Source organism: Microbacterium sp. PF5 (assembly GCF_004794315.1).
In the GTDB taxonomy this organism is placed as follows: Bacteria; Actinomycetota; Actinomycetes; order Actinomycetales; family Microbacteriaceae; genus Microbacterium; species Microbacterium sufflavum.
On sequence record NZ_SSDQ01000164.1, the window covers coordinates 1 to 47,113 of the forward strand.

The 47,113-nt window shown below is 71.4% G+C and carries 46 protein-coding genes and 1 riboswitch; of the genes, 8 read left to right on the forward strand and 38 right to left on the reverse strand.

Annotated features, from left to right (window positions below):
- Positions 1 to 392 precede the first annotated feature (392 nt).
- Positions 393 to 1,748, forward strand: coding sequence for a CoA transferase (locus tag DW297_RS16040; protein WP_205828315.1), 1,356 nt, complete (start codon positions 393 to 395; stop codon positions 1,746 to 1,748).
- A gap of 40 nt (positions 1,749 to 1,788) precedes the next feature.
- Here the strand turns inward: DW297_RS16040 and DW297_RS16045 are convergent, their stop codons facing one another.
- Genes DW297_RS16045 through DW297_RS16055 form a run of 3 tightly spaced genes read right to left on the reverse strand, consistent with a single transcriptional unit; the run spans position 1,789 to position 4,895 of the window.
- The gene (locus tag DW297_RS16045; protein ID WP_136034238.1) at positions 1,789 to 2,589 is read right to left on the reverse strand and encodes a DUF4184 family protein; all 801 of its coding nucleotides are present in this window, start codon (positions 2,587 to 2,589) and stop codon (positions 1,789 to 1,791) included.
- A gap of 12 nt (positions 2,590 to 2,601) precedes the next feature.
- Complete coding sequence (tyrS, locus tag DW297_RS16050) at positions 2,602 to 3,903, reverse strand: tyrosine--tRNA ligase (RefSeq protein WP_205812629.1); 1,302 nt, start codon at positions 3,901 to 3,903, stop codon at positions 2,602 to 2,604.
- 38 nt (positions 3,904 to 3,941) lie between these two features.
- Positions 3,942 to 4,895 (reverse strand): aldo/keto reductase, encoded by a 954-nt coding sequence (locus DW297_RS16055; RefSeq protein WP_136034240.1) that lies wholly within the window; start codon positions 4,893 to 4,895, stop codon positions 3,942 to 3,944.
- Positions 4,896 to 4,948: 53 nt separating this feature from the next.
- Here DW297_RS16055 and DW297_RS16060 point away from each other — a divergent pair, with 53 nt between their 5' ends.
- Positions 4,949 to 5,311: a MerR family transcriptional regulator gene (locus DW297_RS16060; RefSeq protein WP_136034243.1), complete on the forward strand. Its 363-nt coding sequence runs from the start codon at positions 4,949 to 4,951 to the stop codon at positions 5,309 to 5,311.
- 1 nt (position 5,312) lies between these two features.
- Here the strand turns inward: DW297_RS16060 and DW297_RS16065 are convergent, their stop codons facing one another.
- Positions 5,313 to 6,116, reverse strand: coding sequence for a hypothetical protein (locus DW297_RS16065; RefSeq protein ID WP_136034245.1), 804 nt, complete (start codon positions 6,114 to 6,116; stop codon positions 5,313 to 5,315).
- Entirely contained in the window at positions 6,113 to 6,757 is a 645-nt protein-coding gene (locus tag DW297_RS16070; protein ID WP_136034247.1) for a SatD family protein, read from the reverse strand. The genes DW297_RS16065 and DW297_RS16070 overlap by 4 nt, the downstream gene beginning before the upstream one ends.
- 68 nt (positions 6,758 to 6,825) lie before the next feature.
- On the opposite strand from DW297_RS16070, the gene DW297_RS16075 reads away from it, so the two are divergent.
- The gene (locus DW297_RS16075; RefSeq protein WP_240744657.1) at positions 6,826 to 7,404 is read left to right on the forward strand and encodes a DUF1349 domain-containing protein; all 579 of its coding nucleotides are present in this window, start codon (positions 6,826 to 6,828) and stop codon (positions 7,402 to 7,404) included.
- 60 nt (positions 7,405 to 7,464) lie between these two features.
- On the opposite strand, the gene argH is transcribed toward DW297_RS16075, so the two are convergent.
- From argH to infC, 22 genes are all read right to left on the reverse strand, one after another.
- Complete coding sequence (gene argH, locus DW297_RS16080; protein WP_136034251.1) at positions 7,465 to 8,895, reverse strand: argininosuccinate lyase; 1,431 nt, start codon at positions 8,893 to 8,895, stop codon at positions 7,465 to 7,467.
- Positions 8,895 to 9,824 carry an ornithine carbamoyltransferase gene (gene argF, locus DW297_RS16085; protein WP_136034253.1) on the reverse strand — a complete coding sequence of 310 codons (930 nt, stop codon included), beginning with the start codon at positions 9,822 to 9,824 and terminating at the stop codon, positions 8,895 to 8,897. The genes argH and argF overlap by 1 nt, the downstream gene beginning before the upstream one ends.
- Complete coding sequence (locus DW297_RS16090; RefSeq protein ID WP_136034255.1) at positions 9,821 to 11,026, reverse strand: acetylornithine transaminase; 1,206 nt, start codon at positions 11,024 to 11,026, stop codon at positions 9,821 to 9,823. Before DW297_RS16090 ends, argF begins: the two co-directional genes overlap by 4 nt.
- Positions 11,023 to 11,940 carry an acetylglutamate kinase gene (argB, locus tag DW297_RS16095; RefSeq protein WP_136034258.1) on the reverse strand — a complete coding sequence of 306 codons (918 nt, stop codon included), beginning with the start codon at positions 11,938 to 11,940 and terminating at the stop codon, positions 11,023 to 11,025. The genes DW297_RS16090 and argB overlap by 4 nt, the downstream gene beginning before the upstream one ends.
- The gene (gene argJ / locus DW297_RS16100; protein WP_136034260.1) at positions 11,937 to 13,094 is read right to left on the reverse strand and encodes a bifunctional glutamate N-acetyltransferase/amino-acid acetyltransferase ArgJ; all 1,158 of its coding nucleotides are present in this window, start codon (positions 13,092 to 13,094) and stop codon (positions 11,937 to 11,939) included. Before argJ ends, argB begins: the two co-directional genes overlap by 4 nt.
- Positions 13,091 to 14,155 carry an N-acetyl-gamma-glutamyl-phosphate reductase gene (gene argC / locus DW297_RS16105; RefSeq protein WP_136034262.1) on the reverse strand — a complete coding sequence of 355 codons (1,065 nt, stop codon included), beginning with the start codon at positions 14,153 to 14,155 and terminating at the stop codon, positions 13,091 to 13,093. Before argC ends, argJ begins: the two co-directional genes overlap by 4 nt.
- A 239-nt stretch (positions 14,156 to 14,394) precedes the next feature.
- A complete protein-coding gene (locus DW297_RS16110; RefSeq protein ID WP_136034264.1) occupies positions 14,395 to 16,545 on the reverse strand; it encodes a bifunctional hydroxymethylpyrimidine kinase/phosphomethylpyrimidine kinase in 2,151 nt (716 codons plus the stop codon).
- On the reverse strand, positions 16,542 to 17,390 hold the full coding sequence (thiM, locus tag DW297_RS16115) for a hydroxyethylthiazole kinase (protein WP_136034266.1): 849 nt from the start codon (positions 17,388 to 17,390) through the stop codon (positions 16,542 to 16,544). Before thiM ends, DW297_RS16110 begins: the two co-directional genes overlap by 4 nt.
- Positions 17,381 to 17,474: riboswitch (TPP riboswitch) on the reverse strand. (Overlaps the previous gene by 10 nt.)
- Positions 17,475 to 17,481: 7 nt before the next feature.
- Positions 17,482 to 18,471 carry an NAD-dependent epimerase/dehydratase family protein gene (locus DW297_RS16120; RefSeq protein WP_136034268.1) on the reverse strand — a complete coding sequence of 330 codons (990 nt, stop codon included), beginning with the start codon at positions 18,469 to 18,471 and terminating at the stop codon, positions 17,482 to 17,484.
- An 81-nt stretch (positions 18,472 to 18,552) separates the two neighbouring features.
- Entirely contained in the window at positions 18,553 to 21,057 is a 2,505-nt protein-coding gene (gene pheT, locus DW297_RS16125) for a phenylalanine--tRNA ligase subunit beta (RefSeq protein WP_136034271.1), read from the reverse strand.
- On the reverse strand, positions 21,057 to 22,097 hold the full coding sequence (gene pheS / locus DW297_RS16130; RefSeq protein WP_136034273.1) for a phenylalanine--tRNA ligase subunit alpha: 1,041 nt from the start codon (positions 22,095 to 22,097) through the stop codon (positions 21,057 to 21,059). Before pheS ends, pheT begins: the two co-directional genes overlap by 1 nt.
- 49 nt (positions 22,098 to 22,146) lie before the next feature.
- Positions 22,147 to 23,073 carry an amino acid ABC transporter permease gene (locus DW297_RS16135; protein ID WP_136034275.1) on the reverse strand — a complete coding sequence of 309 codons (927 nt, stop codon included), beginning with the start codon at positions 23,071 to 23,073 and terminating at the stop codon, positions 22,147 to 22,149.
- On the reverse strand, positions 23,070 to 23,717 hold the full coding sequence (locus tag DW297_RS16140; protein ID WP_136034277.1) for an amino acid ABC transporter permease: 648 nt from the start codon (positions 23,715 to 23,717) through the stop codon (positions 23,070 to 23,072). The genes DW297_RS16135 and DW297_RS16140 overlap by 4 nt, the downstream gene beginning before the upstream one ends.
- An 81-nt stretch (positions 23,718 to 23,798) precedes the next feature.
- Positions 23,799 to 24,713, reverse strand: coding sequence for a glutamate ABC transporter substrate-binding protein (locus DW297_RS16145; protein WP_136034279.1), 915 nt, complete (start codon positions 24,711 to 24,713; stop codon positions 23,799 to 23,801).
- 42 nt (positions 24,714 to 24,755) lie between these two features.
- Positions 24,756 to 25,502, reverse strand: a complete 747-nt coding sequence (locus DW297_RS16150; protein WP_136034321.1) for an amino acid ABC transporter ATP-binding protein — start codon at positions 25,500 to 25,502, stop codon at positions 24,756 to 24,758.
- 273 nt (positions 25,503 to 25,775) lie between these two features.
- Positions 25,776 to 26,735 (reverse strand): TAXI family TRAP transporter solute-binding subunit, encoded by a 960-nt coding sequence (locus DW297_RS16155; protein ID WP_240744658.1) that lies wholly within the window; start codon positions 26,733 to 26,735, stop codon positions 25,776 to 25,778.
- On the reverse strand, positions 26,732 to 28,108 hold the full coding sequence (locus tag DW297_RS16160; protein ID WP_168442888.1) for a sensor histidine kinase: 1,377 nt from the start codon (positions 28,106 to 28,108) through the stop codon (positions 26,732 to 26,734). The genes DW297_RS16155 and DW297_RS16160 overlap by 4 nt, the downstream gene beginning before the upstream one ends.
- 3 nt (positions 28,109 to 28,111) lie before the next feature.
- On the reverse strand, positions 28,112 to 28,783 hold the full coding sequence (locus DW297_RS16165; RefSeq protein WP_136034281.1) for a response regulator transcription factor: 672 nt from the start codon (positions 28,781 to 28,783) through the stop codon (positions 28,112 to 28,114).
- Between the two features lie 30 nt (positions 28,784 to 28,813).
- Complete coding sequence (locus tag DW297_RS16170) at positions 28,814 to 29,626, reverse strand: TrmH family RNA methyltransferase (protein ID WP_136034283.1); 813 nt, start codon at positions 29,624 to 29,626, stop codon at positions 28,814 to 28,816.
- 84 nt (positions 29,627 to 29,710) lie between these two features.
- On the reverse strand, positions 29,711 to 30,097 hold the full coding sequence (rplT, locus tag DW297_RS16175) for a 50S ribosomal protein L20 (RefSeq protein ID WP_017202428.1): 387 nt from the start codon (positions 30,095 to 30,097) through the stop codon (positions 29,711 to 29,713).
- A gap of 31 nt (positions 30,098 to 30,128) precedes the next feature.
- Entirely contained in the window at positions 30,129 to 30,323 is a 195-nt protein-coding gene (gene rpmI, locus DW297_RS16180; protein ID WP_136034285.1) for a 50S ribosomal protein L35, read from the reverse strand.
- Positions 30,324 to 30,397: 74 nt separating this feature from the next.
- Entirely contained in the window at positions 30,398 to 31,072 is a 675-nt protein-coding gene (gene infC / locus DW297_RS16185) for a translation initiation factor IF-3 (RefSeq protein ID WP_136034288.1), read from the reverse strand.
- A 207-nt stretch (positions 31,073 to 31,279) separates the two neighbouring features.
- Here infC and DW297_RS16190 point away from each other — a divergent pair, with 207 nt between their 5' ends.
- Positions 31,280 to 31,678, forward strand: coding sequence for a DUF1844 domain-containing protein (locus tag DW297_RS16190; RefSeq protein WP_136034290.1), 399 nt, complete (start codon positions 31,280 to 31,282; stop codon positions 31,676 to 31,678).
- Between the two features lie 18 nt (positions 31,679 to 31,696).
- Here the strand turns inward: DW297_RS16190 and DW297_RS16195 are convergent, their stop codons facing one another.
- Both DW297_RS16195 and priA read right to left on the reverse strand, forming a co-directional pair.
- Positions 31,697 to 32,494 (reverse strand): SseB family protein, encoded by a 798-nt coding sequence (locus DW297_RS16195; RefSeq protein ID WP_136034292.1) that lies wholly within the window; start codon positions 32,492 to 32,494, stop codon positions 31,697 to 31,699.
- Positions 32,478 to 33,224, reverse strand: coding sequence for a bifunctional 1-(5-phosphoribosyl)-5-((5-phosphoribosylamino)methylideneamino)imidazole-4-carboxamide isomerase/phosphoribosylanthranilate isomerase PriA (gene priA, locus DW297_RS16200; RefSeq protein WP_136034294.1), 747 nt, complete (start codon positions 33,222 to 33,224; stop codon positions 32,478 to 32,480). Before priA ends, DW297_RS16195 begins: the two co-directional genes overlap by 17 nt.
- 624 nt (positions 33,225 to 33,848) lie before the next feature.
- On the opposite strand from priA, the gene DW297_RS16210 reads away from it, so the two are divergent.
- Positions 33,849 to 35,021 (forward strand): MinD/ParA family ATP-binding protein, encoded by a 1,173-nt coding sequence (locus DW297_RS16210; protein WP_205828316.1) that lies wholly within the window; start codon positions 33,849 to 33,851, stop codon positions 35,019 to 35,021.
- Positions 35,022 to 35,069: 48 nt separating this feature from the next.
- Here DW297_RS16210 and hisH read toward each other — a convergent pair whose 3' ends face one another.
- Genes hisH through DW297_RS16230 form a run of 4 tightly spaced genes read right to left on the reverse strand, consistent with a single transcriptional unit; the run spans position 35,070 to position 37,813 of the window.
- Positions 35,070 to 35,705 carry an imidazole glycerol phosphate synthase subunit HisH gene (hisH, locus tag DW297_RS16215; RefSeq protein WP_136034296.1) on the reverse strand — a complete coding sequence of 212 codons (636 nt, stop codon included), beginning with the start codon at positions 35,703 to 35,705 and terminating at the stop codon, positions 35,070 to 35,072.
- A complete protein-coding gene (gene hisB, locus DW297_RS16220) occupies positions 35,702 to 36,319 on the reverse strand; it encodes an imidazoleglycerol-phosphate dehydratase HisB (protein WP_136034298.1) in 618 nt (205 codons plus the stop codon). The genes hisH and hisB overlap by 4 nt, the downstream gene beginning before the upstream one ends.
- Entirely contained in the window at positions 36,316 to 37,410 is a 1,095-nt protein-coding gene (locus DW297_RS16225) for a histidinol-phosphate transaminase (RefSeq protein ID WP_205828317.1), read from the reverse strand. The genes hisB and DW297_RS16225 overlap by 4 nt, the downstream gene beginning before the upstream one ends.
- Before the next feature lie 34 nt (positions 37,411 to 37,444).
- Positions 37,445 to 37,813, reverse strand: coding sequence for a LysM peptidoglycan-binding domain-containing protein (locus DW297_RS16230; RefSeq protein ID WP_136034301.1), 369 nt, complete (start codon positions 37,811 to 37,813; stop codon positions 37,445 to 37,447).
- 288 nt (positions 37,814 to 38,101) lie between these two features.
- Here DW297_RS16230 and lexA point away from each other — a divergent pair, with 288 nt between their 5' ends.
- On the forward strand, positions 38,102 to 38,794 hold the full coding sequence (gene lexA / locus DW297_RS16235; RefSeq protein WP_136034303.1) for a transcriptional repressor LexA: 693 nt from the start codon (positions 38,102 to 38,104) through the stop codon (positions 38,792 to 38,794).
- 55 nt (positions 38,795 to 38,849) lie between these two features.
- On the opposite strand, the gene metE is transcribed toward lexA, so the two are convergent.
- Both metE and DW297_RS16245 read right to left on the reverse strand, forming a co-directional pair.
- The gene (gene metE, locus DW297_RS16240; RefSeq protein ID WP_136034305.1) at positions 38,850 to 41,162 is read right to left on the reverse strand and encodes a 5-methyltetrahydropteroyltriglutamate--homocysteine S-methyltransferase; all 2,313 of its coding nucleotides are present in this window, start codon (positions 41,160 to 41,162) and stop codon (positions 38,850 to 38,852) included.
- Between the two features lie 22 nt (positions 41,163 to 41,184).
- Positions 41,185 to 42,132, reverse strand: a complete 948-nt coding sequence (locus tag DW297_RS16245) for a methylenetetrahydrofolate reductase (RefSeq protein ID WP_136034308.1) — start codon at positions 42,130 to 42,132, stop codon at positions 41,185 to 41,187.
- Positions 42,133 to 42,319: 187 nt separating this feature from the next.
- Between DW297_RS16245 and DW297_RS16250 the strand changes: the two genes are divergently transcribed.
- A complete protein-coding gene (locus DW297_RS16250; RefSeq protein WP_136034310.1) occupies positions 42,320 to 44,188 on the forward strand; it encodes a S9 family peptidase in 1,869 nt (622 codons plus the stop codon).
- 9 nt (positions 44,189 to 44,197) lie between these two features.
- Here DW297_RS16250 and smpB read toward each other — a convergent pair whose 3' ends face one another.
- The 3 genes from smpB to ftsE form a co-directional block, all read right to left on the reverse strand.
- A complete protein-coding gene (gene smpB, locus DW297_RS16255) occupies positions 44,198 to 44,674 on the reverse strand; it encodes an SsrA-binding protein SmpB (RefSeq protein WP_136034311.1) in 477 nt (158 codons plus the stop codon).
- Positions 44,675 to 44,736: 62 nt separating this feature from the next.
- Entirely contained in the window at positions 44,737 to 45,651 is a 915-nt protein-coding gene (gene ftsX, locus DW297_RS16260; protein ID WP_136034313.1) for a permease-like cell division protein FtsX, read from the reverse strand.
- Entirely contained in the window at positions 45,648 to 46,736 is a 1,089-nt protein-coding gene (gene ftsE / locus DW297_RS16265; protein ID WP_136034315.1) for a cell division ATP-binding protein FtsE, read from the reverse strand. The genes ftsX and ftsE overlap by 4 nt, the downstream gene beginning before the upstream one ends.
- Before the next feature lie 163 nt (positions 46,737 to 46,899).
- Here ftsE and DW297_RS19280 point away from each other — a divergent pair.
- A partial coding sequence (locus DW297_RS19280) for a DUF2510 domain-containing protein (protein WP_240744659.1) occupies positions 46,900 to 47,113 on the forward strand: 214 nt, incomplete at its 3' end.

The following is a 47,113-nucleotide window of genomic DNA, read 5'->3' on the forward strand; positions in this document are numbered from 1 at the left end:
CGGATGCTCCCACGACCCAGCCATCACAACCAGGCCCGCAGGGCAACTTCTCTATCTTAGCCATCCCGACTCGCTTGTCAAATCAGCGCGCCGGGCGGATCGAGGATCCGCTGCGCAGCTGAGACAGCCGCAGAAGGGGTGGATCTCCCATCCTAGACGCACGCGCCTGATCTCTCAAGAGAGAAGGAGTGGGAGGTGGTTCTCCGCTTGAGGGGGGTGAAGCTCTGGGCTTCTCCGCTTCCCTGTGGGGCGAACAAGTAATAAGTTACGTGGGTTCCGGGGTTCTGGCAAATCGGGGCACCACCCCCGGGCGTGTCGGCACCGCGACAGGACCACATCAGCCCGGATCAGCCGGGTTTTTCCGCTCGGAAGCCGCGGAGTAGCATCGCGCCATGGGCCCCCACCGTCCGTCCCCCCGTGCCGCCGCTCCCGCGAGGACCCGTCCGAGCGCCGCCCTGCTGCGCCGGGTCTGGACGGAGATCGGCGGAGAGCCCGCTGCCGTGCACGACGCGCTCCCAGACCTCGCCGGTCTAGGCGACGTCCCGCTCCCTGCCCGTACCGCCGCCGGGGAACTCGCGCTGGGGAGCACGGCCGCCGCGACGCTGGCGGCGGGGCGCAGGGTCGCGGACCTGGATGTCGCCCGGGTCGCCGCCGCATACCGGAGCGACCGCCTCCTCACGGTCGACGATGCTCCCCCGCCCGTCTGGTCTCCCCTGTCGGGGTTCTGGACCACCGCCGACGGGTGGATCCGGACGCACGGCAACTACCCCCATCACGCTCGCGGGCTCCGGTCCGCCCTGGGGCTCGCGCCCGACGCCGGCCGCCCCGACGTCGCCGCAGCTCTTGCCACGCTCCCCTGCGACGAGGCCGTCCGGCGGATCGTGCACCACGGAGGACTCGCGGTCTCCGTGCGGGCCGAGCAGCCGGAGCACGACGCCCGTCTCCGCACCATGCCTCTGATCGAGGTCACCCGTGCCGGCGATGCCGCGCCCTCCGGTCGTCCGACGTCCGGGCCTCCGTCTCCCCTCGCCGGAATCCGCGTGCTCGATCTCACGCGCGTGATCGCCGGTCCCGTCTGCACACGCACACTCGCCCTGCTCGGTGCCGACGTGCTGCGGATCGATCCCCCGGCCATCGCCGAGCTCCCCTGGCAGCACCTCGACACCGGTCACGGGAAGCGCAGCACGATCCTCGATGCCCGTGACCCGGCGATGTCCGCTCTGCTCGCCACCGCCGACGTGGTCGTCCTGGGGTACCGTCCGGCGTCGCTCGCACGACTCGGCCTGTCTCCCGACACCCTCGTCGAGAGGTACCCCGGTCTCGTCGTGGCCGAGCTCAGCGCGTGGGGTGCCGACGCGCCGGAGCGCGCGGGCTTCGACAGCCTGGTGCAGGCGGAGAGCGGAATCGCGGTGATCGAGGGCGACGACGGCGTGCCCGGAGCGCTGCCCGCACAGGCGCTCGACCACAGCAGCGGCTACCTGCTCGCCGCGGCGGTGACCACGCTGCTCGGACGGCGTGCGCGCGAGGGCGGATCCTGGATCGCACGCACCTCGCTGCGCCGGGTCACCGCCGAACTTCTCGGGATGCCGCGCCGCACGGACCCGGTCGCTGCGCCGGATCCGGACGCGGCCTCGCACGAGGCGACGTTCGACGTCGACGGGGTGTCCCTCGTCACCGCGGCACCGGTCATCCCCGGCACGGCGTTCACGGCGCCGCACCCGTGGGGATCGGACGCACCGCGCTGGTGACGACGGCGCTGGTGACGACGGCCGCTGGTGCCGCGCGCGGTCAGCGCGACCGGACGGGGTCTCCTCGGCGCAGACCCACCACGGCACACAGCACGAGAGTGAGCGCACCCCACACCGCGCACGCCGGAGGCAGCACGCGATACGCCAGGTGAGCGACGGTGAACTCCGCCGTGAGGGGACCGAGCACCGCGAGACCGATCACCCACGCCGCCGCCAGGATCACCGGCAGCGAGAGCCACCAGGTCACCCGCACCGGCGAGGGCAGCCACCGGGTGACCGCGTCGCGAGGCACCGCACGCCGCAGCCGCAGCGCGGCCCACAGCCCGAGGCCGAGCAACGCCAGCACACTCGAACCGTGCTGCACCCATTTGTACCCGAGCAGCGGACCCCACTGCTCATCCAGCATCGGGAACAGCGCGACGCCCCAGCGCCCCTCGTGCGTGAACGCGTCCCACGCGATGTGCGACAGCACGCCGAGCACGAGCGACACCGCGAGCAGCAGCGGATACCAGGGGCGACCGAGACCGACCCCCACCGCACGGCCCGCGGCCACGGCGCCGCGGTCGTCCCACTCGCGCGGCAGCCGACGCGCGACCCACAGCGGCACCAGCTCACCGACCGACGGCCGCAGCACCACGCGCCAGAGCAGGAAGAGCACGAACGCCAGCAGCGCCGTCCAGATCACGTTGGCCACGGTGTGCGTGAACGAGTAGTCGAGACCCACGCCGCGCAGGAACAGCGGGAGATCCGGCGTCATCGCGCCGATCGCGATCGCCGCGGGCACGAGGGGCGTGCGCACGAACGGCAGCGCGACGATCGCGTGACTCGGCGTGAACGGCATCCGGATGCCGCGTCAGCTCAGGAACACGCCGGCGAGGGTCTTCTTGCCTCGGCGCAGCACCGAGACGCCACCGGGGAGAGTGCCCTGCACGGTCGCCGTGTCGTCCGCCACCCGCTCGCCGTCGAGCGATACTCCGCCCTGTGCGATGGCCCGCCGCGCCTCCGACAGACTCGACACGAGCCCGGTCGCGACCAGCGCATCGACCACGGGCGTCCCGGGCGCGACGGTCGCATGCGGCAGCTCATCGAGCGCGGAACGCAGCGTCGCCGGGTCGAGCGCGGTCAGGTCGCCCTGTCCGAACAGTGCCTCCGACGCGGCGATCACGGCCGCCGTGGCCTCGATGCCGTGCACGGTCGCCACGACCTCGAGCGCCAGACGCTTCTGCGCGGCGCGTCGGAACGGCTCGGTCGCGACGAGCTCGGCGTACTCCTCGATCTCGGCCCTCGTCAGGAACGTGAACACCTTGAGCCGCTCGATCACATCGGCGTCGGCCGTCGACAGCCAGAACTGGTAGAACGCGTACGGGCTGGTGAGCTCCGCATCGATCCAGATCGCGTTGCCCTCGCTCTTGCCGAACTTGGTGCCGTCGCTGTTCGTGATCAGGGGCGTGCCGATCGCGTGCACGGACACACCCTCGACACGGTGGATCAGATCGGTGCCGCTGGTCAGGTTGCCCCACTGATCGGACCCGCCCGTCTGCAGACGGCAGTCGTACTGACGGTAGAGCTCCAGGAAGTCGAGACCCTGCAGGATCTGGTAGCTGAACTCGGTGTAGCTGATGCCCGCGTCCGAGTTGAGGCGCGCGGCGACCGCGTCCTTCTTCAGCATCGTGCCCACGCGGTAGTGCTTGCCGATCTCGCGCAGGAAGTCGATGGCGGACAGCGGCGCGGTCCAGTCGAGGTTGTTCACCATGCGGGCCGCGTTGTCGCCCTCGAAGCTGAGGTAGCGCTCCACCTGTCCCCGCAGGCGATCCACCCACTCGGCCACCGTCTCGCGTGTGTTGAGCGTGCGCTCCGCGGTCGGACGGGGATCGCCGATGAGCCCGGTCGAGCCGCCGACGAGACCCAGCGGCCGGTGCCCGGCGAGCTGGAGCCGACGCAGCAGGAGCAGCTGCACCAGGTGACCCAGGTGCAGGCTCGGCGCGGTCGGATCGAACCCGCAGTAGTACGTGATGGGGTCTCCCGCGAGCAGGGCGCGCAGCGCCTCCTGGTCGGTGGACACGTGGACCAGGCCACGCCACACGATCTCGTCCCACACGTTCTCGAACGTGGGATCGATCGCCTGGGGTGCGGTCGTCAGGTCGGGAGTTGACACGCGCTCCAGGCTAGCAGCGCGCGGTGCGGCATCCCGCCTCACACCGCACCGTCGAGCTCGGCGATCTCCTCGGGCGCGAGGGCGAGCTCGGCCGCGTCCAGCGCGGTGTCGAGCTGCGCGATCTTGCTCCCCCCGAGGATCGGCCGGATGCCGTGCGCGAGCAGCCATGCCAGCACGATCTGCCCGCGCTGGGCGTCGTGCGCGTGCGCGATCCGGTCGAGGACCGCGAGGCGCCGCGCGGTGCCGGGGTGGTCGTAGACCTCGGGGATCGCCTTCGCCGCGTTGTCGTACGCCCCGGACAGCAGGGGCGTGTACGCCCAGGTCTCCAGACCGTTCGCGGCGGCGTAGTCGCGCTGCTCGTCGCTCAGCACGCCGAACGGGTGCACCACCCCCGGCGGCAACGTGCCGGGGCGCACGCGCAGATAGGTCGCGTTGAGCTGGAGCGCATCGAGCAGCGCGCTGCCGATCGCCGCCGCGTGAGCGCGGGCCCGCTCGATGCGCCAGGCGGGATGATTGGACGCGCCGACGCGCCGGACCGTCCCGCTGCCGGTGAGCGACGCGAGGCCGTCGACCGTCCGCTCGATGGGGACGGCGCGATCCTCCTGGTGCAGCCAGAGCAGATCGATGGTGTCGACGCCCAGGCGCGACAGACTGCCCTCGACAGCCTGCGCGATCGCCCGCGGCGACAGGCCCGTGCGGTGCGCGGGCCACGAGCCCGGCCACAGCGGTTCGGCACCGACCTTCGTCGACAGACGGATGCGCTCGCGGACACCGGGGCGAGCGGCGAGCCACCGACCGATCACCGCCTCGGACGCCCCGCCGTGCCCGGTGTCGCTGGCCCAGAAGCTGTAGCAGTCGGCGGTGTCGATCCAGCTGCCGCCGCGTTCGACGAAGCGGTCGAGCAGGGCGAAGGCGGTGTCCTCATCGATGAGGGTGCCGAAGGACATGGCACCGAGGACGATCGGGGATGCGCGATGCGGAGAAGCGGTCATGCAGGAAGCATGCAACCTGGAGCGCACTCCAGGTCAAGCCCTAGGATCACGGCATGACCACGACCTACACGCCGGCCGAGACCGCCGCCCGCTCCGGCTTCAGCATCGACACCCTGCGGTACTACGAACGCGAGGGCATCCTGCCCGCGGTGCCGCGCACGGCCGGAGGCCACCGGGTGTACACCGATGCGGAGCTCGGGCTGCTCGAGTTCCTCAAGTGCCTGCGCGAGACCGGGATGCCCGTGGAGCGTCTCCGGCGGTACGGACAGCTGTGCCGCGACGACGACACCATCCCCGAGCGGATCGCCCTCCTGGAGGAACACGCCGAGACCGTGGAGCGGCAGCTCGCGGAGGTCCTCGCGCAGCAGCACCGCCTCCAGGAGAAGCTGACCTGGTACCGGAGGCAGCTGGCCTGACTCAGGTGTGCGCGGCCCACCACACCAGGAACGCCGCACCGAGCCCGATGACCCAGCTGACGAGGCTGCCGACCAGGAAGTACTCGGCCCTGGCGCCGGTCTCTCCGTCGCGGGAGATCTCGGGGAACCGGACGATGCCCTTGGCCGCGAGCATGGCCGCCAGCACGGGATAGGCGGCCGCGAGGGTGAGGATCATCACCAGCACGCGCTCGAGCGGTCCGATGAGCCGACCGCCCTTGAAGCCGTTGCGCGGATCGGTCGCCGGCAGGACCGCCTCCACCGGGGCATGCGCCGCACGCGCCGCGGCGGGTTCGGCAGTCTCGGGCGACGACGGCTCCGGGGCGACCGCGATCGGGGCGGGGTCGGCCGGCCGCCAGGTGTGCTCGCCGTCGAGGGCCGCCCGCACCACGAGGTTCGACGACTCCAGCAGGAAGACCCCGGCTCCGAGCGCGAGCACGGCGAGGTCGAACGACACCTCGCCGAAGGGCGACCGCAGCGTCCAGAGCTCGCCGATGAGCCCGGTCTCGTCGCGCGCACCCACCCACACGACCGCGCCGATGCTGAGGGCGGCCACGGCGACCGCGGGCCAGAAGCCGGCGCGGGAGGGTCGGCCGTCCGGCATGCTCCACACCCAGAGGGCACCTCCGGCGAGGCCCAGGACGGCCCAGAGGAGCGCCTCCCCTCCGATGCCGAGCAGCACGATGACCGCGGCGGCGACCACGTATCCGAGCCAGCGACGGGGCACGAACTGACGCACCAGATCGGCCGCGCCGATGGCGAGGAGCAGGAAGCCGGCGAGGATCATGCGCCCTCCCCTCGCAACGCCGCCAGTCCCTCGATGAGCGCCGCCGCCCCCGCACTGCGCAGGGACTTGGAGACGCTGGGCTGCGTGATGCTCTCCTGTGCCGCCAGCTCCTGCTGCGACCGGCCGATCAGCCGACCGTAGGTGAGGCGTCGCTCGCGCGCGGTCATGGCGCCGACGAGCTCGTCGCGGACGAGGACGTAGGCGTTGGCGGCGGCGATCACGGCGGGCATGACCTCATCCTGACCCGGGGCACCGACAATCCAGGTGCGCGTCCGCGGCACGGCGCGCTGTTCGCGGGCATGGACGGTCTCGATCGCGGCGCGCGCGGCATACCATCCCGGCCCGTCCGCGAGCTCGCCGTGGATTGAATCGACCGCGCGCACCTCCCCCACGCCGATCCCGAAGCGGAAGGCGAGGTCGTCCGGCAGCCGCAGCTGGATCATCAGGAGCGAGGTGAGCGCATCGGTCAGCTCTCGATAGACGGCCTGCTGCTCGTCCCCTACCGTGGGCGTGAGCGGCTGCAGTGCGAGAGGTCGGTCGGACTCGACCTCGGCGATGGTGTCGTCGAGCGCCCGCTGGGCGGCACTGCGGTCGTCGAGCTCGCGGGAGCCCACGATGTCGGCGATCACGGCGATGACCATGGCATAACCGTAGCACGAATAAGCTGAGTTTATGCATCTTTTGGTTATAGATCGGAGATATGCCTGATATGAGCATCATGCCCTGGAGTGCAGGAACCTGGACCCATGCGCCAGACGACGTCGCGGACAGCGGAGCGCACCTCGACGTGACCGCCGCCGAGGGCAGCGACGCCTGGCGGCACACCGCGTACGGCTTCGTGCACGACACCGAGCACGCACTCCTCGCTCCCCTGGCCGTCGGCGAGGCGATGGAGGTGTCGTTCCGCGCCCCCTGGGAAGGACAGTTCGACCAGGCCGGCCTCTTCGTGCGCGCCGACGACGAGCACTGGGTCAAGGCGGGCGTCGAACACGCCGACGGCCACCTCGGGCTCGGCGCCGTCGTCACCGCCATGGTCTCCGACTGGTCGGTCGGACACGTCGACGACTGGCGGGACAGCGAGATCACCGTCCGCGTCAGCCGCTGGCGCGACGCGCTGATCGTCCGCGCCGCCGCCGACGGCGGACCCTGGCGTCTCGTGCGGGTCGCGCCCTTCGACGGCGAGGCCCCCGCCGTGGCCGGACCGTTCCTCGCCGCACCCACGCGCGCCGGGCTCACCGTCCGCTTCACACGCTGGGAGCGGACCGCCGCAGATCTCGACCTGCACTAGCCGCGCGGGTCGAGACCGCCGAAACCGGAGCGGGCCGCGGACGACCGCGGCCCCCTCCGCTCACAGCCCGAGAGCGTGCGCCGCCGCCTGGGCCCTGGCCACCAGCTCGGCGCGCTGCTCGGCCACGCGCACCGGCGCGGTCCCGCCCACGCCCGACCGGGACGCCACGGACCCCTCGATCGTCAGCACCTCCCGCACCGCGGGAACCAGGTGCTCGGACACCGACCGCAGCAGCTCGTCCGACGTCTGCTCCAGACCGATCCCCTGCTCTTCGCACGCGCGCACCAGCGCGCCGGAGATCTCGTGCGCATCGCGGAACGGCACCCGCTGCTTCACGAGCCACTCCGCCACGTCGGTCGCCAGGGAGAAGCCCTGCGGCGCCAGCTCCGCCATCCGCTCCGTGTCGAAGCGCAGCGTCGCGATCATCCCCGCGAACGCCGGCAGCACGACCTCGAGGGTCTGCACCGAATCGAACACCGGCTCCTTGTCCTCCTGCAGGTCGCGGTTGTACGCGAGCGGGAGGCCCTTGAGCGTCGCCAGCAGACCGGACAGGTTGCCGATCAGCCGCCCCGACTTCCCGCGCGCGAGCTCGGCGATGTCGGGGTTCTTCTTCTGCGGCATGATGCTCGAGCCCGTCGAGTACCCGTCGTCGAGCGTGACGAAGCCGAACTCGCGGGTGTTCCAGAGGATGATCTCCTCCGACAGGCGCGACAGATCCACGCCCGTCATCGCCGCGATGAACGCGAACTCGGCCACCACATCGCGCGCGGCCGTGCCGTCGAGCGAGTTCTCGGCCGGGCGATCGAGGCCCAGCTCGGTCGCGACGAGAGCCGGGTCCAGCCCCAGCGTCGAGCCGGCGAGCGCTCCCCCGCCGTAGGGCGAGACGCCCGCACGACGACGCCAGTCGACCAGGCGCTCCAGCTCGCGCACGAGCGGCCACGCGTGCGCCTGGAGGTGGTGCGCGAGGAGCACGGGCTGGGCGTGCTGCAGGTGCGTGCGGCCGGGAAGAATCGCCTCCGGGTGGGCCTCGGCCTGCGCCACCAGGGCATCGATCACCCGCAGCAGGTCGCGCGCGATCACCCGGGCGTGATCGATCAGGTACATCCGGACGAGGGTGGCGATCTGGTCGTTCCGGCTGCGTCCGGCGCGCAGCCGACCGCCCAGTTCCGGCCCGAGCTCCGCGATCAGCGCCTGCTCCAGCGCACCGTGCACGTCCTCATCGGTCGGGACGGGCAGCAGCGTGCCGTCGGCGACCCTGCGAGCCACCGCGTCCAGCCCGTCGTGCATGCGCTGGGCCTCGTCCGGCTCCAGATATCCGGCCGCGGCGAGCGCCGTGGCGTGCGCGTGCGAACCCGCGATGTCGTACGGCGCCAGGATCCAGTCGAAGTGGGTCGAGCGGCTGAGCTCCACCAGCTCGGGCGAGGGGCCCGTGGCGAAGCGGGCGCCCCACAGCGCGCCCTCGTTCGTGCCCTCGTGCGTCTGTCCGGTCATCACGCGTTCTTCTTGCCGAGCAGCCACACCAGCAGCGCCTTCTGCGCGTGCAGGCGGTTCTCCGCCTCGTCCCACACCACGCTCTGCGGCCCGTCGATCACCGACGAGTCCACCTCGTAGCCACGATCAGCGGGCAGGCAGTGGATGAAGATCGCCTCGTCGTCGGCGAGCTGCATGGTCTCCGGCGTCACCTTGTAACCGCCCAGATCGCGGATGCGTGCGATCTTCTCCTCTTCCTTGCCCATCGACACCCAGGTGTCTGTCACCACGACGTCGGCACCCGCCGCCGCCTCGACCGGGTCCGTGAACAGGGTGATGGAGCCGCCGGTCTCCGCCGCACGGCGGTCGGCGGCCTCGATCACATCGGCGCGCGGCGCGTAGTCCTCGGGCGAGGCGATCCGCACGTGCATGCCCGCCGTGACACCGGCGAGCGCGTAGGAGTGGGCCATGTTGCTCTGTCCGTCGCCGAAGAACGTCAGGGTCAGTCCCTTCAGGTCGCCCTTGTGCTCGCGGATGGTCAGCAGGTCGGCGAGGAGCTGACAGGGGTGGAAGTCGTCGGACAGGGCGTTGATGACGGGAACGCGGGTGCCCTCCGCCATCTCCTCGAGTCCCGCCTGCGCGTACGTGCGCCACACGATCGCGGCGACCTGGCGCTCCAGCACCCGTGCGGTGTCGGACGGCGTCTCCTTGCCGCCCAGCTGGCTGCTCGCGGTCGAGATGATCAGCGGGCTGCCGCCCAGATCCGCGATGCCCACCGCGAATGACACCCGGGTGCGGGTGGACGACTTGTCGAAGATCACGGCGACAGTCTGCGGGCCCGCGAGGCTCTTGTCGGCCCAGCGGTCCTTCTTGAGCTCGAGGGCGAGGTCGAGGATCTCCGCCTGCTCGGCGGGCGTGAGGTCGTCGTCGCGCAGCAGGTGGCGGGTCATGCGGGTACCTTTCCGGGGGCAGAGGAGTGGACGTCGGCGAGGCTCGCCGCGAACAGCTCGCGGAACTCGGCCAGCTCGGCGTCGCCGATCGTGAGGGCGGGCGCGATGCGCACGGTCTCAGGGTTCGCGGCGTTCACGATCAGACCGCGCTCCTGGGCTGCCGCGACCACGGCTCCGGCGACCGGCTCGGTGAGCGCGACGCCGACGAGGAGGCCACGGCCGCGGACACCCGCGAGGAGCGGCGAGTCGATGCCCAGGATGATCTCGCGCAGCTCGGCGCCACGGCGGGCCGCATTGCCGACCAGATCCGCGCGTTCGATCTCGGCCAGCACCGCGTCGGCCACGGCGGTCGCGAGCGGGTTGCCGCCGAACGTGGAGCCGTGGGAACCGGGAGTGAACAGGGCGCTCGCGGCACCGTACGTGACCAGGGCCCCGATCGGGAACCCGCCGCCGATGCCCTTGGCGAGCGTGATCGCGTCGGGCGTGACGCCCTCGTGACTGAAGCCGAACCACTCGCCCGTGCGGCCGGCACCGGTCTGGATCTCGTCGACGATCAGCAGAGCCCCGTGCGCGAGCGTGAGGGAGCGCGCCGCCGCGAGGTAGCCCTCCGGCAGCTCGACGACACCGGCCTCGCCCTGGATGGGCTCGACGATGACGGCCGCGACCCGGTCGTCCATCGCGGCCTCCAACGCCTCGACGGTGGCCGGGATGTGCTCGACCCCGCCCGGCATCGGCGCGAACGGCGCGCGCATCGACTCCTTCGCCGTCAGCGCGAGGGACCCCATGGTGCGACCGTGGAACCCGTTCTCCAGCGCGAGGATGCGCGGGCGCTCCGCTCCACCGTGCAGGCGCGCGAGCTTGAATGCCGCCTCGTTGGCCTCGGCCCCCGAGTTGGAGAAGAACACGCGCCCGTCGATGCCGGCACCCGCGAGACGCTTGAGCCGTGCGGCGAGCGCGAGCTGCGGCGGCGTCGCGAAGTAGTTCGAGACGTGCGCGAGCGTGGCCGCCTGCGTGGCGACCGCGTCGACGAAGACCGGGTGCGCGTGACCGAGCGAGGTCACGGCGATGCCGGCGAGGAAGTCGAGGTAGCGTCGGCCGTCGGCATCCCACAGGTACGAGCCCTCTCCACGGGTCAGCAGCGCCAGCCGCTCCCCCGCGTTGAGCACGAGATCACGTGCCGCGTCGTCCTGCCAGACGGTCATGCCGTCGCCCCTTTCTCTCCCAGGACCACTTCGGTCCCGATTCCCTTGCTGGTGAACAGTTCGACGAGCACCGAGTGCGGTACCCGTCCGTCGATGATCGCCGCGGCGTCCACGCCGCCCTCGACCGCGTCCAGGCACGCCCGCATCTTCGGGATCATGCCCGACTCCAGGCGCGGCAGCATCTCGATCAGCGCATCCGAGGTGAGGTGCGACACGAGCGAGTCGCGGTTGGGCCAGTCGGCGTACAACCCCGGCACGTCGGTGAGGATCACCAGCTTGCGCGCCCCGAGCGCCACGGCGAGTGCCGCGGCGGCCGCATCCGCGTTCACGTTCAGCGACTGGCCGGGGTGGTCGAGGTCGGGCGCGATGCTCGAGATGACCGGGATGCGACCGGCCGCGAGGTGGTCGAGCACCGCGGTGGGGTCGACCTGCACCACGTCGCCGACCCGGCCGAGGTCGATCTCCTCGCCGTCGACGACCACGCCGCGGCGACGCCCGCCGAACAGACCGGCGTCCTCTCCGCTGAGCCCCGTGGCGATCGGCCCGTGCGAGTTGATCTTCGCCACGAGCTGCGGGTTCACCTGCCCGGTGAGCACCATGCGCACGACACTGATCGCCTCGGTGTTGGTGACGCGGTAACCGCCCTTGAACTCGCTCGGGATCTCGAGCCGGTTCAGCATGTTCGAGATCTGCGGGCCGCCGCCGTGCACGACCACGGGCTGCACGCCGACGTAGCGGAGGTAGGCGATGTCCTGCGCGAAGGCCTCCTGCAGCTCGTCCGAGACCATGGCGTTGCCGCCGTACTTGACCACGACGATCTGGTCGCGGAAGGTCTTCAGCCACGGCAGCGACTCGATCAGCGTGGTCGCCTTCTGCGCGGCGACGTCGGGCGTGGTGTCCTGGATGTCGGTCATGAGGCGTAGGCGCTGTTCTCGTGCACGTAGTTGTGGGTCAGGTCGTTCGTGAGCACCGTCGCGGTGGCCTCGCCGACCTTGAGGTCGATCAGCAGGTGGGTGGCGCGCGGCGTGAGGTCGACCTCCTCGCGCGGACGGTCGGGGCCGCCCGCCGTGCACACCCGGACCCCGTTCATCCACACGTCCACGTCGTACGGGTCGAACTGCGCGTTCGTGGTGCCGATCGCCGCGAGCACCCGCCCCCAGTTGGGGTCGTTGCCGAAGATCGCGGCCTTGAAGAGGTTGTTGCGCGCGACCGAACGGCCCACCTCGACGGCCTCCTGCTCGGTGACGGCGTGACGCACCTCGATCGTGATGTCGTGGCTCGCCCCCTCCGCATCACCCTGCAGCTTCACCGCGAGCTCCTGGCAGAGCGCGGTGAGCGCCTCGGCGAAGTCGTCGAGGTCGGGCACGACCTCGGAGGCCCCGTTGGCCAGCAGCGTGACCTGGTCGTTGGTCGACATGCACCCGTCCGAGTCGAGCCGGTCGAAGGTCTGTCCCGTCGCACGGCGCAGCGCCTCATCGGCCTGCAGCGGCTCCAGCACCGCGTCGGTCGTGAGCACCACGAGCATGGTCGCCAGGCCCGGGGCGAGCATGCCCGCGCCCTTCGCCATGCCGCCGATCGTCCAGCCGTCGCGCGACACGACAGCGGTCTTCGCGACCGTGTCGGTGGTCATGATGGCGTGTGCGGCGCTCTCTCCCCCGTCGGCGCTGAGCTCGGCGATGGCCTGCGCCGTGCCCGCGAGCACCTTGGCGCGGAAGGCCTCGTCGCCCGTGCCGATCAGGCCCGTCGAGCAGACGAGCACGTCGCCCGCGCTGATGCCCAGCAGCTCGGCGGCCGTCTCGGCGGTCTGGTGCGTGGTCTGGAAGCCGAAGCTGCCGGTGAAGCAGTTCGCCCCGCCCGAGTTGAGCACCACGGCCTCGACGACCCGGTCGGCCACGGCCTGCTGCGACCAGATGATGGGGTTCGCCTTGGCGCGGTTGCTGGTGAACACCGCGGCTCCGACCTTGCGCGGACCCCGGTTCACGACCACGGCGACGTCGGGCTTGCCAGTGGACTTGAGGCCGACGGCGACCCCGGCAGCTTCGAATCCTGCGGGTGCGGTAACGCTCACGGGGCGACTCCGTTGATCGAGAGGGCACGGGCCTCGGGGAGCCCCAGCGCGATGTTCATGGACTGGATGGCGGCACCGGCCGTGCCCTTGACGAGGTTGTCGACGGCGGTGACGACGGTGACCCGGTTGGCGGAGCGGTCGATCGCCAGGCCGATCAGGGCGGTGTTGGCGCCCAGGACGTCGGCGGTGCGGGGGAAGCTGCCCTCCGGCAGCAGCTGCACGAAGGTCTCTTCGCCGTACGCGCTCTCCCAGGCCGCGCGGATCTCCGCGTCGGTCGCGCCCTCGACGATCGGCGCGGTGGAGGTGGCGAGGATGCCCCGCGACATCGGGACGAGCACCGGCGTGAACGAGATGCGGATATCGGCGCCCGAGGCGTCGGCGTCGGCCGGACGGGCCGCAGCGAGCGCCTGCCGGATCTCCGGGATGTGCCGGTGGGTGCCGCCGACCGCGTAGGGGTTGGCCGAGCCGAGGATCTCGCTGGCGAGCAGGTTCGGCTTGAGGCTCTTGCCCGCCCCGGACGGGCCGACGGCGAGGACCGACACGATGTCGGACGGGTCGATCACTCCGGCGGCGACACCCGGTGCGAGGCTCAGGCTGACCGTGGAGGCGTTGCATCCGGGAGCCGCGATGCGCGTCGACCCGCGCAGCGCGTCGCGCTGCCGTCCGCCCGCGACCGGCAGCTCGGGAACGCCGTACGCCCACGGCTCATGGAACGCGCCGCCGTAGAAGGCGTCCCAGGCGGCCGACGAGGTGAGCCGGTGGTCGGCGCCCGCGTCGATCACCAGCGGGACGTCGCCGAGCGCGTCGGTGTACTGCCCCGACTGGCCGTGCGGGAGGGCGAGGAACACGATGTCGTGACCGGCCAGGATCTCGGGAGTCGTGTCCTGGAGCGTGAGATGCGCGAGCGAGCGGAGGTGCGGCTGGTGGTCGACGAGCGGTTGACCGGCGTTCGAGTGCGCGGTGACGGTGCGGATCTCGATGTCGGGGTGGGCGGCCAGGAGGCGGAGGATCTCGCCGCCTGCATAGCCCGATGCGCCGGAGACGGCGACGGAGTACGTCATGCTTCTACCTTAACGGTCGGGTCCTCGACGATTTCGGGACCGGGGGCGGGGCCGAAGGCGGCGACACCGGCACTCGACCGCCGCGCACGCGCAGGCAGGAGGGCGGGGTCGCCTAGAGTCGGCGGCCGCGGCGTCGGCGCACAGCGATGACGCTCGGAGCGAGCGTCGAAGGAGCGGTGGCGGCCGAAGGCATGTCGCGACAGTAGCGCGGCCGTCGTCGCCACCGCAAATCCGCACCGTCATCCGAAGGCGGCGGCCTCCAGCGGCGCGGCGAAGAACGCCAGCTCGTGTGCGCTCGACGTGCGGAAAGCGCGCCGCATGCGCTCCCGTCCGGAGGCGTCAGACCGCGATGCCGCCGCGGTCGCGAAAGCGATGGCCTGCGCCGTCGCCTCCTCGAACGCCGGATCGGCGTAGGTCGACAGCCACGAGGCATAGGGGTGATCGGGATCACGGGCCTCCACGCCGAAGTCTCCCGCGTGCAGCCGCCTGCCCAGATCGGTGTACAGCCAGAAGCACGGCAGCACGGCGGCGACGAGCTCGGCATGATCGCCGCCGAACGCGACCGATCGCAGATGGTCGAGGTACGCGGTGGTCGCGGGCGCGGGTTCCGCCGCGAACGTCTCCGCGCTCACCCCGCGCTCGGGCGTGAGCCACGACGCGTGCAGCTCCAGCTCCCCCACGATCGATCCGTGCGCCGCGTGCGCCCAGAACGCCTGCTCCGCCGAGGTGGGAGCGGTCCGCGCCGCGGCCGCGAGCACCCTCGCGTACTCGCGCAGGTACAGCGCATCCTGCGCGAGGTAGAACAGGAACGGCTCGCGCGCGAGTGTGCCGTCGGCGAGACCGCGGAGGAAGGGCAGCGCGTCGATCCCGTCGCGCACGTCGGAGATGTCCTGCCACCAGTCGCCGGCGATCTCCTCCGCCGTCTGCCGGGTTTCCAGGTCGCCGCGGTCCCACATTCCAGCGAAATGATGGACGGGCCCATGTCCCTGCCCCACGGCGAGCGCACCCGCCGCCCGCAGCGACTCTCGCAGCCAGGCGCGCGCGGCACGCACCGCGTCGGACGGCGTGAGACCGCGGGCGAGCAGGGTGGCGAGCGCCGACGACAGGGAACAGCCGGTGCCGTGAGTGTTGGTGGTGGGGATGCGCGCTCCGGGGAACTCGTCCCGCAGGCCGCGGTCCGCGTCCACCAGCGCATCCGGCGCCTCGTCACCCGTGAGATGCCCGCCCTTCACGAGCACCGCGGCGCCGATGTCGGCCGACAGCTCCTCAGCAGCGGCGAGCGCATCCGGCCAGTCGGTGACGGGGCGACCGACCAGCACGGCGAGCTCGGCGAGGTTCGGCGTGACCACCGTGGCGCGCGTCAGCAGCCCCCGCAGTTCACGCTCCGCGTCGGGGGCGAGCAGACGGTCGCCCGATGTCGCCACCATGACCGGGTCGAGCACCACCACCGGGGGACGCTGCACATCGAGCCAGTCGGCCACCGTGCGGATGACCTCGGCGTCGGCGAGCATCCCGACCTTCACGGCGTCGATGACGATGTCGTCGGACACGGCGTCCAGCTGCGCGCGGAGGAAATCCGCCGGAGGAACGTGGACCGCCCGCACTCCCCGCGTGTTCTGCGCCGTGAGGGCGGTGAGCGCCGCCATCCCGTATCCGCCGTTCGCGGCGATCGCCTTCAGGTCGGCCTGGATGCCGGCGCCGCCCGACGGGTCGCTGCCGGCGATGCTGAGCACACGCGGCACGACCCCCGCCCGCCAACGACGACGGAACGCGGAGGCCGTCTCCGCGGGGTCCGCGGCGGCGCAGAGCGCGGAGACCACGGCGAGCCCCGCCGCGCCTGCGGCCTGGAGCGCCTCGGTGTCATCGATGCCGACCCCGCCGATCGCGACGCACGGGAGCGGGCTCTCGGCCGCGAAGGCCGCGAACCCCTCGACGCCGAGCGGCTCCGGGTGGTCCGGTTTGGTGCTCGTGGGGCGGATCACCCCGACACCGAGGTAATCGATGGTGCCCTGCGGCAGTGCGCGCACGGCATCGAGGTGTTCACGGGTGTTCGCGGTGAGTCCGATGAGCGCGTCCGGACCGAGCAGCTCTCGCGCACGCCGCACCGACGCATCGGCCTGGCCGAGATGCACGCCGTCGACCCGCGCGCCGCGCGCCCGCGCCTCGACAGCGGCGTCCAGACGATCGTTGACCACCAGCAGCGCCCGCCCGTCGATCACGGCGGAGAGCGCGATCAGCTGCTCGACGGTCTCCTCGTGCGCGGCGTTCTTGTCGCGCAGCTGCACGATGCGTGCGCCGCCGTCGACCGCGCGGCGCACGGTCTCGACCACACCGCGCTTCCCGCACAGCCCGGGATCGGTGACGAGATACAGCGAGAAGTCGGCACTCATCGGGTCTCCTCCGACACGCGGGCGCCCGCGGCGACGTTATCCGCGGTCACGGCGTCGAGCGCGTCCAGCAGCGCGACAGCGAAAGTGCCGGGCCCTGCGGCGACCGGGGCGGCGTGCTCGGCCGCCACGGTGTAGACGAGGGTCGCCGCGGCGACCGCCGTGAGCGCATCGTCTCCCGTCTGCCGAGCGGTTCCGAGGAAGGCCGCCATCACGGCGCCCAGAGCACAGCCGCCACCCGTCACGCGCGTGAGCAGTTCGTGGCCGTTGGCGATGCGCACGACGCGATCGCCGTCGGTGATCAGGTCGACGGGCCCGGACACGGCCACCACGGCTCCCGTGGTGCGGGCGAGCTCCTGCGCCGCCCCGGCAGCGGCCTCGGTGCCGTCGGTCGCGTCGACGCCGCGACCGCCGGCCGTGTGGCCTGCCAGGGCGAGGATCTCGGACGCATTGCCGCGGATCGCGGTCGGACGCCGCGCCGCGAGCTCATGCGCGAGGGTCGTGCGCACCGGCAGCACGCCGATCGCGACCGGGTCGAGCACCCACGGGGTGCCGGACGCCGCGGCTCCCGTCACGGCCTCCACGCTCGCGGCGCGCTGCTCGGGCGTCGGCGTGCCCAGGTTGATCAGCAGACCGGAGGCCACACCGGCGAACATCTCGGCCTCGCCGACGATGTCGACCATCGCGGGCGCGGCGCCCAGGGCGAGCAGCACGTTGGCGGTGAAGCCCGTGACGACCGCGTTGGTGACGCAGTGCGTCAACGGAGGCGACTGCCGCAGCGCCTCCCGCAGTCTTCCCGCCGAGGCGGCGAGGTCGGGGGTGGAAACAGGACGCAGAAGATCGCTCATCGCGACATCCCTTCGCTAGTACGAACTAGATCAGGTTCGACGGGTGTGATCTCAGCCGCGGATGCGGCACCCCGTGTCACTGCCTCGCAGTCTAGCGAGCCCCGGCGGGTCCCTCCGTGACGGCCGCGAGGATCCGCAGCTCCTCGGCGCGGGTCAGCCCCGCCCTCCGCTCCCGGTCGACGCCGCGTGCGCGCTCGTCGTCGATCACGCGCGCGATCGTGTCGGCCAGCGGACGCAGCGCCCCACCGCGCGCCCGATAGGCGGCGTTCGACCGCGTCATGAATCCGGTCATCTCCTCGGGCAACCAGAGCGGGAGCGAATGCGGGCCCATCCAGTACTCCACGCCCTGGGCCACCAGCCGATCCGCGTCGGCGATCACCGTCGCCCCCTCGTGACCAGCGGCACGACGCACGGCGGCCAGCACCTCCCCGAGCGGACGCGCATCGCCGATCGCATTCACGGGAGAACCGGGAGACGCCGTCACGAGGAACGCCGCCAGATCGTCCACATCGATCACCTGCGCGGTCTTCCCGTCGAGGGGCGGCAGGAGCACCGGACCGTCGGCCGCGCGGAGAAAGGCGGCGGCCCAGTAGCCGAAGCGATCGCTGGGGTCTCCGTCGCCCACGATCAGCCCGGGACGCGCGACGAGCGCGCGTGCGCCGAGGGCCGCGACGGCGTCTTCCGCCGCGACCTTCTGGGCCGCGTAGTCGTCCTCCCCCTGGCCGTCACGCGCCGGCGCGTGACGCGGCGCGGACTCGTCGGCGCCCGCGGTCATGTCATCGGCGTACACCGACATCGACGACACGTACGTCCACTGCGCCGCACGATCGCCCAGCGCCGCGACGGCCCCCGCGACGTGCGCCGCCCGTGAGGAGACGTCGACGACGTGATCCCACTCGCGGCGGGCGACCTTCGCATAGGCGTCCGCTGCGTCCCGGTCGGCGACGATCAGCGCCGCCCCGTCGGGAGCGGCACGCCCCCCGCGCGCGAGGCAGGTCACGTCCGCGCCCGCCTCCAGCCAGCCGTGGGCGATCCGCCCCGAGAGCCAGCCCGTCCCGCCCAGGATCAGCACATCCGTCATGTGCCCATGCCAGCAGCATCCGGGGAAACGCGGAAGGCCTTCCGCTCAGGGCAGAGCCGAAGGTTTTCGCGACGGGGTCGATCAGTCGCGCAGTGCGGCGCCGAATCGCTCCGCCGCGACCGCGACACCCGCCAGCTTGGCGTCGGTCGCCTCCGCAGCGGTGAGCGTTCGGTCGTCGGCGCGGAAACGCAGCGCGAACGTCAGGCTCTTGGCTCCCTCGGACACGCCCTCACCGCGGTAGTCGTCGACCAGTCGCACCGACTCCAGCAGCGCGCCCGCCCCCTCGGCGAGCGCCGCCCGCACCTCGCCCGCCGGCACATCGGCGGCCACGGTCAGCGACACGTCCTGCGTGGCCGCGGGGAACGTCGACAGCGAGGCCGCCACGATCCGCGTCCCCGCGAGCGTGAGGATGCGGTCGAGGTCGAGCTCGAGCACGGTGGCGCGACCGGGCAGGTCGGCGTCCTCCGCCACCGAGGGGTGCAGCTCCCCGACGTAGCCGACCTCCTCGCCGGCCGCGACGAGCGCCCCGGTGCGGCCGGGATGCAGCGCGGCGCGCTGCGCCTGTCGCACGTCGATGTCGATTCCCGCGGCGGCGGCGATCACGCGCACGGCGTCGAGCGCCTCGACCAGCCCCGACGCCTCGGCGGGACGACCCGGCTGACGCGGCGACACGTTGCCGGTGAGGAGCACTGCGATGTGGCGCTCCTGGGGTGGGATGGACGCGTCGAGCGCGGCGAGCGTCTCGTCGGAGGGGCGCACGCCGAGCGGCGGCACCTCGTCGGTTCCGTACTCGACGCCCGGCTCCGGCAGGAACACGAGGCCCGTCTCGAAGAGGGTCAGGTCGGTCATGCCGCGGGCGATGTTGCGGTGCGCGGTCTGCAGCAGCCCCGGGATCAGCGAGCGGCGCAGGTACGGGGCCTGCCCGTCGAGCGGGTTCGCCAGGCGGATGCTCGGCAGGTGCTCCCCCGACGCGGAACCGTGCAGGTCGTTCTGCGCCTCGGTCGTGAACGGGAACGCCGGCGTCTCGACGAAGCCCGCCGCCGCGAGTGCGTTCGCCACGCGGCGACGACCCTGCTGGTGGGCGGTGAGGCCGCGACCGGACGGCGGCGTCGGCAAGACCGCGGGGATGCGGTCGAGCCCGTGGATGCGGGCGACCTCCTCCGCGAGGGTCCACTTGTCGGTGAGGTCGGGTCGCCAGGTGGGCGGGATCACGGTCCAGCCGGCTTCCGCCTCCGTCACCTCGGCGCCGATCGTCGTGAGGGCGCCCGTGATCTCGTCGTCGGTGTAGTCCACGCCGATGAGCCCCTGCACGAAGCCGGCCGGCAGCGCGATGTCCCCCACGAACACCTCGGCGAACAGCGCGCCACCCTCGTCGGTGAGCGTCCCGCCGGCGAGCTCGACCATGAGGTCGGCCGCCCGACGCGCCGCCACGAAGGGGATCAGCGGGTCGACACCCCGCTCGAAGCGCTTGGAGGCCTCGCTCGGCAGCTTGTGGCGTCGGGCCGTCCTGGCGATGGTCGTGGGGTCGAACGTCGCCGCCTCGATCAGCACGTTGCGCGTGGTGTCGCTCATCTCGGTCGTGCCGCCACCCATGACACCGGCGAGGCCGATGGGTCCGGACTCGTCCGTGATGAGCAGGTCCTCCTCGTGCAGCGCACGCTCCACGCCGTCGAGCGTGGTCATCTTCTCGCCCGGCGTCGCGCGACGCACCGTGATGCCGCCCGCGAGCTTGTCCAGGTCGTAGCCGTGCAGCGGCTGCCCGAGCTCGAGCATCACATAGTTCGTGATGTCGATCAGCACGCCCAGCGACCGCATGCCGGCGAGGCTCAGCCGGGCGATCATCCACGGCGGCGTCGGGCGCGACGGGTCCACGTCCCGCACGACGCGCGTGACGAACTCGCTCGCACCGACGTTGCCGCGCACCGGGGCCCGGTCGTCGACGACGGTCGTGTGACCGGAGCCGGGCTGCAGCTCGGCGAAGTCGCGCTCCGCGGGGTCGCGGAAGGTCGCGCCCGTGGCGTGGGCGTACTCGCGGGCGACACCGCGGACCGAGAAGGCGTAGCCGCGATCGGGGGTCACGTTGATCTCCACCGCGACGTCGTCGAGGCCGAGCAGCGCGATGGCGTCGGTGCCCACCGGGGCATCGATGCCGAGGTCGGACAGCACGACGATGCCGTTGTGCTCGTCGCCGAGGCCGAGCTCGCGCGCGGAGGCGATCATCCCGTCGGACACGTGCCCGTAGGTCTTGCGCGCGGCGATCGGGAACGGGCCGGGAAGCACCGCACCGGGAAGGGTCACGACGACCTTGTCCCCGGCGACGAAGTTGTGCGCCCCGCAGACGATCCCGCGGACGCCGCCGTGCTCCTCACCGACGTCCACCTGGCACCAGTTGATGGTCTTGCCGTTGGACTGGGGCTCCGGTTCGAGCGACACGACCTGCCCGACCACCACGGGACCCGTGATGGCGAAGCGGTGCACGTCCTCCTCTTCGAAGCCGACCGTCACCAGCGCCGCGAGGACATCCTCGGGCGTGGTCTCCGGAGCCAGATCGACGTACTCACGCAGCCACGAAAGCGGGACGCGCATCACACCACCATCCCGTACTGCTCGCTGAAACGGACATCGCCCTCGGCCATGTCGCGCATGTCCTGCACATCGCTGCGGAACATGAGTCCCCGCTCGATGCCCATGCCGAACGCGAAGCCGCTGTAGACCTCTGGATCGATCCCTGCCGCGCGCAGCACGTTCGGGTTGACCATGCCGCAGCCGCCCCACTCGATCCAGCGCGCGCCGCCCTTGAAGGTCGGGTGCCACAGGTCGAGCTCAGCGGACGGCTCCGTGAAGGGGAAGTAGTTGGTGCGGAAGCGCATCTTCGCCTCCGGCCCGAAGAGCTGACGCGCGAAGTGGTCGAGCGTGCCCTTCAGGTGCGCCATCGTGATGCCCTTGTCGATCACGAGCCCCTCGAACTGCGTGAACACCGGCAGGTGCGTGGCGTCGAACTCGTCGGTGCGGTACACCCGCCCGGGGCACAGCACGTAGATCGGCACCTCGCGGTCGAGCATCGAGCGCACCTGCACCGGGCTGGTGTGCGTGCGCATCACCAGGTGACGCGAGGTCGGGTCGACGTAGAACGTGTCCTGCTCCTGGCGGGCGGGGTGATCGACGTCGAAGTTCAGCGCGTCGAAGTTGAACCACTCGTGCTCGAGCTCCGGCCCCTCCGCGATCTCCCATCCCATGCCGACGAAGATGTCCTCGACCTGGTCCTGGAGCAGCGTGAGCGGGTGGCGGGCACCGACGCGCGTGCGCGAGGGGACCGCGGTGATGTCGACCCGCTCGGCTTCGAGCCGTGCGGCGACCTCGGCGGCGGCCAGCTCGGCCTCCTTCGCCGCGAGCGCCTGGGTCACGCGCCCCCGCCCCTGGCCCACGAGCTTGCCGAACGCGGCCTTGTTCTCGGGGGCGACCTGGCGCATCGAGGCGTTCAGGACCGCGAGCGGCGATCCCTCGGCGACGTGCGCGGCTCGGGCGGCTTTCAGCTCGGCGGTGTCGGCGGCCGCATCGATCGCCGCGAGGGCGTCGGCGACGGCGGCTTCGACCGCGTCGGGGGTGATTTCCGGAGACTCTGACACGGGAGTCGAGTCTACCGGCGCGGGACGAGCGTCCCGCGCCGGCCGCGACTCAGAGACCCGGACCTCCGGCGTTGTCGGCGTCGAACTTCCCCGCACCCTTCTGGAGCACGATGAGCGAGGTGTTGGTCTCGCCGCCGTGCTGCCGCGGATCGGGCTCGGCCGGTCCCGCCTTCGGCGAGCGCTTCGCCCGACGCTGCAGCCGGTAGGCGATGTAGGAGAGCAGGAGACAGACCGCGACGTACATCGAGCCGCCGACGATCGCCGCCGGGATCAGCGGCGAGCCGTAGGGCGCCTGGTTGCCGATCTGGTTGATGACGTACAGCAGCTCCTGATACGTGATGATGAAGCCGAGCGCGGTGTCCTTCAGCGCCACCACGAGCTGCGCGATGATCACGGGCATCATGGCCCGCACGGCCTGCGGGAGCAGGATGAGCGACATGACCCCCGTCTTGCGCAGACCGATCGCGTAACCGGCCTCCTGCTGTCCGCGCGGCAGCGACTCGATCCCGGCGCGCAGGACCTCGGCGAGAACGGAGCCGTTGTAGACGATCAGCGCGATGACCACGGCCCAGTAGGGCGGCATCTTGACGCCGAGCACGGGAAGACCGTAGTAGAGCAGCATCATCAGGATCAGGACGGGCACGGCCCGCAGGATCTCGATGATCCACCGCACGGGCTCACGCACCCAGGCGTGCTCGGAGAGCCGGCCGATGCCGAGGACGAAACCGAGCACGAGGGAGCCGACCCCCGCGACCGCGAAGGCGGCCAGGGTGCTCAGCAGTCCCTCGCCGAAGCGCACCCAGACCGCGGAGTAGGTGAAGATGTTCCACTTCTCGGGGGCGAACTGGCCGGTGGCGTACAACCGCCAGACCACCCAGCCGAGGACGGCCAGCACCACCAGCACCGTGACGGCGCCGATGAGACGGTTGCGGGCGACCGCGCGGGGCCCGGGGACGTCGAACAGGACGGAACTCATCGCGCGATCCTCCACTTGTTCTCGAGCACGCGCTGCACCCAGCTGAGCAGCAGCACGAGCACGACGAAGATGACCATGACCCACAGCAGCACGACCAGCGCGTTCTCGCCGCGCTCGCTTAGTGCCGCCCGGATGGTGCCGAGGTTGACCACCGAGAACCCGGCGGCCACCGTGGTGTTCTTCATGAGGGCGATCAGCACGCTCATGAGCGGCGGGACCACGGACCGCGTCGCCTGCGGGAGCACGACGTAGCGCATGACCTGGCCGAAGTTCAGTCCGATCGCCCGCGCGGCCTCCGCCTGCCCGACCGGGACCGTGTTGATGCCGGCGCGGATGGCCTCCGCGACATAGGTGGCGGTATAGAGGCCCAGCGCGATCACGGCGAGGAGCAGGGCGTTGACCCGCTCCCCCAGCAGGATCGGGAGGCAGAATGCGAAGAAGAACATCACCAGCGTGAGCGGGGTGTTGCGGATCCAGTTCACGTACACGCCACCGACGGCGCGCGCGATCGGAACCGGCGACACCCTGGCCGCGCCCACGATGAGGCCGAGCACCACGGCGATGAGGCCACCGCCGAGGAACAGCGCGATGGTCCCCCACAGCGCTTCACCCCAGAGATCGAGGTGGTCTGAGATCACTCCCACTGCTGTGCCTTTCGGTTCGTTTCTACGTCAGATGAGGCGACGGAAGCGGGGCGGGCGACCGTGCCGCCCGCCCCGCGGTGATCAACCGACCGGGTCGACCTCGGGCTGCTCCGCCTTCACACCGGAGGCACCGAGGTTGTTGTCGAAGATCTGCTGCCAGATGTCGCCACCGTCGGTCAGCTGCGTGTTGAAGTACTCGACCAGCGCGTCGTCGCCCTTGGCCACGCCGATGCCGTAGCGCTCCTCGCTGAAGGGCTCGCCGACGACCTTCAGGTTGTCGGGGTCCTGGGCGGCGTAGCCGATGAGGATGGCCTCGTCGGTCGTGACCGCGTCGACCTGACCGTTCTTCAGGTCCTCGACGCACTTGGAGTACGTGTCGTACTCCTTGGTCGGGACATCGGGGTAGTTCGTCTTGATGTTCTGGATCGGGGTCGAGCCGGTCGCCGAGCACACCGTGGTGGACGAGCTCAGGTCGTCCACGCTCTCGATGTCGCTGTCGGCGCCGACGAGGAGGCCCTGACCGGTGACGAAGTACGGGCCGGCGAAGGAGATCTGCTCCTTGCGCTTGTCGGTGATCGAGTAGGTGCCGACGTAGTAGTCGATGTCGCCGTTGACGATGGCCTGCTCGCGGTTCGCGGAGGCGATCGCCTGGAACTCGATCTTCTCCGGGTCCACGCCGAGCGATGCGGCCATCCAGCGCGCGATGTCGACGTCGAAGCCGGTGCGGTCGCCGGTCACGGGGTCGAGGTAGCCGAGACCGGGCTGGTCCTCCTTGACGCCGACCTTGACGGTCCCCGACTCCGAGATCCGGTCGAAGGTCGGGCTGCCGTCGATGCTGACGTCCTCCAGCACCGTCCACGGCGTGGCGCTCGAGGTGTCCTCGTCGCCGTCCTCGGGTGCTCCGGTGCTGGACGGGGTGCCGCTGTTGCAGGCGGTCAGGGCGAGCAGCGCCGCCGCCGCGATCCCGATGCCTGCCAGTGTCCGTGTGCGTCGCATGTGCGTCTCCTTCGTGTGCTGTGGGTGCAGGGTCTGGTGGGGTCAGTGGGTGAGGAGCTTCGAGAGGAAGTCCTTGGCGCGGTCGCTCTTCGGGTTGGTGAAGAACTCCTCCGGCTTCGCCTCCTCGACGATCCGGCCGTCGGCCATGAACACGACACGGTCGGCGGCCTTGCGCGCGAAGCCCATCTCGTGCGTGACGACGATCATCGTCATGCCGTCCTGGGCGAGCTCGACCATGACGTCGAGGACCTCGTTGATCATCTCCGGGTCGAGCGCACTGGTGGGCTCGTCGAACAGCATGACCTTGGGCTGCATCGCCAGGGCCCGCGCGATCGCGACGCGCTGCTGCTGACCGCCGGAGAGCTGCGCGGGGAGCTTGTTCGCCTGCTGCGCGACGCCCACGCGCTTCAGCAGCGTCATCGCCTCGGCCTCGGCCTCCGACTTCTTGAGGCCGCGGACCTTGATCGGCCCGAGCGTCACGTTCTCCAGGATCGTGAGGTGGGCGAAGAGGTTGAACGACTGGAACACCATGCCGACGTCGGCGCGCAGGTGCGCGAGCGCCTTGCCCTCGGCGGGGAGCTCCTTGCCGTCGATGCGGATCGAGCCGCTCGTGATCGTCTCCAGGCGGTTGATCGTGCGACACAGCGTCGACTTGCCCGACCCGGACGGGCCGATCACGACGACGACCTCGCCGGTGTTCACGGTCAGGTCGATGTCGCTGAGCGCCTGGAACTCGCCGTAGTGCTTCTGGACGTTCTCCACGACGACGAGAGGGGTTTCAGAGGTCATCATTTCTCCAAACTAGCCACGCGTTGCGCGCGGTTCCAGGCACCACGGTGAGGTTTACACGTTCGTAATCACCTGATCGCGGCGACAATGCGGCAGTGCAGGGTCGCCCCACGGCCCGCCCCCTCGGGCCGTGGGATCGCCCTGCTGCCACGCTCCCAGCGACAGCAGGCAGCAGGTGTCCGATCGTGTGCGATCGACCTCACCCTGGCAGAGCTGCTCGGGTGCCGTCCGACTTCTTGAGGATTTCTTGAGCAGCCGGACGGCCGCCATGGATCAGCCCCGCAGGTCGCGGTAGTACTCCTGCGCGCCGGGGTGCAACGGCACCGGACCCGTGAAGATGGCCGACCTCCGGTCGAGCAGCGCCGCCGCCGGCACCTGTTGCGCGAGAGCCGTCCTGGCATCGAACAGCGTCGCCAGCACATCGCGCACCACCCCCGCGGGCGTCGAGCCCGCCGTGACCAGGTAGTTCGGCACGGCGAGGGTGGTGACCGCGGCAGCGAGGCCGTACGTCCCCGCCGGCACGTCGGCAGGCCTGTACGCGTGCGAGTAGCGGTCGTTGACCTCGTTCACCCACTCCTGCTCGATCGGCAGCAGGCGCACGTCCGCGGTCCGTGCCAGCTGCGCGATCCCCGGGGTCGGCAGCCCGCCCACCCAGAAGAACCCGTCGAGCTCGCCCTCCGCCATGGCTGCGATCGACGCACCGAGGTCGAGCTGGGGGTCGCGGATCGACGCCGCGTCCACCCCCGCCGCGTCCAGCACGCGCCCCGCGATCACGTTGACCCCCGAGTTCTCCGCCCCGAGCGACACCGTCATCCCGGCGAGATCGGCGAGGTCGTGCACCGGGGAGTCACCGCGCACGACCACCTGCAGATACTCGTCGTACAGCCGTGCGACCGCCGTCACGTCCTGCGGCTCGGCGAAAGCTCCCGTCCCGGCCACCGCGTCGGCAGCGGCGTCGCCCTGCGCGAACCCCAGCAGCGCCTCCCCGGCGCTCACCCGCAGCAGGTTGTCGACCGATCCGGCCGTCTGCTCCGCCACCAGGTCGACCATCCTGGCGCTCGACACCGCGTCGGCCACTGCGGTGCCGTAGGCGAAGTACACACCCGTCGAGCCGCCGCTCGCGATCGTGTACTCCTCGTCGCCCCACTCGCCCGACCGGGTCGCACACGCCCCGAGCGTCAGCGCCAGGCACGTCACGAGCAGTCCGGCGACCAGGCGCCCCACCCGGCTCACGCGGCGCTCTCCGCGGGGAGCACCAGCGCGACCAGCAGCCCGCCGCCGTCGGCCGAGCTCACCCGCAGCTCTCCGCCGACCGTCGTCAGCAGGTCCGTCGCGATCGCCAGCCCCAGGCCCGTGCCCGGCTGGTCGCCGCTGTCGGCGCTGCGCCAGAACCGATCCTTCGCCGCCTCCGCGTCCTCCCGGCTGAGCCCCGCCCCGTGGTCGCGCACCGTGAGATGGCACCCGTCGGCGTGGCGCCGCGCCCCGATCTCGATCGTGCCTCCGGCGGGCGAGTACTTGACGGCGTTGTCGATCGCCGCGTCCAGGGCGGCCTCCACGATCGTGCGGTCCGTGATCGTCATCACCGAGTCCTCGCCGGTGCGGTGCAGCGTCATACCCCGATGCTCGGCCACGTCGCGCCAGGCCTCCAGCCGCCGCGACGCCACGGCCGCCAGGTCGACGGCCGACAGCGTGGAGTCCGTGCGCCCGCCGCGGGCCAGCCCGAGCAGCGTCTCCAGGATGCGGCTCATCCGCCGGCCCTCCTCACGCGTCTCCTCCACGTCGGCGTCCCACTCCGCTCCGAGCCCCGTCGCGAGGTGCTCGACCCGCAGCAGCAGCGCGTTCAGCGGGTTGCGCAGCTCATGCGAGGCGTTCAACGCGAACTCCTGCTGCCGCGTCATCACCCGTTCGATCTCGTCGGCCATGCCGTTGAACACCCGCGTCATGCGCCGCAGCTCCGGGGGTCCGGTGTCCTCTGCGACCCTGGCATCCATCTCGCCGCGCTCGATCGCCACCATCGCCTCGTCCAGCCGTCGCACCGGCGAGAGCACCCACCGCGCGAGCCCGGCCACGAGAAGCACGCCGAGCCCGCTCAGCACCACCACGACGGCGCCCAGGAGCAGCGTCTGCTGCAGGATCGCGGCGCGAGGACGGTCGACGTCGCCGGCCACCAGCACCGCGCCGATCACGTCACCGTCGTCGAACACCGGCTCCACGAGCGCCGCATCCGGCACGGCCCACGGCGGCGCGGGCGCGGGCTGCTCGGCACGACGGCCGGAGAGCGCCAGCCGCACGCGCTCCGCATCCGCCTCCGACAGCACCGCGTCGCCGTGCGCGCCCGCGGCCCACGCGGCCCCGGCGAGGTCGAACACGGTCACCTCGATGCCGTACACCTCCTGGAAGCGCCGTACCTCCGCGTCGACCACCGCGGGGCTGCCCGAGCGCAGCGCCTGTCGTGCGCTGGTGACGAAATAGCCGAGGTCGCCCAGCTGCTCGGTGTAGAACGCCTGCTGGACACTGCGCGACGCGCTCCACGCCGCCACTCCCCCGAGCGACACCAGGACCGCGACCAGCGGCACCAGGAACATGACGATCAGGCGACGGCGCACGACTCAGGACTCCGCGAGCCGGTAGCCGACACCGCGCACCGTCTCGATGAAGCCGCGGTCGCCGGTCTTGCGTCGGATCGCCGCCACGTGCACCTCGAGCGAGTGCCCGAAGCCGCGCCAGTCCGTGTTCCACACCTCCCGGATCAGCCGCTCCTTCGGTACCGCCACCCCGGGGTAGCGGGCGAGCACACCCACGATGTCGAACTCCTTGCGGGTCAGGCCCACCACGGCGCCGTCGACCCGCACCTCGCGCGCCACCAGGTCGATGTGCACGCTCCCGTCGTGCAACAGCACCCGGGTGTCCGCCTCGGTGCGCAACGGGCGGGAGCGTCGCGTCACGGCCTCGATGCGCGCCAGCAGCTCGTGCACGTCGTACGGCTTCACGACGAAGTCGTCCGCGCCCGCCCGCAGCCCCTTGATGCGCTCGGCCACCTGGTTGCGGGCGGTCACGATCACGATCGGCACGTCGGAGCGCCCACGGATGCGACGGCACAGGTCGATGCCGTCCACGTCGGGCAGCCCGAGGTCCAGCAGCACGACCTCGGTGTCGGCGTCCACGAGGGTGAGCGCCTGCGCACCGTCGGACGCCCGCACGGTCGCGTACCCGGAGCGCGCCAGGAACGCCTCCAGTGCCGCCGCGACCCGCTCGTCGTCCTCGACGATCAGTACCCTCATCGCCCCCGCTTCCCCGCTCTTCCCGCCCGCTCAGCCCGTCGGCGCCGCGCGCTGCGCGAACGCGCTCTCGTACAGGCACACGCTCGCTGCCGTGGCGAGGTTGAGCGACTCCGCACGACCGAAGATCGGCAGCCGCAGGACGCGGTCGGCGAGCTCCAGCGCTTCGTCCTCCAGGCCGCGCGCCTCGTTGCCGAACAGCCAGGCGGTGGGCTCGGCAAGCACGCCGTCCGCGCGGGCCCCCAGCAGGTCGTCGCCCTTCACATCTGCCGCGAGGATGCGCAGACCGGCGGCGTGCGCGCGGTCGACGACATCGGGCAGCTCGGCGCCGACCGACACCGGCAGGTGGAAGAGCGAGCCCGTCGTCGCGCGCACGACCTTCGGGTTGTAGGGGTCGACCGTGCGTCCCGTCAGCACCACGGCGTCCGCTCCTGCGGCATCCGCGGCGCGGATGATGGTGCCCAGGTTGCCCGGGTCGCGCACCTCCTCGCAGATCGCGACCAGCCGGGGCGACGCGTCGAAGATGTCGCGCACCGAGGTCGGGGTCTGCCGCACGACAGCGACGAGGCCCTGCGGGGTGACGGTATCGGCCATCGCGTGCAACACGTCCTCGGTGACGTATTCGACCCGCACGTCGGCGTCGGCCGCCTTCGCCCGGATGTCCTGATGCCGCTCCCAGCCGCCGGGTGTCGCGAACAGCTCGACGATCGCCTCGGGGCGGTAGGTCAGCGCCTCGCGGACCGACTGCGGTCCTTCCAGCAGGAACAGCCCGGTCTCGGTGCGCGCGCTGCGCTTGGTCAGCTTGGCGACGGCACGGACTCGGGGGGAACGAGGGTTCTCCAGCACGATCTCAGTCTAGGGCGACGACGACGCCCGGAAACGCGGAACGGGCGCCTTCCCGCAGGAAGACGCCCGTTCGGAGCGAGATGCTTACGCAGCCGACTTCGGCGCGTTGACGTCGGAGGGCAGAGCCTTCTTCGCCGTCTCGACCAGCGTGGTGAACGTGGCCGCGTCGTTGACCGCGAGGTCGGCGAGCATGCGACGGTCGACCGTGACGCCCGCGAGGCCGAGGCCCTGGATGAAGCGGTTGTACGTCATGCCGTTCTGACGCGCGGCGGCGTTGATGCGCTGGATCCAGAGGCGACGGAAGTCACCCTTGCGCTTGCGACGGTCCCGGTACGAGTAGACCAGGGAGTGGATGACCTGCTCCTTGGCCTTCCGGTAGAGGCGCGAACGCTGACCGCGGTAGCCGGAGGCGCGCTCGAGGATGACCCGACGCTTCTTGTGGGCGTTGACTGCCCGCTTGACTCTTGCCATTTTCCTGTGTTCCTATCGTGCGTTCGGCGCGTCAGCGACCGAGAAGCTTGTTCGCGACCTTGGTGTCAGCCTTCGACAGCACCTGGTCCTGGTTCAGACGACGGGTGCGACGGCTCGACTTGTGCTCGAGGTTGTGGCGCATGTTCGCCTGCTGCTTCTTCAGCTTTCCGCTGCCGGTGATCTTGAAGCGCTTCTTAGCACCCGAGTGGGTCTTCTGCTTCGGCATCTTCTCTTCCTTCGTGATGGCGCCTTCTCAGGCGACGGTGTCTACCCGCGTTGCGGGAGTTCGTGGGGCGGATGTCACTCCGCGGCGGGTGCGGCCGGGGCGGCCGAGTCGCTCTTGGCGTCGCGGGCAGCCTGCTTGTTCGCCGCACGCTGCGCGTCGCGCACCGCGTTCTGCTCCTGCTTCGCCTCGGACTTGCTCTTGATCGGCGCGACCACCATGACCATGTTGCGGCCGTCGATCGTCGGGTTCGACTCGACGGTGCCGAACTCGGCGACGTCTTCCGCGAACTTGCGCAGCAGGCGCACACCCTGCTCCGGGCGCGACTGCTCGCGACCGCGGAAGAGGATCATCGCCTTGACCTTGTCGCCGGCCTTGAGGAAGCCCTCGGCGCGCTTGAGCTTCGTCGTGTAGTCGTGCGCCTCGATCTTCAGTCGGAAGCGGACTTCCTTGAGGATCGTGTTCGCCTGATTGCGACGCGCTTCCTTCTCCTTCTGGGCGGCCTCGTACTTGAACTTGCCGTAGTCCATGATCTTGACCACGGGCGGCTTCGAGTTCGGGGCGACCTCAACGAGGTCGAGATCGGCTTCCTGTGCGAGACGCAGCGCTGCCTCGATGCGGACAACGCCGATCTGCTCACCCGAGGGGCCGACGAGGCGGACCTCGGGGACTCGGATGCGCTCATTGGTGCGGGGATCGCTGATGCGGAGCTCCTTAGACGATGTGATTCGGCCACCGTGATGCGGATGCATCCCGGGCGAAATCGAACTCGTCTCCCACCCGCCGGCACTCAGACGCCGGCTCCACACCCTGTCTACCGGTCCTCTCGTGACGAGTGAACCGGCGGAGTGCAAGACCCGGTAGCCTGGAACGGCAAGCGCGGGTGGGAAGTGAATCCTCTTTCGTTCCAGAGCATGACGCTCCGGAGCCCGCCAAAGTCTAACAGAAGGCAAGGCGAAGTGACGAACCAGGCACCCGACGAGGCGGCACGCGAGCGCGAAGAGCACTGGGCACGACAGGAGGAGGCGGCCTCGTCCGCGGTTCGCGACATCGCGGACGTCCCCGCCGTCGAGGTCATCACGACCGCGGCCGTGCACCTCATGAGCGCCGCCGCCGTCAAGCTCGGCCTCGCCGACGAGCCCGACGCGGCCGAACAGCTCGACCTCGACGAAGCCCGCAAGCTCATCAACGCCCTCGCCGGGCTCATCACCGCCGGCGCCCCCGAGATCAGCGACATGCACGCGCGGTCGCTGCGCGACGGCCTCCGCTCACTCCAGCTCGCGTTCCGCGAGGCATCGACCATCCCCGACCCGATCGGCAAGGGCCCCGGCGAGAAGTGGACCGGCCCGGTCACCTGAGCCGGCGCCCGTCGCGGCTCAGGCGCTGCGGCGGAGCTTGACCGTGAGCGAGTCCGCGAGCACGGCGATGCGGTCGTCGGCCGCCCAGCGCTGAGCCAGACGACCGAGCACGGCGTCGAGCACCTCGCGCTCGAGCCCGTCGACCAGCTCGAGGATCACGACCAGCTCGGGCCCGCGCAGGCGGGCGTCGGGGTCGCCCGCGGCCACGGCCACGTCGATCACCGCGAGCTCATGCGCGACGCTCTTCTGCAACGCCGTGAACACCTCGGGCGACAGGAAGCTCGGCTCCCACCCGTGCCCCTGCGCGACCGCCCAGACCGCCGGGCGCCGGATCACGAACTCCGTGTCGGACGTGGGGTCGAGCACGATCAGGTCGGTGTCCTCCGCGGATGCGGCCAGAGCCGCACGCACCGCCTCCACCGGGATCGGTCGCGCCGTCGCGTCCCACCGCTGCATCGCCTCGACCGAGGAGAACACGGGCTGGACGCGCCGGCCATCGGGCGCTGCGACCGTGACGATCGACAGCTCCTGGGTCTTGTCGACCGCGAGCCCGCTCGGCGCGACCCCCTCTTCGCCCTTCTCCGCGATCAGCGGGATCAGCACGCGCGCGGCGCGGAAGGCGTCGACGACCTCCGCCTGCGATCCCTCGCCCGCCCGGAAGCGCTGAAGGGCGTCGAGCAGGGCGGGATCGGCGGAGCCGTCGTCGGCCGCGTGCGGGTTCGACTCGAAGCTGCGGCCCTCCCACGGAACACCCGCGGAATCGGCGTGGTTGTGCGCCTCCGGGCCGTGGCCGTGGGGGTCAGTCTCCGGCGACATCCAGCGCCTCGGCCAGGGTGAAGGCTCCGGCGTAGAGCGCCTTGCCGACGATGGCACCCTCGACGCCCAGCGGCACCAGCTCGCGCAGCGCCGCGATGTCGTCGAGGTTGGAGACCCCGCCGGAGGCCACGACCGGCTTCGGCGTCCGCGAGGTCACCTCGCGCAGCAGCTCCAGGTTCGGGCCGCGGAGCGTGCCGTCCTTCGTGACGTCGGTGACCACGTAGCGGCTGCAGCCGGCATCCTCCAGGCGCTCCAGCACCTCCCAGAGGTCGCCGCCCTCCTTGGTCCAGCCGCGGGCGGCGAGAGTGGTGCCGCGCACGTCGAGGCCGACCGCGATCGCCTCGCCGAAGCGGCTGATGACGTCGGCCGCCCACTCCGGGTTCTCCAACGCGGCGGTACCGAGATTGATGCGCGCCGCGCCGCTCTCGAGCGCCGCCTCCAGGCTCGCATCGTCGCGGATGCCTCCGGAGAGCTCCACGTTCACGCCGCGGAACTGCTTGATGACCTTGCGCAGGATCGGTGCGTTGCTGCCGCGGCCGAACGCCGCGTCGAGGTCGACCAGGTGGATCCAGGAGGCGCCCTGCGCGACCCACTCCCCTGCGGCGTCGAGCGGGTCGCCGTAGCTCGTCTCGGTGCCGGCCTCGCCCTGGGTGAGTCGGACGGCCTTGCCGCCGGCGACGTCCACCGCGGGGAGGAGCGTGAGCGAAGGTGACTGCGCGAAGTCGTTCATGGGGTCCTTGGTTCGGGTGTCTCTGCGGCCCGAGCGGGCGCGACACACGAGGCTACCGCGGCGGTCGGCACCCACTCAAATGCATGACGCCGACCGTCGGTCGCAGCGGCGCCACCGTCCATCCCTGACATTTCGTCGGGTAACATGCTACAGATGTCAGCGCGAGAACCAGGGCCCCCGTCCGAGTACCGACGCGTCCGAGCCGACCAGGAGATCGCCGTCCCCCGCCCCCGGTCCGCCATCCGCGGCTCTGCCGCTCCCCGCCCGGCCGCCGAGTCGTCCGCCTCCCCGGCGCCGTGGCCCGCACGCACTTCGGGGCGCGCGTCCCAGTCCGCGACCCCCGCGGTCACCCCCACCCGCGCACCCGCACAGATCGCGGCACCCACGCGCGCCGCGACGCCGACACCGACCTCGGCACCGGTACCGGCCTCGGCCTCGACACCGGCCTCGACCTCGGCACCGAACGCGATACCGACACCGACACCGACACCGACACCGACACAGACACCGACACCGACACCGACACCGACACCGACGGTGACACCGACACCGACACCGACCGCGACCGCGACACCGACACCGACCGCGACACCGGCACCGACACCGACACCGACACAGGCACAGATGCCGCCTGTGGCGCCCACCCCCACCAGCACTCCGGCAGAGATCATCACCCCTGCCCCCGCATCCGCATCCGCATCCGCCGAGTCCCCCGAACCCGTCGCGTCCCCTGCCCTCGCATCCGCATCCGCATCCGCCCGGTCCCCCGAACCCGCCGAGTCCCGCGCCGCCGGATCCGCCGACGCGTCCGCGCAGAACGCATCTGCGCACACCGCATCGTCCGGGCGAAGCCGCCGTCGCTCGCCGCAGCGCGAGACCACGACCCGCCCGTCCTTCCTCACCGAGGAGCTTCCGGCCGAGCCCGCCCGGATGGGGTTCCGCGGCGCCCTCAACCGCATCGGCATGGACTTCGGTCCCGGCTCCGTCGAGGAGGCGTTCCGCCGCGACGAGGCCGCTGTGAGTCGCCAGTGGTCCGGGCCGCGCACGATCGCGATCGTGAACAGCAAGGGCGGCGCGGGGAAGACACCCACCACAGCGCTTCTCGCCGCGGTGTTCGCCCGGTTCGGGGGTGCGGGCGTGCTCGCCTGGGACAACCACCAGACGCGCGGGACCCTCGGCTGGCGCACGGAATCGGCATCACACCGCAACACCCTGCGGGAGATGCTCTCCGACAGCAGCCGCCTGATCAGCCCGGGCGCCCAAGCCGCTGACCTGGCGGACTACGTTCATCACCAGCCGCGCGACCGTTTCGACGTCCTCCGCTCGCAGCCGCCACGCCTGGCACACGACGATCGCCTGGGCCCGGCCGAGGTCGACGTGCTGCACACGGTGGCCTCCCGGTTCTACCGACTCATCTTCGTCGACTCGGGCAACGATGAGACCGACCCGCTGTGGCGCCGGATGATCGACCACACGGATCAGCTCGTGGTCGCGACCACCTCCCGCGGAGACCACGCCGAGGCCGGGGCCCTCCTGCTCGAAGCCCTCGCCGACCGCGACGAGCGCTCGGCTCACCTCGTCGAGCAGGCGGTCGTGATCGTCTCGCAGGCCGATCCCCACGCGACACCGACCGAGATCGGCGCGGTGTCCGACGGGTATCGCTCGCTCTGCCGAGAGGTGCATGCGATCCCGTTCGACCGGGAGATGGTCGACGGACCGCTGCGCTACACCGCCCTCGCCGGACGGACGCAGCGAGCGTGGCTGTCGGCGGCGGCCGCCGTCGCCAGAGGGCTCTGACGCCGAGCGGCCGGACCGGCCGCGTGCGACAGCCCCCGGCTCACGGGCTCAGAGGCTGGTGACCCAGTTGCGCAGCAGCTGGATGCCCGCCTCGCCCGACTTCTCCGGGTGGAACTGCGTCGCCGACAGCGGTCCGTTCTCCACGGCCGCCAGGAAGGGATCGCCGTAGGTGGCCCAGGTCAGCACCGGCTGGGGGAACGGCGGGATCACGTCGAGCTCCCACGACTGCGCCGCGTAGGAGTGCACGAAGTAGAACCGCTCCTCCTCGATGCCGCGGAACAGCACCGTGTCCTCGCCGGGGTCGACCGTGTTCCAGCCCATGTGCGGCAGCACGGGAGCGTTGAGCTCGGTGACCGCGCCCGGCCACTCCCCCAGGCCCGCGGTGTCGTGGCCGCGCTCGACCCCGTGCTCGAACAGCACCTGCATGCCGACGCAGATGCCCAGCACGGGGCGACCGCCCGCGAGACGCCGCCCGATGATCTCGTCGCCCCCGTGCGCGTGCAGCGCATCACGCACGGCCTGGAACGCCCCGACCCCCGGCACGACGAAGCCGTCGGCCTCGAGCGCCTCACTGCGGTCGCGCGTGAGCACCGCGTCGGCACCCGCGGCCACGAGCGCCTTGACCGCGGAGTGCACGTTGCCGGACTCGTAGTCGAAGACCGCGACGCGGGGTGCCGCGCTCACAGGGCCCCCTTGGTGGACGGGATGCCGTCGACGAGCGGGTCGAGCGCCTTCGCCTGACGGAACGCGCGCGCGAAGGCCTTGTACTCCGCCTCGGCGATGTGGTGCGGGTCACGGCCGCCGAGCACGCGCACGTGCACCGTCAGCGCCGCGTTGAACGCGATGGCCTCGAAGGAGTGGCGCACGAGCGAGCCCGTGAAGTGCCCGCCGATGAGGTGCTGCTCGAAACCGACGGGCTCGCCCTCGTGCACGAGGTACGGACGACCGGAGATGTCGACGACGGCCTGCGCCAGCGCCTCGTCGAGCGGCACGAGCGCATCGCCGTAGCGGGAGATGCCCGCCTTGTCACCCAGCGCCTCCAGGATGGCCTGACCCAGCACGATCGAGACGTCTTCCACCGTGTGGTGCGCGTCGATGTGCGTGTCACCGGAGGCGCGGACGGTGAGATCGGTCAGCGAGTGCTTCGCGAACGCCGTCAGCATGTGGTCGAAGAACGGCACGGAGGTGTCGATGCGGCTCACCCCGGTGCCGTCGAGGTTCAGCTCCAGCTCGACGGTCGACTCCGACGTGCTGCGCACGCGACGCGCGGTGCGGGCGGGGTTCGCGGGGGTGGTCATGATGCCGATCCTATCGAGGCCAGGGCGTCCAGGAACGCGGTCGTCTCGGCCTCGGTGCCCGCGCTGACGCGGAGGTGGCCGGGGATGCCGACGTCGCGCACGAGCACACCGCGGTCGTACAACTGCCGCCACGTGGCCTGCGGGTCGGCCACGCCACCGAACAGCACGAAGTTCGACCAGGTCTCGTGGGGCGTGTACCCCAGTGCCTCCAGCGTCGCTGTGATGCGGTCGCGCTGCTCGACGATCTCCTCGACCATGCCGAGCATCACGTCGGCGTTACGCAGCGCCGCCACCGCCGCGGCCTGCGTGAGCGCGCTCAGGTGATACGGCAGCCGCACGAGGCGGAGCGCGTCGATGAACGCGGGGTCTGCGGCCAGGTAGCCGACGCGCGCTCCGGCGAACGCGAAGGCCTTGCTCATGGTGCGCGACACAGCGAGCCGCGGACGGCCATCGAGGAGCGTGAGCGCGGACGGCGCGTCATGCGGTGCGAACTCCTGATACGCCTCGTCGACGATCACCACGCCGCGCGCGGCCTCGTAGACCGCCGCGACGACGTCGAGCCCGAGCGGCGTACCGGTGGGGTTGTTGGGCGAGCACAGGATCACCACGTCGGGGTCGGCGGCGCGCACCTGTTCCGCGGCTTCCTCCGGGGTGATCGAGTAGTCGGGGTGCCGGGTGCCGGCGACCCATGACGCACCCGTGCCCTGCGCGATCAGCGGATACATCGAGTAGGTCGGAGCGAAGCCGAACGCCGTCCGCCCCGGTCCGCCGAACGCCTGCAGGATGTGCTGCAGCACCTCGTTCGAGCCGTTGCCCGCCCAGATCTGCTCGGCCGTGAGCCCGTGACCGAGGTAGCCCGCGAACGCCTCCCGCAGCGTGGTGAACTCCCGGTCGGGATAGCGGTTGACGTCGCGGATCGCCACGGCGATGTCGTCGAGGATGTCGCTGGCGACCTCGTCAGGAACGGGATGCGTGTTCTCGTTGACGTTGAGGGCGATCGGGAGCGGTGCCTGCGGTGCGCCGTACGGAGTGAGTCCGCGCAGATCGTCGCGCAGCGGGAGATCGTTGAGGGAGAGGGTCACCCTATCCATGTTAAGAGGACGAGGCGGCACCGACGGCCATGCGTCACTCCGCGTACTGCGCCGGGATCGCGAGCTCCTGACCGATCTGGATCTCTCCGCCGCGGAGCAGGTTCATGCGGCTGATGTCGCCGATCACGTCGCGCGGGTCGGCCTCGGGAGCGATCGAGCCGGCGATCGACCAGAGGGTGTCACCGGGCATGACCGTGATGGTCTCGACGGCGGCCACGGGCTTGTCGGCACCGGAGGCGATGGCGCTGCCACCGCTGATCGCCGCGAAGGCGATGCCGACGGCGAGCGGGACGGACGCGACCGCGAGCAGCACACCGCGACCGCGAGCCGTGAGCCGGAGCCGCGTGGCCGGACGGGCCGTGGCGGAGATCGCGGTCGCGGTGCTGAGGCTGATGGTGCTCATGTCTGCTCCTTCACTGTCCCGGCGCCGCGAGGGCCCGGGGAGGTTGGCGTAGCGTTCGCATCCGCGACTCGGCCGGGAGCCGTGAATGCGAAGCTACGTTCCGAAGATATCTTCGAGTTCGAACATCTGTCAAGCTGTCTTCGAAACCCTGTCCACGAATCGTCCGACACGCTCGAACAGATCTTCCAGATCGGCGCGATTCTCGGATACGGTTTCGACAAGGACACCCCACCACGGGCCACCGACATTCGAAGAGCGACGTCGGATCTCACGCACTGAAGGAGCATCATGAGCGAGACCACAGCCCCGGAGTCGGAGGCGCCGCGGACCCGCCGTCGCAAGAGCCTCAGCCCCAAGCAGATGGCGATCCTGGAGGTCATCCAGGCCGCCATCGCCCAGAACGGCTACCCGCCGAGCATGCGCGAGATCGGCGACGCCGTGGGGCTCAAGTCGCTCTCCAGCGTCACGCACCAGCTCGGCCAGCTGGAGCTGAGCGGCTACCTGCGTCGAGACCCGGGCAAGACGCGGGCCATGGAGGTGCTGATCGACCTGCCCGGCACCGGCTCCGGCGCCGAGAACCCGGCCGATGTCACGACTCCCGTCGGCGACGCCGCGCTCGTGCCCCTCGTCGGCCGCATCGCCGCCGGCGTGCCCATCACCGCGGACCAGCAGGTCGAGGAGATCTTCCCGCTCCCCCGGCAGCTCGTCGGCAAGGGCGACCTGTTCATGCTCAAGGTCTCCGGCGAGTCGATGATCGACGCCGCCATCTGCGACGGCGACTGGGTCGTCGTCCGCTCGCAGCACGACGCCGAGAACGGCGAGATCGTCGCGGCGATGCTCGATGGCGAGGCCACCGTCAAGGTGCTCCGTCGCCGCGATGGACACACGTGGCTGCTGCCGCGGAACACCGCCTTCGAGCCCATCCTCGGCGACGAGGCCGTGGTGCTCGGCAAGGTCGTCGCGGTGCTGCGAGCCGTCTGACCCGGACACGACGAAGGCCCTCCCCGATCGCTCGGAGAGGGCCTTCGTCACATGATCAGACCGAGGCGCCCACCTCGGCGCGCACGCGGCGCGTGGCCTCGACGATGTTCCGCAGCGACGCGGTGGTCTCCTCGTAGCCGCGGGTCTTGAGGCCGCAGTCCGGGTTGACCCAGAGCTGCCGCGTGGGGATCTCCTCCACGGCGCGACGCAGCAGGGACTCCACCTCCTCCACCGCGGGAACCCGCGGGGAGTGGATGTCGTAGACGCCGGGGCCGATGCCGTGGTCGAACCCGGCTTCGGCGATGTCCGCGACGACCTCCATCCGGCTGCGGGCGGCCTCGATGGACGTGACGTCGGCGTCCAGCGCGCGGATCGCGTCGATCACGACACCGAACTCCGAGTAGCAGAGGTGCGTGTGCACCTGCGTGCCCGGTGCTGCCCCACCGGTCGCCAGACGGAACGACGCCACCGACCAGTCCAGGTAGGACGGCTGATCGGCCTTCTTCAGCGGCAGCAGCTCGCGCAGGGCCGGCTCGTCGACCTGGATCACGGCGATGCCCGCAGCCTCGAGGTCGGCGATCTCCTCGCGCAGCGCCAGCGCGACCTGGTTCGCGGTCTCCCCCAGCGGCTGGTCGTCGCGCACGAACGACCACGCGAGGATCGTCACCGGCCCCGTGAGCATGCCCTTGAGGTGCTTCGCGGTGAGCGACTGCGCGTATCCGGACCAGTCGACCGTGATCGGTGCCGGCCGGGAGACGTCGCCCCACAGGATCGACGGGCGTGTGGCGCGGGAGCCGTACGACTGCACCCACCCGTGCTCCGTGACCGCGAAGCCGTCGAGGTTCTCGGCGAAGTACTGCACCATGTCGTTGCGCTCCGGCTCCCCGTGCACCAGCACGTCGAGTCCGAGATCCTCCTGCAGCGACACGACCGCGGCGATCTCCCGGCGCAGGAAGTCGTCGTAGTCGTCGCGGGGGATCTCACCGCGCGTGAACCGCGCCCGTGCGCGACGGATGTCGGCGGTCTGCGGGAACGACCCGATCGTCGTCAGGGGCAGGACCGGGAGGCCGAGGGCCTCCTGCGCACTCTCCCGCTCCTCGTAGGACACCCGCGAGAAGTCGGCGTCGACGAGCGCCCGCTCGCGCACCGCGCCGTCGCGCACGCCCGGCGCGTCCAGCCGGTCGCGCAGGGCCGCCGAGGCCTCGTCGAGCTCGGCGGCGATCGCCTCGGGGCCCTGCGACAGCCCGCGAGCCAGCACGCCGACCTGCTGCACCTTCTGATCGGCGAACGCCAGCCACGACACCAGGCGAGGGTCGAGCGAGGTCTCGTCGGCGACGTCGTGCGGCACGTGCAGCAGCGAGGTCGAGGTGGAGGCCGACACGGCCGCGGCCCCCAGGTCGCGCAGACGCTCGAGCGTGGCGAACGCCGCGGCCAGGTCGCCCCGCCAGATGTTGTGCCCGTCGATCACGCCGCCGACGAGCGTCTTGTCCGCGAGACCCTCCGCCGCGGACGGCACAGCGCCACGGACCAGGTCGACCGCGATCGCCTCGACGGGCGCGGCCGCGAGGACCGGGAACACGGCGTCGAGCGCCGCGTACGGGGCGGCGACGAGGATCGACGGACGGTCCTCCGCTCCCCCGAGCACGGCGAGTGCACGTTCGGCCGCGGTCGCCAGGGCGGCGGTGTCGGCGGGGAGCGACTCGCTCACGAGCGCCGGCTCGTCGAGCTGCACCCAGGTCGCTCCCGCGGCCCGGAGGCGGGCGAGCAGCTCCCGGTACGCGGGGAGCACGTCGTCCAGCCGCGACAGCGGATCGAAGCCCTCGGGGGCGTCGTCCGAGGCCTTCGCGAGCGCCAGCAGGGTGACCGGGCCGACCACGACCGGGCGGGTCGTGAAGCCTGCGGCAGCGGCCTCTGCGACCTCGCGCACGAGCCGGTCGCTGGACAGCGAGAACACCGTCTCCGGACCGATCTCCGGCACGAGGTAGTGGTAGTTCGAGTCGAACCACTTCGTCATCTCCAGCGGCGCGCGCTCCCCCTCGCCCCGCGCGATCGTGAAGTACGCCGGGAGGCCGACCGTGCCGTCGGCGGCGCGCAGGTGCTCGAAGCGCGAGGGGATCGCGCCCACGGTCACCGCGGCGTCGAGCACCTGGTCGTAGAACGAGAAGGACTCCGGGATCGCGGAGTCGTCCCGGCCGAGGCCGAGCGCGGCGAGCCGCTCTCGGGTGGCGGCGCGCAGCTCGGCGGCCGTGCGCTCCAGCTCCTGCTCGTCGATGCGGCCCGCCCAGAACGCCTCGACGGCCTTCTTGAGCTCGCGGCGACGGCCGATGCGGGGGTAGCCGAGGATGGTTCCCTCGGGGAATGCGGTCATGGTGTTTCCTTTCGGCGGGGGTCTAACGGCGCAGAGCCGGGAGGATGCCGGCTTCGGCGAGGACGGTGAGGACGGTCTCGTGCTGGTTGAAAGCGTAGAGGTGCACGCCGGGGGCGCCGCCGGCCACGACCTGCGCGGCCAGGCGCGCGGCCCAGGCGATGCCGATCTCGCGGCGGCCCTCGGCGGTCGGCTCCACGTCGAGGGCGATGGAGAGCTCTCCGGGCAGCTCCTCTCCCGTGAGCTCCAGCACGCGGGAGAGCCGAGCGGGCGAGGTGATGGGCATGATGCCGGGCAGGATCGGGATGGTCACCCCGGACGCGCGGGCACGCTCCACGAAGGCCAGGTAGTCGTCGGCGTGGAAGAACAGCTGTGTGATCGCGAACGTCGCACCGGCGGCCTGCTTCGCGAGCAGGGCCTCCACGTCCTGCGTGCGGTGGGTCGCCCGCGGGTGGCCCTTCGGGAACGCGGCCACCGCGATGTTCACCCTCCGCCGCGGCGCGACCCGGGCGGCACCGGGGATCCCGGGAACAGGCGACTCCTCGTACGGCGCACGCTCGGCCTGCACGCGGTCGATCAGCTGGACGAGCTGGGCCGCGCTCTCCAGGTCGCCGAGGAAGTCCTCGGTCTGCCCGGCGGGCGGGTCGCCCCGCAGGGCGAGGAAGCTGAGGATCCCCGCGTCGAGGAACTCGCGGATGAGCGCGGTCGCCCCGGCGTAGGTGTTGCCGACGCACGTGAGATGAGCGAGGGGCTCGACGTCGGTGTGGGTGCGGATGAAGCGCAGCACGTCGAGCGAGCGCCCCCCGGTGGAGCCGCCGGCACCGTAGGTCACCGACAGGAACTCCGGACCGGCTGCGGCCAGGCGCAGGACGGTCTCGTGCAGCGCCTCCTCGCTCGACGCGTTGCGCGGAGGGTAGAGCTCGAAGGAGAACGGCACGCGGGCGGTGCCGGTGGTGTCGATCTCGGTGGACATCTTCACTCCTGGGGACAGGGGGCCGGGGCGCGCGGACGGCACGGGAGGCGTGTCGTTCGCGGGCGGGTGCCGGGCTCGGCTGTCGCTCCACGCCCTGGACGAACCGGGCGTTTCCAGCAACCTAGAACAGCCCCGCGCGGGGCCGCACGTGTGTGACGCCGTGTGTCGGTCCGCCTAGGCTCGAGGCATGTCGTCGCTGCCCTTCGGTTCCTGGCCCTCCCCCTTCACCGCCGCGTCTGTCGCGACCTCCGCACCGCGCATCGACGGCGCCCGGTTCGCCGGGTCGGAGATCTGGTGGGGCGAGTCCGTGCCGGCCGAAGCCGGACGCGTGACCGTACGCAGCTCCTCCGGCGCCGAGATCCTGCCGGCTCCGTGGAGCGCGCGGTCGCGCGTGCACGAGTACGGCGGCGGGGCGTGGACGGCCGGCGACGACGCGCTGTTCTTCGTCTCGGGCGCGGATCAGCGCGTGCATCGCCTCGTCCCCGGGGGCGAGCCCGAGCCGCTCACGCCCGCCGGTGCGTCGTACGGCGGACTCCGACTGCAGAGCGGACGACTGCTGGCCGTGCGCGAAGACCTCCGTCCGGACCCGCACCGGCGCGGCATCGTCGAGATCCCGGTGGACGGATCCGCGGCCGAGGACGACGGCGCGCTCCGGGTGATCGCGGAGGGCACGGGCTTCTTCGCGCACCCGGCGCTGTCGCCCGACGGCACGCGGGTGGCCTGGGTCGAGTGGCACGAGCGGACGATGCCGTGGGACGAGGCGCAGCTCGCGATCGCGTCGCTCGCCGACGGCGAGATCGTGCGCATCGCGTCGTCCGCCGCCCTGCAGCCGGAGTGGCTCGACGACACCGCGCTCGTGTACGCCGACGACGCGTCCGGGCGCTGGCAGGTGCAGCGCCTTCACGTCGACGGCGTGACACCCGCAGCCGCACCGATCGCCCTGACCGGGACCGACGCCGACACCGGCTACGGCCTGTGGGTGCTGGGCAACCGGTGGTTCCAGCCGCTGGCGGACGGACGCGTGGTCGCCGCGCGCACGAACGGCCGCGACGAGGTGCACGTGCTCCCGGCGGACGGCACGACGAGCACCGCGCTGGATCTCCCCGCCGACGGGCACGTGAGCGTGGACGACGTGTCCGGCTCCCGCGTGCTGCTCAGCGGCAACAGCTCGGGCACCACGCCCGGGGTGTGGTGCGTTGACCTCGACTCGGGCCGCGTGGAGGCCGTGGCGGGCGGGGTCCCGTCCGATCCGGAGTGGATGCCCGGCGCGCAGCCGATCGTGGTGGACGGCGCGCACGGCTCGGTGCACGCGTTCGCCTACCCGCCCGCGAACCCCGCGCACACCGCGGCTCCCGGCGAGCTTCCGCCGTACGTCGTGTTCGTCCACGGAGGACCGACCGCGCATGTGACGGGGGCCGCGTCGTCCGAGGTCGCGTTCTTCACGAGCCGCGGCATCGGCGTGCTCGACGTGAACTACGGCGGCTCCACCGGCTACGGCCGCGCCTACCGCGACCGCCTCGTCGGGCAGTGGGGTGTGGTCGACGTGGACGACGTGGTCGCCGCCGCGCGGGGCCTGGCCGATGCGGGGCTCGCCGACCCCGCGCGCATCGCGATCCGCGGAGGTTCGGCCGGCGGCTGGACCGTTCTGTCGGCGCTGGTGCGGGGCGGGACCTTCGCGGCGGGCATCAGCCGCTACGGTGTGGCGGACCTGCGCCTGCTGGCCGCCGAGACGCACGACTTCGAGGCGCCGTACCTCGACAGTCTGGTCGGGCGGCTGCCGGAGGACGAGCACGTGTACGTCGAGCGTTCACCCCTCACGCACGCCGACCGGATCGACGTGCCCGTGCTGCTGCTCCAGGGCGGCGAGGACCGCGTGGTGCCTCCGTCGCAGTCCGAGGCGATCCGCAACGCCCTCGCCGCGAACGGCATCGAGCACGAGTACGCGCTGTATCCGGCAGAGGGGCACGGCTTCCGCAGCGCGGCGAACATCGTGGACGCGCTGCAGCGCGAGCTCGCGTTCCTCGGCCGCGTGTTCGGCTTCACCCCGGCGCCCTGACGGCGCGGGCTACTCGCCGACGCGGTTGCGCAGGCGCATGGCCCGCTCGGCCTCGCGCGTGTCCTGCCGCTCGCGCAGCGTCTGCCTCTTGTCGTACTCGCGCTTGCCCTTGGCGAGGGCGATCTCGACCTTGGCCCTGCCGTCGGAGAAGTAGAGCTTCAGCGGGATCAGGGTGTAGCCGCCGGCCGAGACCGCGTGGGAGAGCTTGGCGATCTCCTCACGGTGCAGCAGCAGCTTGCGGATGCGCTTGGCGGAGTGGTTGGTCCAGTGCCCCTGCGAGTACTCCGGGATGTGCACGGCGTCGAGGAACACCTCGTTGCCCTTGACGAACGCGTATCCGTCGCTGAGGTTCGCGCGCCCCTGACGGAGTGACTTGACCTCGGTGCCGGTGAGCACCATTCCCGCCTCGTACGACTTCTCGATGGTGTAGTCGTGACGCGCGCGACGATTGGTCGCGACGACCTTCTCCCCGCGTTCCCTGGGCATGATGCTCTCCTGTTGCCGTGACGAGCTCGACCGAGGATCCGGCCGAGCAGCCTTTCAGGGTATCAGGTGCGCAGCCAGCGACGGATCGCGAAGCCGGCCGACAGCGCCGCCAGCACGACGCCGATCCCCACCAGCACGGGCACCACGAGGAACGCGTCGTTCATGGTGACCCAGGTCGTGATGAACGGGACCCGCCCGCGCAGGTAGCCGTTGACGCCGAAGTGCACCCCGGCGACGACGGCCGCGCACGCGAGCGCCGAGCCGAGGAAGGCCGCGAAGACGCCCTCCAGCACGAACGGCGTCTGGATGAACCGGTTGGACGCGCCCACCAGGCGCATGATCCCGATCTCCTTGCGTCTCGCGTAGGCCGATAGCCGGATGGTCGTCCCGATCAGGAGGGTCGCGGCGATCAGCATCAGCACGGCGATCCCGACCGCGATGTAGGTCGCGACGGTGAGCGCGGAGAACAGCGGCTCGAGGTACTGCAACTGATCCTGCACCTGCTCCACGCCCGCCTGTCCGCTGAACGCCTCGGCGAGCACCTGCGACTGCCCGGGATCCTTCATCGTGACGAAGAACACCTCGAACGCCTGGTCGGGCGTGAGCACGCTCGCCTGCTCCTCGCCCACCTGCTCGACGAGCTTGGCGTACGTCTCCTCTTTGGTGTCGAACGTCATGGAGCTGATCAGCGGCGCCAGCGCGTCGCCCTCGAGCTGGGCGCGCACCGCGGCGACCTGCTCCTCGCTGGCGGCGCCGTCGACGCAGGTGTCCGACTCCGACACCGCCGAGCACATGTACACCGCCACCTGGGCACGCTCGGCCCAATAGCCCCGCATCACGCCGATCTGGGACTGCATGAGGATCGCCGCGCCCACGAAGGTCAGCGACACGAACGTCACCAGCACGACGGAGATGACCATCGAGATGTTGCGACGGAGACCCACGAGGGCCTCGGTCAGGATCAGGCCGATTCTCATGAGGTCGGGCCCACTTCCTCGTCGTCCTGGTCGGAGAGGCCGAGACGGTCGGCCACGCCGAGCTCGGCGACGTCGACCTCCGGCAGCACGATCGGGTGCGTGCGGGGAGTGGCCGGACGCTCGACCGGAGCCTTCTCCGCGGCCGGGGCACGCTCCGCCTCATCCGGCGGTTCCACCACTCCGCGACGCGGCGGCTCGGGCGGCTCGACCACCTGCGGCTCACGTTCCGGCTGCGGGGCCGCGGCTGCGGCGGCGCGGCGCTGCGCGTCGAGCTCCTCCGCCAGGGCGGCACGCACCACCGACAGGTCGGCGGTCTGCCGCTGCACCTCCTGCACCGCGGTGAGGGCGGCCGCGGCGGCGGCTCCCCGCACCTCCTCCGGCGCGAGTCGCGGGATGTTCGAGGTGTCGCCGTAGCCGCCGTGGACCTCGTCGCGCACCATCTCGCCGTCGCGCAGCTCGATCACGCGGCGACGCATCTGATCGACGAACCCCGCCTCGTGCGTGGCCATGAGCACGGTCGTGCCACCGGCGTTGATGCGGGCGAGCAGCTGCATGATGTCGACGGAGGTCGCGGGGTCGAGGTTTCCGGTGGGCTCGTCGGCCAGCAGCACCTGCGGACGGTTCACGAGGGCACGGGCGATCGCGACGCGCTGCTGCTCACCGCCGGAGAGCTCATGCGGCATGCGCTTCTCCTTGCCCTCGAGCCCGACCAGTGCCAGGGCCTCGGGCACGGCCTGCTGGATGAAACCGCGCGAGGAGCCGGTGACCTGCAGCGTGAACGCGACGTTCTGGTGCACGGTCTTGGACGGCAGCAGGCGGAAGTCCTGGAACACGGAGCCGATGTGGCGACGGAAGTAGGGCACCTTCCGGTTCGCGAGGGAGCGGAGATCGCGACCGAGGACGGCGACGCGACCACTGGTGGGCACGTCCTCCCGCAGGATGAGCCGCAGGCAGGACGACTTGCCCGATCCCGAAGCGCCGACGAGGAAGACGAACTCCCCGCGTTGCACTTCGAAGTCGACTCCGGACAGGGCGGGCTTCGACGTCCCGCGGTAGCGCTTCGTGACGTTCTCGAACCGAATCATGGCGATTCGAGCCTAAGCGCGGGCTCTGCGCTGACCCGCTGCGACACCCCGCGCGGCCTCAGGCCGTCGACCTGTGCAAACGGTGTCGGCGTCGCTGCCCACTGCTATACATGGAGAGTCGATTCGCGTCACCCACGCGAGCGCGCACACGGAGGGGACTTCCATGACGACACCTGCTGGCTGGTACGACGACGGCTCCGGTCGGCTGCGGTGGTGGGACGGCCAGCAGTGGACCGAGCACTTCGCGCCCGAGACGCCCGCTGTGCCCGCCCAGGAGTCCCCGGCATCCGAGTCCGAGACGATGCCGGGTGCGCCCGCCGCGGCGGTGCCCGACGCGCAGCCCGAGGCCACGGCCCCCGACGCGACCGCCGCCGACG

Excerpts from the sequence above, each read along its gene's own strand:
- DW297_RS16165 (WP_136034281.1), bottom strand. The coding sequence starts at position 28,783 with ATGAGGGTACTGATCGTCGAGGACGACGAGCGGGTCGCGGCGGCACTG.
- argH (WP_136034251.1), bottom strand. The coding sequence starts at position 8,895 with ATGACCGGACAGACGCACGAGGGCACGAACGAGGGCGCGCTGTGGGGC.
- DW297_RS16065 (WP_136034245.1), bottom strand. The coding sequence starts at position 6,116 with ATGATCCTCGCCGGCTTCCTGCTCCTCGCCATCGGCGCGGCCGATCTG.
- rplT (WP_017202428.1), bottom strand. The coding sequence starts at position 30,097 with ATGGCAAGAGTCAAGCGGGCAGTCAACGCCCACAAGAAGCGTCGGGTC.
- DW297_RS16245 (WP_136034308.1), bottom strand. The coding sequence starts at position 42,132 with ATGTCCACCGAGATCGACACCACCGGCACCGCCCGCGTGCCGTTCTCC.
- lexA (WP_136034303.1), top strand. The coding sequence starts at position 38,102 with ATGAGCGAGACCACAGCCCCGGAGTCGGAGGCGCCGCGGACCCGCCGT.
- argC (WP_136034262.1), bottom strand. The coding sequence starts at position 14,155 with ATGACGTACTCCGTCGCCGTCTCCGGCGCATCGGGCTATGCAGGCGGC.
- DW297_RS16060 (WP_136034243.1), top strand. The coding sequence starts at position 4,949 with ATGACCACGACCTACACGCCGGCCGAGACCGCCGCCCGCTCCGGCTTC.
- DW297_RS16230 (WP_136034301.1), bottom strand. The coding sequence starts at position 37,813 with ATGAGCACCATCAGCCTCAGCACCGCGACCGCGATCTCCGCCACGGCC.
- argB (WP_136034258.1), bottom strand. The coding sequence starts at position 11,940 with ATGACCGACATCCAGGACACCACGCCCGACGTCGCCGCGCAGAAGGCG.
- DW297_RS16040 (WP_205828315.1), top strand. The coding sequence starts at position 393 with ATGGGCCCCCACCGTCCGTCCCCCCGTGCCGCCGCTCCCGCGAGGACC.
- DW297_RS16045 (WP_136034238.1), bottom strand. The coding sequence starts at position 2,589 with ATGCCGTTCACGCCGAGTCACGCGATCGTCGCGCTGCCGTTCGTGCGC.
- DW297_RS16090 (WP_136034255.1), bottom strand. The coding sequence starts at position 11,026 with ATGACCGTCTGGCAGGACGACGCGGCACGTGATCTCGTGCTCAACGCG.
- DW297_RS16210 (WP_205828316.1), top strand. The coding sequence starts at position 33,849 with ATGCCGCCTGTGGCGCCCACCCCCACCAGCACTCCGGCAGAGATCATC.
- DW297_RS16070 (WP_136034247.1), bottom strand. The coding sequence starts at position 6,757 with ATGGTCATCGCCGTGATCGCCGACATCGTGGGCTCCCGCGAGCTCGAC.
- hisB (WP_136034298.1), bottom strand. The coding sequence starts at position 36,319 with ATGACCACCCCCGCGAACCCCGCCCGCACCGCGCGTCGCGTGCGCAGC.
- DW297_RS16145 (WP_136034279.1), bottom strand. The coding sequence starts at position 24,713 with ATGCGACGCACACGGACACTGGCAGGCATCGGGATCGCGGCGGCGGCG.
- DW297_RS16135 (WP_136034275.1), bottom strand. The coding sequence starts at position 23,073 with ATGAGTTCCGTCCTGTTCGACGTCCCCGGGCCCCGCGCGGTCGCCCGC.
- DW297_RS16150 (WP_136034321.1), bottom strand. The coding sequence starts at position 25,502 with ATGACCTCTGAAACCCCTCTCGTCGTCGTGGAGAACGTCCAGAAGCAC.
- thiM (WP_136034266.1), bottom strand. The coding sequence starts at position 17,390 with ATGAGCGATCTTCTGCGTCCTGTTTCCACCCCCGACCTCGCCGCCTCG.
- metE (WP_136034305.1), bottom strand. The coding sequence starts at position 41,162 with ATGACCGCATTCCCCGAGGGAACCATCCTCGGCTACCCCCGCATCGGC.
- argF (WP_136034253.1), bottom strand. The coding sequence starts at position 9,824 with ATGACCCGCCACCTGCTGCGCGACGACGACCTCACGCCCGCCGAGCAG.
- DW297_RS16195 (WP_136034292.1), bottom strand. The coding sequence starts at position 32,494 with ATGTCGCCGGAGACTGACCCCCACGGCCACGGCCCGGAGGCGCACAAC.
- smpB (WP_136034311.1), bottom strand. The coding sequence starts at position 44,674 with ATGCCCAGGGAACGCGGGGAGAAGGTCGTCGCGACCAATCGTCGCGCG.
- pheT (WP_136034271.1), bottom strand. The coding sequence starts at position 21,057 with ATGCGCGTCCCGCTTTCGTGGCTGCGTGAGTACGTCGATCTGGCTCCG.
- DW297_RS16075 (WP_240744657.1), top strand. The coding sequence starts at position 6,826 with ATGAGCATCATGCCCTGGAGTGCAGGAACCTGGACCCATGCGCCAGAC.
- DW297_RS16120 (WP_136034268.1), bottom strand. The coding sequence starts at position 18,471 with ATGACGGATGTGCTGATCCTGGGCGGGACGGGCTGGCTCTCGGGGCGG.
- ftsX (WP_136034313.1), bottom strand. The coding sequence starts at position 45,651 with ATGAGAATCGGCCTGATCCTGACCGAGGCCCTCGTGGGTCTCCGTCGC.
- DW297_RS16110 (WP_136034264.1), bottom strand. The coding sequence starts at position 16,545 with ATGAGTGCCGACTTCTCGCTGTATCTCGTCACCGATCCCGGGCTGTGC.
- priA (WP_136034294.1), bottom strand. The coding sequence starts at position 33,224 with ATGAACGACTTCGCGCAGTCACCTTCGCTCACGCTCCTCCCCGCGGTG.
- ftsE (WP_136034315.1), bottom strand. The coding sequence starts at position 46,736 with ATGATTCGGTTCGAGAACGTCACGAAGCGCTACCGCGGGACGTCGAAG.
- DW297_RS16225 (WP_205828317.1), bottom strand. The coding sequence starts at position 37,410 with ATGGATAGGGTGACCCTCTCCCTCAACGATCTCCCGCTGCGCGACGAT.
- infC (WP_136034288.1), bottom strand. The coding sequence starts at position 31,072 with ATGCATCCGCATCACGGTGGCCGAATCACATCGTCTAAGGAGCTCCGC.
- DW297_RS16250 (WP_136034310.1), top strand. The coding sequence starts at position 42,320 with ATGTCGTCGCTGCCCTTCGGTTCCTGGCCCTCCCCCTTCACCGCCGCG.
- DW297_RS16055 (WP_136034240.1), bottom strand. The coding sequence starts at position 4,895 with ATGACCGCTTCTCCGCATCGCGCATCCCCGATCGTCCTCGGTGCCATG.
- rpmI (WP_136034285.1), bottom strand. The coding sequence starts at position 30,323 with ATGCCGAAGCAGAAGACCCACTCGGGTGCTAAGAAGCGCTTCAAGATC.